Consider the following 57,671-nt stretch of genomic DNA (forward strand, 5'->3'; position numbering starts at 1 on the left):
TACCGCCATTGCCACTGAACTGGCCCTTGAAGACTGGTCAGGACTGACCCCTTCAGATGTTAAGCGGGTCATGGCCATCGCTAAACGACAGGGCAAGCACGCCCGCTCCATTGCGTTACAGCTTTCTGCCCTGCGAACATTCTGTCATTACCTGATGCGTAACGAACAACTGTTCAGCAACCCTGTGGAGGGTATTCAGGCGCCGAAACAGGGCAAGCCTCTGCCAAAGCAAATCAGTGTGGATGACATGCAACAGTTATTGTCTTCGCCACAGGATGAAGGCATAGAATGTCGCGATATGGCAATGGCCGAATTACTTTACGGATGCGGGTTACGCCTGAATGAACTGACCGGCCTGCGCCTGGCTGATTGTCAGGGCGACGGGACGCTTAAAGTCACCGGTAAGGGAAATAAGCAGCGCATCCTGCCACTTGGACGCACGGCGACCAAAGCCCTGAATGCCTGGTTAAAAGTACGGGGCCAGTATGCATCGCCCTATGAGCCGGCCGTGTTTGTGAGCAAACGGGGGACGAGGATCTCAAACCGTCAGGTGGCAAACCGTCTCAATCAGTTAGCTCAGTCTCAGAATATGAATCAGACTGTACATCCTCATAAACTGCGCCATTCCTTTGCTACTCACGTATTAGAATCAAGCGGTGATCTGCGGGCAGTGCAGGAATTGCTTGGTCATGCGAACTTATCGACCACGCAGGTTTATACGCATCTGGATTTTCAGCACCTGGCGAAGGTATACGATAACGCGCACCCCCGCGCCAGGAAGAAATAACTTATTAATTAACACCGAGGTCCCATGCGATTTTACCGGCCTGTAGCACCAGTGAAAGCCATGACATTCGATCTGGACGATACACTTTATAACAATGACCCCATTATCAAACGGGCGGAAGCAACCCTTAAGCATTATATTGCTGCGGAATATCCGCAAACGGCAAAGCTTTCGCCGCAGGAATGGACAGATATAAAGCGGGGTCTGATCAAGGCACAGCCCGCGCTGGCTTCAGATATGGGTCAGTTGCGCATGCATACACTCAGGCAGGCGCTGGAACAGGATATTCAGGATCCCGAAGCACTGGAGACAGCCGCGAAAGCGTGTTTTGACTGCTTTTATGACGCCCGCAGCGATTTCACTTTGGATGACAGCGTTCACAGCGTACTGGCTCAACTGGCAGAGAAAATGCCGCTGATTGCGATAACCAATGGCAATGTTGACCCGCATAAAACCGGACTGTCAGCGTACTTTAATGTGGTGTTGCACGCCAGTGTAACCCGTCCGGCCAAGCCGTCCGCTCATATGTTCGATGAAGCGGCGGCGATGCTGTCGTTAGCGCCGGGCCAGATTTTACACGTGGGTGATAATCTGGAAAAAGACGTTATGGGTGCAGTGAAAGCGGGATATCAGGCGGCATGGCTTGCAGCAAACCGCGACATGCTCCTGAACCGTGAGGCAGCCACATTGCTTCCTCATGTGGAATTATCGTCGCTGGATGAATTGCTGGCGTTTACCTGACAGTAAACGCCTTTAACAGCACAGCAAACGACTTCAGGACGGCACTGCTGTGCACCGGGCAGGTAAACTATTTACCGGTTGCAGCTTCGCTGTCTTCGAGGAAATTCTGGCGCATGGAATCGCAGGGGCGCTGGCAGGCCGGTTTACCCACAACTTTAGCGGGCACACCGACCACAGTCACATGCGGCGGCACATCGTTCAGCACCACACTGCCGGCTCCCACTTTTGACCCTTCACCAATTTCAATATTGCCAAGAATTTTTGCACCGGCACCTACCAGCACACCCTGGCGCACTTTCGGATGACGGTCGCCGGATTCATTACCCGTCCCGCCCAGCGTTACACTCTGCAAAATACTGACATTGTCTTCTACCACTGCGGTTTCACCCACCACAATGCCGGTAGCGTGATCAAACATCACCCCTTTCCCAATTTTTGCAGCGGGATGAATGTCGACACCGAATGTTTCTGAATTCCGGCTTTGTAAAAACAATGCCAGCTGATGACGGCCCCGCTGCCACAGGTAATGCGCCATACGGTGAGTCTGCACGGCGTGAAAGCCCTTGAAATATAACAAAGGCGTTAAGTAATCTTTCACCGCAGCATCACGGTTAAACACGGCTTTGATGTCTTCAATGGCCGCTTCCGTAATAGACGGGTCAAGCAGGTAGGCTTCATCAAACACTTCACGGATAGCAATGGCCGGCATCACATCGTCAGCCATTTTATTCGCCAGAATAAAGCTCAGTGAAGACTCAAAATTATGATGGGTCAGAATACATGCATGTATATAACTCGCCAACAAAGGTTCGTTGTCAGCAATGTGCTGCGCTTCGCTTTTAAGCGTAAGCCAGAAGCCGGCGTTTCTTGTTGATACTTGCATAGGTGTTCCTGGTTTGGCGTAAGTGCGTGAAAGCTTAAAGGCCCCGAAATAAGCCTGAAAGATAAGGGCTGAACGTCACAGATCAAGCATCATGTTATCAACCGGTGAGGATTATCGTTCAACGACATCAATTTCTACTCACATCACCGGCAAACCGATCGCACATTACAAAATTTCAATATCACCGCAGACCGTGAAATCACTGGCCGGCACCGTGAAAGTTCTACATCCTACGCCTGCCCGCTCTCTCCGGCTATAGCGAAAAGGAATATAAAATAACAACCGTAATTCAGAGACTTATTCTCAGCACCAGAAAACTGGAATAAGAGTTGATTGTGTATGGGTAACTGCCGGCGTAAGACTTCGCAATAAGTTGATTGCACAGTGCGTCAGACAGATCATGCCCGGACCCGTTAAACCGGTCCGGACAGAATTTTGTAACATCATTAAACTTTGAAACAGGAGAAAGATATGAACAGCGATCGTATCGAAGGTAATTGGAAAGAGTTAAAAGGTAAAGTTCAGCAACAGTGGGGAAAACTCACCGACGATGATGTAGATAAAATTGATGGCCGCCGTGAAGAACTGGTAGGCAAAATTCAGAAAGCTTATGGCAAAAGCCGCGATGAAGCTGAAAAAGAAGTGGACCGTTACTTCAACTAGTAGCAATCATCCCCTCTTAATACCTCACATGGAGCGCTCAATGCGCTCCATTTTTTGTCCGCGTGCTGATCACTTCGTCTGACTATCGGAAGGTGAATGGTCAGCCACGTAAGCCCCACGCTCTCCTTTCGGTTTTTCCTCGCCGGCAGTGCTGTCTTTATCGGTCTGGTATTCGGTAGCTGAATTGAGTTCCGCGCCGAGCAAAATGATGTAAGCACTCAGATAGAACCACATCAGCAGGATAACAATCCCTCCCAGCGATCCGTAGGTTTTGTTATACGAAGCAAATTCGTTCAGATACACAGAAAACGCAAAAGACGCAATCACCCACACCAGCGAAGCAAACGCCGAGCCTACGGTTACCCAGCGCCATTTTGCCGGTCTCCGGTGGGGTCCGTACCGGTATAGTGCTGCCAGTGCGACATTAAACAGGAATATAAGTACAGGCCATGTGAGCCAGGTTGCCGCCTTTTCGTTCAGTACAGAACCGGCTAAGTAGCTTATCCACTCGGGCAACACAGAAATACACAGTAATGCGGCGATCACGAAGGCGATAATACCAATGGTCAGTACCAGCCGCGCCAGCAAACCTTTCAGAAACATCCTGCCGTGAGGTTCGTTGTACGTAATGTTGCACGCCGTGATTAACGCATTCGCACCTTTACTGCTGCTCCAGATTGTCAGCAGCAAGCTCAGAGAGACCCCCCAACTGAGCGCAAAGTCAGAATTTCCGGTGAGTTTGGTCAGTTGCTCCTCAACAATGTAACGGCTGTCAGCAGGCACCACATCCACCAGATGTGCCATGTGGCTTTGCAACTGTTCCGGTGTGACCAGCAAACCATACAGAGAAATAACGGCAGTAAGCAACGGGAATACGGCGAGCAGGAAATAGAAAGCCACTCCGGCGGCCACCAGCGATAAATTATGAGCATTTTGTTTGCTGTATGTGCGTTTAAGGATTTGCCACCACGCCAGCAAAGAAAAATCTGTCAGGGATGTGGCATCGGTGGAAGATGCCTCGCGGGATTTGAAAAGTTGCACTGCTCGCACGCTCCGGAGTCGAAGATATGCATTTCATACGTACTTTACAGCAGATGGTGCAAACCAGTGTCCGAAAACACCATGCAAGGCGATAGCGGTTACTCCTCTTACGACAAGCACCACGACAACAGATTTAAGAACAGGCAGACAGATTAAGCGAACTTCGGTGCGGTACCGGAAAACATGGCCAGCTTATCAATAAGGTTTTCTTCATTTTTAACGCCCATGGCTTTTATCAGACGTTGTACCTGAATATCCACCTCACCGGTAGTCAGTCCCGCAGCCGCTGCAATATCACGGTAGGAAGCGCACTTATACAACATGCGCGCAATCAATACTTCCCGCTTGTTAAGCGCGTAGCAAGACTGAATGTTCTGCCAGTCCGGTTTTCCTCTGGATACAATATTTACAACGGCTAACGGCTCACGCCGCTCCTCTTCTGCCTGAGAGGCAAGCCGGTGAATATGGAAGATTTCAATCACGTCCACGTTATCATCAACAACGTGCACCACTTCGTCCTTCTCAGCGCCTGATAGGCAAGCTTGAACTTTGTCGCAAAAACGGGTGTGCTGATGTGGCATGGCAAAAACAAGGCGTTTTTTGTTAAGCGCAACGGCTTTACCTGAATTCAGGTATTGCTCTGCCTGACTGTTACAGGCCTGCACCCTTAACTGGCTGTCACACACCACAAATGCCGTTTTAATGTGTTCGTAAACGCCCTGCGCCAGTTGTCTTTGCTGACGAAATATTTCTTCATCACGGAAGAAACGGGCTGCGCGGACAAAGTGCGGCACTAAACGTTTGAAAGCAACTTCTTCGTATTTTGAAAAATCGTCATCCTGCTCCGGACGGCATACACCTAGATATGCTTCGTAGCGTTCGTCCCGCAACACCAGTGCTGCCAGTGTTTTTTCTGCATCCAGCGGGGTCAGTACTTTCCCTGCAATAGAGGTAAAATGTTCTGAACTTCGAAATGCTGGTGAACAGGTATCAAAGATATCCCCCTCATGGAGCCGGAAGAAAAAAGGTTTCAGGGCGGAAAGTGAAGATAAATCCACTTCAGGTGGAAAAGACGGGCAACCCTCACCGGCGGTCTTCATACGCCAGGCAACTTCTCTGTCGTTGATCACATCGCGAAGTACGAGAAATGTTTTGTTGGCCAGAAACACTTTATTGCACTGCGCCAGCACCCTGCCCCATTTACGGGTGAGTGCTGCGTCATAAATTTCGATAATCAGTTTATCGAAATCAATGGTTTCGTTATCTACGTTGTAATCCATGACTATCCCGTCATTTAAGGCGCAAAAAGGGCAAGGTTTCCTACCCTCCGCGCATAGCCATTTTATTTACGCTACGCACCCGACACCTTGAATACTATTTCCTGTGTGAATAGCACTGTACAGGTAAACTCTAACAAAGTGTATATTTTCCACACACTTAGCCTTTAGTCTAATTTTGAGACTTCTTTTTAACATCAGTCACATGGCACGGTAGAATAATGATTCCCTTTGCCTTACTGTATAAATTCACAGCCTGCTCTGGCATAATCTGCCGGTCTGAAATTAATTACGCTGGTGATCTGCCCGATGGATGTATCTTTACTTCTCGACGACCTAAATGACAAACAACGCGAAGCCGTTGCTGCCCCTCAGTCGAACATGCTGGTGCTTGCAGGCGCCGGTAGTGGCAAAACACGGGTACTGGTTCACCGCATCGCCTGGCTGATGGAAGTAGAGAACATCGCGCCATTTTCAATTCTGGCGGTAACCTTCACGAATAAAGCAGCCAAGGAAATGCGCGGCCGGATTGAACATCTGATGAAGCGCAGCATGCACACCATGTGGATGGGTACCTTCCACGGCCTGGCGCATCGTCTACTCAGAGCACATCACGCCGAAGCCGGCTTGCCGGAAAATTTCCAAATTCTGGATTCTGACGACCAGTACCGGCTGATCCGCCGTATTCTGAAAGCGCTGAATCTGGATGAGAAACACTGGCCGCCAAGACAGGTACAGTGGTACATCAATGGCAATAAAGATGAAGGCTTAAGACCCCAGCACATCGATACCCATAACGATCATACCCAGCAGAAGATGCGCGATATTTATGCGGCCTACCAGGAGTCCTGTGACCGCTCCGGACTGGTTGATTTTGCCGAACTGCTTTTGCGGGCGCATGAGTTGTGGGCCCGTAATCCGGAGATTCTGGCTCACTATCAAAAACGTTTCCGTGCGGTACTGGTCGACGAATTCCAGGACACCAATAACATTCAGTATGCCTGGCTTCGCATGCTGTGCAGCACCGGCGAAAACACCATCATGATCGTGGGCGACGACGATCAGTCAATTTATGGCTGGCGGGGTGCAAATGTCGATAATATACATAGGTTTCTGAAGGACTTCCCGAAGCCGGAAACCATCCGTCTTGAACAGAATTACCGCTCCACCAGCACAATTCTGAAAGCCGCAAACGCGGTGATCGACAACAACACCGGCCGGCTCGGCAAAGAGCTCTGGACTGACGGTGCTGACGGTGAACTGGTATCTGTATATGCCGGTTTCAACGAACTGGATGAAGCCCGCTTTATTGTGTCGCAAATTAAGAGCTGGCTGCAGCAGGGTAATGCCCTCAGTGAAAGTGCCATTCTATACCGCAATAATGCTCAGTCCCGTGTACTGGAAGAAGCGCTGTTGCATGAAGGACTGGCTTACCGGATTTACGGTGGTCTGCGATTCTTCGAACGCCAGGAAATTAAAGACGCGCTGGGTTATCTGCGCATGGTTAATCACCCTCATGATGACGCTGCCTATGAGCGGGTAGTTAATACACCCAGCCGCGGCATGGGTGAGAAAACGCTGTCAGCTATCCGTGAGACGGCCAGAACGCACAACTGCTCGTTGTGGCAGGCCAGTAATTTGTTACTTACCGACGGTTCCCTGAAAGGACGTGCAGCTAACGCCTTGCAGAGTTTTATTGTACTGATAACCGATCTTGAACAGGCAATGGCAGATTTACCACTGGAAGAACAGGCCGACAAAGCTATCAAACATTCCGGCTTATATGCCATGTATCAGGCTGAAAAAGGTGAAAAAGCACAGGCACGCCTGGAAAACCTTGAGGAACTGGTCACAGCCTGTAAGCAGTTTATCGTGCCGGAAGAAGCCGATGAAATGACGCCGCTGAGTGCATTTCTGGCTCATGCCTCGCTGGAAGCCGGTGAAACACAGGCAGATACTGACCAGGACGCGGTTCAGATGATGACCATTCACACCGCCAAAGGCCTGGAGTTTCCGCTGGTCTTTATGGCCGGCGTTGAAGAAGGCATGTTCCCCAGCCAGATGACCAATGATGAGCCCGGCCGTATGGAAGAGGAACGCCGTCTGGCCTACGTGGGTATGACACGGGCCATGAAAAAGCTCTTTATTACCTATGCGGAAAGCCGCCGGCTTTATGGTCAGGACAAGTATCACACGGCGTCACGGTTTATCCGCGAAATTCCTTCGGAATGCGTGGAAGAAGTACGGCTAAAATCAACGGTATCCCGCCCTGTTCATAACCGCTTTTCAAGGGCAACGTCTCACGAAAGTTTTGAACAAACCGGGTTTCAGTTGGGTCAGCGTGTCATGCACCGCAAATTCGGTGAGGGCGTGGTACTGAACTATGAAGGTTCCGGCGATCACGCCAGAGTGCAGGTGAATTTCGACGAATTCGGCAGCAAATGGCTGGTACTGGCCTATGCTAAATTGCAGCCACTCTAAATTTCACCTGCGGTCAGCCGATATTATTTAATTAACCGCTAAAGCAGCGATTTCATTCAACTGAGGCACGATATGCAAAGAAAAGTACTGGTCATTGAAAATAGCCAGAAAAGCTTGCAGCTCGTGTCCAAACTGGTGAAAAAGGCCGGTTTAATTCCCGAAGGGGCAAATTCCCTCAGCGAAGCACAGATGCGCTTTTCTGCGTCTATGCCTGAAGAGTATCTTTGTGCCGTCGTAGCCTATGCGCTGCCTGATGCTCCTCACGGAGAAGCCATTGATTTCACCATCAATGCTTTTGTGCCCACCATTGTCGTTACCGACAACGCCAGCGACGATACCCGCAAAGCGATACTCAGCAGAGAAATTGTTGATTATCTGGTGAAGGAAAATCATCAGATCTATGACTATCTGAGCCGCCTTCTGGCCAGACTCGATAAAAACAAAAGTGTGGGTGTACTGGTGGTGGACGACAAGCGCAGCAGTCGTCAGGCCATGGTATCCCTGCTCCGCCGACATAACTTCCTGGTTTACTCAGCCAGCGGACAAGCGCAGGCGCAGGAGCACCTTGCTGAACACCCCTACATTCAGTTGATGCTCATCGACTATAGCATTGATGATGACCAGGGCGTCCAGTACATTGCGGAATTACGCCGCGCATATGCTAAAGAAGAAATGGCGATTATCGGTATTGCGTCAGGAAAATCCGGTATTTTGCCGGCAACATTCCTCAAAAGCGGTGCCAATGACTTTCTGCGCAGCCCCTTCTGTCACGAAGAGTTTCTGTGCAGGGTGATGCAAAACCTTGAATTGCTGGAAAGCGTGGAAACCATCCGCCGGGTCGCCAATTCTGACTATCTGACAGGCCTGCCGAACCGCCGTCACTTTTTCTACACGGTAGCCACCCGCTACCGCCAGCATGTGGAACGCCAGTCACTGGCCCTTGTAGACCTTGACCATTTCAAACGCATTAATGACACCTACGGCCACGATGCCGGTGATGCCGTGCTGAAAACGGTGGCAGAGTTAATCAGCTCGCTGTTTAACGATGTACCGGCAGCACGATTCGGCGGTGAAGAGTTCTGTATTTATCTGCCGGATATGGCTTCTGAAGATGCCCTCAGGCGGATGGAAAATTTCCGCGCGGTAGTTGCAGAAACTCCGGTACTCTACAAAGATAAGTTGCTTAGTGTGACAGCGAGTATCGGATTAATCAGTGCTTTCGATGACAACCTTGAAACCCTGCTCGGCGATGCAGACAAACTGCTTTACACCGCCAAATCTCAGGGTCGTAATCAGGTTTGCTCCCGCGCAATCTGAAGCTTTTTCCGCTGCTGACGGTAGGCCCGTAACGAATCGGTACTGAATACCACCAAAGCCAGCCACACAAAAACAAATGTAACCATTTTGGTCATATCAAAGGGCTCGCCGTAAACAAACAGCGCCAGCATAAACATGATTGACGGTCCGATATACTGGAAGAACCCCAGCGTGGAATACATGATACGGCGGGCTGCGGCAGTAAAGCACAGCAATGGCGCAGTGGTTACAATACCCGCCGCAAACAGCAGTGCATTAAGTTGCCAGTCATTATGCAACATATTGCTGTGTTCACTGGCAAACCCTACCCAGTAAATCAGCGCGAAAGGTAACAACAGGGTTGTTTCAATGAAGAGTCCGGGCAATGAGTCCACCGCCACTTTCTTTCTCAACAAACCATACACACTGAAAGTCATCGCCAGCACCAGCGCAATCCAGGGAAGTTGACCATAAGTCACAATGAGAATAGTGACGCCGGTTGCAGCCAGACCAACCGCCACTTTCTGCGCCGGACGCAATACTTCACCCAGGAACAAACGGCCGAAGAACACATTGATCAGCGGATTGATATAGTAACCCAGACTGGCATCAAGCAAATGGTCATTGTTAATCGCCCAGATAAAAAGCAGCCAGTTTGCTCCCAGTAGTAAACCCGCAAAAAACAGCACCTGCATCACTTTGCGGCTGCGCAGTGCTGCCATCACCTTTGGCCCCTGCTTCAGTGCCAGCACTAACACCAGCAGAATGACCGCAGACCAGATAATTCTGTGCATCAGCACATCCATGGCCGGCAGAACCTGAAGCTGTTTAAAGTAAACCGGCGCTACGCCCCACATAATGTAGGCCGCGATGGCACAAATTACACCGGTACGGGTAGCGCGGGATGCTGCAAGGCTTTGCAAGTCGTTCAATGACGTTCCTTGTTAGAAGAGAAAGTTGCATTGTCTCCTGCCGGTACAAACCGAAGCAAGTCTGTACCGGTAAAATGCCGGGCACTTATGATGGTCTGCCGGCGCTAGAGCAGAAACAGGGTACCCAGACCAAGAAAGGCAACAAATCCTACAATATCGGTCACGGTGGTGAGGATCACCGAGCCGCTGAGCGCAGGGTCGATATTCAGTTTTTCCAGCAACACAGGCAGAAATACACCGGCCAGGGCTGCTGACACGATGTTCACCAGAATTGCCAGACAAATCACCACGCCCAGCGCCGCACTTGAGAACCAGAAAGAGGCCACTATGCCAATAATGATGGCCCAGATCACGCCGTTCAGGCCGCCAACTTTAAGCTCTTTCATCATCAGGGCACGGAAGTTAGCTTTGGTTACCTGCCCAAGTGCCAGACCACGGACAATCAGTGTGAGTGTCTGGCTGCCGGCAATGCCGCCCATACTGGCAACCACCGGCATCAGCACCGCCAGTGCCACAACCTGTTGTAACGTGCCTTCAAACATACCGATAAACCAGGACGCCAGAAACGCTGTGAGTAGGTTGATACCCAACCAGAGTGCACGGTTGCGGGCACTCTTCGCGACAGGCGAGAATAAATCCTCGTCTTCATCCATACCGGCAGATGCCATCACCTGACGTTCATAATTTTCATTCACCAGCTCACTGGCGGACGTTACATCCAGCCGTCCCAGTAACTTATTGCAGTCATCCACCACAGGTAATGATGCAAAGCCCGAACGTTGTAATTGCAAAGACGCCGCGGTGGTATCGTCGGTCCCCTTAAGCACAGGCATATTCTCAACCGTCAACTCCACCAGAGGCACATGCTCCGGCGCGCCGAACACTTTGGTTAGCTTTACCGCTGCTGAAAACTGACCGGAGCGGTTGGTCAGAAAAAGGGTGTCACAGTGCCCCGGCACATTACGGCGGATAAGCCGCAATGCATCACGCACTTTTGCGTTGATAGGCAATACCAGTTGTTCGTGGGAGAGCCAGTGACCGATTTCGTCATCACTGAACTGTGTCGCTTCACGGAAGAATGCCTGTTGCTGGGTATCCAGTGCTTTAAATGCGAGGTCAATCAACCGTGACGGCAGTGAATCCATCAGTTCCAGCAGTGATTCAGCTTCGATGTCGGCAAACATCAGTGACCATTCACTGTCAGGCGTGGCGTCGATGAGGATTTCCCGCGGATCGCTACGCATCTCTACCAGCACGTCGATTTTTCTGTCCCGGGGCAAGCCTTCCCAGGTGGCAATCCGGTGCTCTACCGGTAACGATTCAAGGACTGTTGCAACAGAAACATCGTCTTCACTGGCCAGTGTGGTTAATACGGCAGCGGGATCGTCGTTTTGCGCCTCTGATACGAGTTCTTCAATCAGATCGGGTAACGGTTCAGCCATATTACTCTCCTTCACATTCGATGCTGCTGATGTTAGCTTTTTTTTCCGCTAACACAACAACATATAGCAAACTGTACTGCAAATGCCGTGAACACTTGCGCGAAAACACGTAAAATCCCCCGGCAATGACGATTATCGAATCCCCCACCCCTGAAAAATTGCCGGAAAGCGATACTGCGACACCTCTTGAAGTGCTGTCGAAGGTATTCGGCTACAACAAATTCAGAGACGGCCAGGAAGCCGTTATCAATGCGGTGGTTGATGGCCGGGATGCTCTGGTGTTATTACCCACAGGCGGCGGTAAATCCCTTTGTTACCAAATTCCTGCGCTTGTTAGAGAAGGGGTTGCGGTAGTAGTTTCTCCATTGATTTCACTGATGCAGGATCAGGTCGAACAACTGCGGGAAGCCGGGGTGAGTGCTGCGTACATCAACTCCACACAGGATCAGGAACAGCAGCAATCAGTACTCAGCCGCATTACCGGTGGCACGTTGCAACTGTTATACGTCTCGCCGGAAAAATTGCTCACTTCCTGGCTGATGTCTTTTCTGCAGTCGCAAACGGTTTCACTGTTTGCCGTGGATGAAGCGCACTGTGTGTCTCACTGGGGTCATGACTTCAGACAGGATTACCGTGCTCTCGGTCTGCTGAAACAACGTTTTCCCTCTATTCCGGTAATCGGATTAACCGCCACGGCAGATGCAGCCACACAAGCCGATATTCTGGTGCAGCTTAATCTTCAGGATCCGTTTGTATACAAAGGCAGCTTCGACCGGCCGAATATCCGCTACCGTGTCATGCCCAAATATAAAGCCTTTGACCAGGTACGGGATTACGTAAAACAGCAGGATGGCAGCGGTATTATTTATTGCAACAGCCGCGCGAAAGTGGACGACCTTCATGCAAAACTACACCGCGAAGGCATCAGCTGTGCCGCCTATCATGCCGGTAAAGATGCAGACGAGCGGGAATATGTTCAGCGCCGTTTTCTGAATGATCAGGTGGACATTGTCATTGCCACCGTGGCTTTCGGTATGGGCATTAACAAATCTAACGTGCGGTACGTGGTGCATCATGATGTACCGCGAAGTATTGAAAATTACTATCAGGAAACAGGCCGGGCCGGACGTGACGGGCTGGAGTCTGAAGCCATGCTGTTGTTCGATGAAAAAGATGCCGCCAGGGTACGCCAGTGGATTGACCAGGGAGAAGCAACGGACCGGCTGGATGTGGAGATTCAAAAGTTTGCGTCAATGGAAGCATTTGCCGAAGCGCAAACCTGTCGCCGTCAGGTGCTGCTGAATTACTTTTCTCAGTACAGTGATACCGCCTGTGGCAACTGCGATATATGCATTGACCCGCCGAAGCTGATTGACGGGCTGGTTATCGCCCAGAAGATCCTGTCTTGTATTTTACGCCTGAATCAACAGGCCGGTTCGCAATATGTTATCGACGTGATACGGGGCAAGGCACTGAAGCGCATTCAGGAAGCCGGCCACCACCAGCTCAGCACCTATGGTATTGGTAAAGAAAAGCCTGACGGATACTGGCACAGTATGATTAACCAGTTAATCCACAAAGGTCTGGTGAGAGTCGATTTAACCGCCGGTGCCATGCTCAGACTAAACGAGAATGCCCGTTCTGTACTTAAAGGGGAAGTCCCTCTTGAACTGGCAGTGCCAAGGCTCAGCTTTAAACCTGATGCACGGGTAAGTAAAGCGCCCGCTGTTTACGATAAAGCACTGTTCAAGCGCCTTAAGCATTTGCGTAAGTCACTGGCTGAAGAGCACAGCGTACCGCCTTACGTTATTTTCAGTGATGCAACGCTGGCAGATATGGCGGCGAAAACCCCGACTACGGTTAACGATTTCCTGGATATCAGCGGCGTGGGTAAAACCAAACTGGAACGCTATGGTGAAGCGTTCCTGCAGATGATAAACGATTATCTCGAAAGTACTCTGAACGACTGAGCCGGCACACCGTTACCTCTGAAATCTCAGGCATAATCGTACTCACCGCCTTTTTCCAGCGCCCGCTGATAGGCAGGCCGGTCATGAATTTTTTTCACCCACGCCTTAATCGCCGGATAATCATCAGCCTGCCCCATGGCAACCAGTGTTTCCAGCGGAAACAGCATCTGCACATCAGCGCCGGTGGGTTCCGTACCTGCGAACCAGGCATGATTCTGCAGATGGGACTCGGTGAATTTTAAACTCTGGATAAGATTCGGCTTGTAGTAAGCGTCCATAATGCCGTCGAGGATTTTTTTCGCCAGTGGTCTTAACAGCGCCGGTACTTTCTGTTTTGCTTTTGAGAACACCAGCATCGCCACTCTGGGAGGCATCAGCGATCCCTCAGCAAAATGCAGCCAGAACAGATATTGCTGGTAGCTACTTTCTTCCTCCGGCACAGCAAATGCGCCATTTCCGTAATGCCGCACCACGTATTCAACAATGGCGCCGGACTCTGCCAGAGACACATTCTCAGTGGTCAGAACCGGAGAACGGCCAAGTGGATGTACCGCTTTCAGCTCCACCGGCGCAAGACCCGTCTTCGCATCCCGCTGGTATTTCTCCAATTTGTACTCAACATTCAGCTCCTCCAGTAACCAGAGTAACCGTTGCGACCGCGAATTATTTAAATGATGAATCGTTAACACGTCTCAATACTCCTTGTTGAGTGGGATTGCCGTGGTTAGTGGGATTATTATTGATTACGCTCTCTTCCGGGGCTGAGTTTATAATTAATTTTTAGTAATCTACATAGCCTGATGTTAACTGGAAATCAGTATCAAAACACATCAGACTAATTTTCCCGAATTTCTTAAGGCCCCCATGAAGCTTACTCACAGTTATGCCAGCGCACTGTCATCCATGGTTTCCCCTGTAAAACCGGCAGTGCTTAAGCAACAACAATTGCGCCTGGTGAACCGGCCACTGGCGGCACAATTGGGCCTGCCTGAGGCATGGTGGACAGATAATCACATTACCACGTTACTGGCGGATGAAAGCTCAGCACTTTGCGAAAGCGCAGTGGCTCAGAAATATGGTGGTCATCAGTTTGGCCAGTGGAACCCTTTTCTTGGCGACGGCCGCGGCTTACTGCTGGCAGAAGCGGTGGATACAGAAGGCAAAGTAACAGACCTGCACCTCAAAGGCGCCGGTCCGACACCTTATTCCAGAGGCGCAGACGGCCGCGCGGTATTACGCTCAACGATCCGCGAATACATTGGCGGCGAAGCATTGCATGCCCTTGGTATTCCCTCATCACGAAGTTTGTGCCTCTTCAGCAGCGCAGAAACCGTTTTCCGGGAGCAGCCGGAACAGGGAGCGATGATGATCCGCACCTGCCCAAGTCACATACGCTTCGGGCATTTTGAATACTTCTTCCACAGCGGCGAAAAAGACAAGCTCAATGCACTGTTTGACTACACGTTGGCTACCCACTTCCCGGAATGCCTCGATGCTGCAAATCCTCATCTGGCCCTGCTCACGGCCATCACTTTACGTACCGCACGGCTGATTGCGTTGTGGCAAACTCACGGTTTTGCCCATGGCGTGATGAATACCGACAATATGTCTGTGCACGGGATTACCTTTGATTACGGGCCTTACGCATTTATGGACGGGTTTAAGGCTGATGCCGTCTTTAACCACTCTGATCATCAGGGACGCTACGCATTTGATCAGCAACCTGGTATTGGCCTGTGGAATCTGAACGTACTGGCGCACTGCTTTTCTGACCACTGCTCCGTAGACGAAATCCGCTCTGCTCTGCAACGCTACGAACCGGCGTTTATCAGTCAGTTCGGCAATGCGATGTGCCGGCGGATGGGACTGGAAAGCACCTCTCCCTCTTCCATGCCTGTGGTTAATCAGTGGCTTAATATGCTGGAACAACAACTGTCAGACTACACATATTCTTTCAGAAAGTTAGCACTTACAAATCTCTCAGACATTAGCTGTCAGCTACGTGATGATTTTATTGATCGTGAGACATTTGATAACTGGTGGCAAAATTACCGCTCATTACGGTTTGAACAGTCGACGCAGCCTGAGGATATCCGCCCGTTTAATCCGGCGGTGATCCCGCGAACCCATCTTCTACAACAAGCCATTGAAGATGCAGAAAGCGGCGACTTTACAACCTGTGAGCAATTGCTGGAGGCATGTATTTCGCCCTTCGATACGCGATGGGACAGCCACCCTTTCAGTACACCATCAAAACAAACCCGCGGAGGTATGCTGTCGTGCAGCAGTTAACAGCAGAAGCTCTGAAACAACAAGCCAAAAGGCAGGACGAACTTATTTTACTGGCGTTTCCCCTGCCTGATACACCGGCCAGAGCAACCCAATTTGCTAACCGGTTAGGTGCACTACTGGATGCTGTGCCTCAGCCTCCTGAATGGGGCGCTGATCGTATGCAGGTTATTTATTCTGCCGGAGAATTACGTTTTCTCCTTTGCATTGAATGGTTATGTGATGCCATGTGGCTGGAGCCCGCTGGCGGCGTCGCGAGTAATACAGACACTTTATGGCAGCACATCAACTCAAAATAGGATTCGTGATCCTGCAAGGTTTGTATTAGTATAAAAAACAATCAAAACAAGATGGTGCGAGCAGGGAATGAGACGTGCTGAGCGGGCGGGAGCCGGCAATTTTTTTGTCACAGTGTTACTGATAATAACCGGGCTGTTGTTCAGTCCGCTGTGCAGTATTGCCGCCGATAAACTTCTATCCCGCGATTTTGTGTCAGTCAACCTGAATGCCGAAGTACCGGTTTATGTTGCCGGCGACAACCTCACCCCCTCAGAAGCCCTGAAGAACCGCTCAAACCTGCCTGTCAGCGATTCATTAATGCCCCTTGAGGATGGCGAGGCGTTATGGCAGTTCATTGATGTCCATTCCGTTCTCGACCGTGCGTCGTCACTGGTAGTCAGTATTGAAAAGCCCGGCGTTGATGAGGCCGGTGTTTACACGCTGGACGCCCGTGGCAACCTGCTAAGCGCCACGGTTCTAACCGCTTCTGAACCGGTAGCAGAGTATTACCGGCAGGGCGCACTGGTTGTTCCTGTTACGTTACAGGCTGGCGTCACCACCACACTGGCCGTCAGGTTGAAAGATCATGGCTTCCGCGCATTTCCGGTGTATTTGTGGGACACCCAAAAGCTGGCGGAGCGGCAACAAAATAATTTACTTCTTTTCGGCCTTACCACAGGTTCACTGACCGTGCTGTTCGGCTATTTCTTGCTGACCTGGTTGTATAAACAGACCCGCAGCAGATTCTGGCTGTCAGCACTGGCCGCAAATTGCCTGTTAATTCTGGTCTGGGTACAAGGGGAACTGGTTACTACCAGCGGCCTGCAACAACACTTTGAAATTATATTCACTCTGTTGATGCTGATGGTATGCTTTGTTCTTTTGAAACTGACCCGCCACTTCTTCACCCGTGTGCCTCAGCGCGTCCATCTTCTGCAAAGTATCGCCCTTGGCGCACTGGCTATTGCCGCACTGGCATTAGGTAATCCGTTATTCACGTTCAGTACAGGCTGCTTTGTAATGCCTGCATTTACCACTCTGTTTGCCCTTGAAGCACTGATATATCGCGATCGCCGTATTCCGTCCCTCACCTTCATATACCTGCTCGCCTGGGGGCTGTTCATGGTGGCGTTTACCCATTGTTTTTCTAACATGGTAAACGGGATATCTTTTGACGATGTTTCACCGGTCATGGAAATCCTTATCGTGGTGCTGTCGGTGATGGCACTGGGAATTGGTGCTGAAATACAGGAGCGCACGGTAAGTGATGATCAGCTCTCTACCCAGCGCCGCCGGATATCTGATCTCCAGCGCTTTTACGATCTGTTCCGCACTGCCGCAGAAGGGCTGTATACCTCTACCCTTGATGGCAAGCTCAAAACGGTCAACCCTGCTATGTGTGCCGTATTTGGCTATGACAGTGAAGGCGATATGCTCAAATCTGTCACCAACACAGCCACCTTCTATGCAGATGAAAATGACCGTAAGGCGCTGGTCGCCGAGTTGCTTGAGAAAAATGTGATTCTGGGAAAAGAAATCCGCGGTACCCGGGCTGATGGCAGTGAGTTCTGGTTTTCACTCTCCTGTCAGTTAAAACGGGAAAGTGATGATATTTACCTTTACGGTTCGGTATTTGACATCACCAGCCGCAAAGAAATGGACTTAAGCCTGCAATACCTCGCCAGCCACGATTCCCTCACCGGCGCGATGAACCGCAGAGAATTTGAATTGCAACTGGCCAGCGCGATGCAGGCACGTACAGAAAACTCTCCGCCGGTTATCCTGCAATACCTCGACCTGGACAGATTTAAAACAGTGAACGATACCTGTGGTCATAAAGCAGGTGACAGACTCATTAAAGAAATTGCCAGCTTGCTGAAATCCACATTAGGCAACCGGGGTCTGCTGGCCAGGCTGGGAGGCGATGAATTTGCGGCTTTATACACAACTGAAACAGAAGAATCAGCATTCTTGTGTGGTAACAAGATGCTGAATGCGGTGCAGGCTTACCGGTTTGTATGGGATAACCAGGTATTTAACCTGGGTGTCAGTATCGGCATGGTGAACAGTGATCAAATCGATGCCAGTGCGGAGCATCTGTTAAGTCTGGCAGATAATGCCTGTTATATGGCCAAGCGGAACGGCAGAAATTGCATACATCAGTTAAAAGGCAATGATGAAGCGCTGCAACGTTACACCGAAGAACTCGACTGGGTAAAACGCATTCAGTCTGCCCTGCAATCCGGCGGCTTTGAACTTTATTACCAGCCGCTCATGCCTCTGCAAACGGAAGCCGGCGGTGATTACTTTGAAATTCTTGTACGTATGAAGGGGGACCGGGGCCAGATCTACGAACCGGCGGCATTTCTGCCAACAGCAGAAAGATACGATCTTTCTCCCCTCATCGACCAGTGGGTTGTTACCCATACGCTCAGCTGGCTGGGAGCGCATCCCGTTCAACTGGCTAACCTTGCCCAGTGCAATATTAATTTGTGCGGCACGGCACTGGCAGATGAAAATCTGAAACTGCAAATCCTGAAAGCCTTTGAGCAATACAATGTGCCTTACAGTAAAATTTGTTTTGAAATTACTGAAACTGCCGCCATTGTGCAGATGGACAGAACATTAGAATTTATCCGCACCTTTAAACAGTTAGGCTGTAAATTTGCCCTTGATGATTTTGGTACCGGATTCTCGTCCTACGGCTATTTACGGGATTTGCCTGTTAATTGCGTGAAAATTGATGGCAGCTTTGTTCAGGACATGCATACCAGTCCGGTGAATAAGGTACTGGTGTCGTCTATCAATGATGTGGCCAAGGCCATTGGCATGTCGACAGTCGGCGAATACGTAGAAAGCGCGCTGGCGATGGAATCCCTGCGTGCCATTGGTGTGGATTTCGCTCAGGGTTTTGCAATTGCTCACCCCGCTCCGCTGGATAATTTTGTCAGGTTGTGATACTCAGCACTAATCCATAAACAATTGCTATAATGCTCAGGCGCTAATCTTGTAAAATAGCGCATCATCCCCACATTATCGTGGATGTAACAGCAGGCATAGAAGTGCAATGACCAGTAAGCAACCGAAGTACGAATATATCAGTTCCGCCAAACTCCCTACCCGTATGGGTGAATTCCGCATTCACGGCTTTGTTGAATTAAGCGGACAGGAACATGTGGCATTATCTTACGGCTCGTGGAAAGAAAGCGACACCGTACCGATTCGTATTCATTCAGAATGCCTTACCGGTGATGCTTTATTCAGTACACGTTGCGATTGTGGCTTCCAACTGGAAAAGGCCATGCAAAATATTGTCGACCACGGTTTCGGTGTGATTCTGTATTTGCGCCAGGAAGGCCGGGGTATTGGCCTATTGAATAAAATCCGCGCTTACAACCTGCAGGACAGCGGCATGGATACCGTAGAAGCGAATGAGCATCTGGGTTTTGATGCAGATTTACGCAGCTACGATATCTGTAAACTCATGCTGGATACACTGAAAATCGGCAAAGTAGAGCTGATGACGAATAATCCCCGCAAACTGAAAGCGCTGGAAGACTTAGGCGTTGAAATTGTTGCCAGAAAGCCCATCGATCACGGCGTGACAAAAGACAACAAACATTACCTGAAAACAAAAACCGAAAAGCTCGGCCACGTTTTCGACCCTCACATGTTCAAATAATTCTGACAAACCTGAACCACCCGTAACGGGTTGGTTCAGGTTTGGTTAATGTATAACCGGCTATAACGTTTCATATACTGACTACATTCCGTGACATTTTGCGGAATAACGGAGTGACTATGAAACCTGTTACCTTTGCCGTTATCGCTTCTCTGGCTGCCGGAACCCTGGTACTGCCATCCACAGCATTCAGTGCTGAAACACAGCAGATACAGCAGCAGAATGCGACCTATACCGATGCTGAACTCGACAGTTTGCTGGCGCCGGTTGCCCTCTATCCGGACACCATTCTTACCCACATTCTCATTGCATCCACTTATCCTCTGGAAGTGGTGGCTGCTGACCGCTGGCGTCAGGCTCATGCAGAAATGGACAGTGAGGAAGTGGAAGACGCAATTGAAGATTTCAACTGGGATCCCAGCGTTAAAGCAATCGTACCTTTCAGCGACATACTGCATACTTTAAGCAATGATCTCGACTGGCTACAGGCCCTTGGCGACAATGTACTAATCAGTCAAAGCCGTGTACTGGCCAGAGTTCAGGTATTGCGTCAGCACGCACTGAATGCCGGCACACTGACAAACAATGAATATCAGCGCATTAAGCGTGACCGTGAAGTGATTGTTATTGAACCGGTACGCAAAGAAATTGTGTATGTTCCCTACTACGATACGCGGGTAGTTTACGGCAGCTGGTGGCATCCGGCCATCGCCCCTGTGTACTGGCATCACCCTGTTCACTACCATCAAACCGCGTCTTTCTACTGGAATCCCGGGATCCGGCTGTCTACTACCTTCTATTTCGGTGGTATCAGCTGGCACGATCGCCATGTGATTGTTACCCGCCGGCCGGTGAAGCGCTTTTACTATGGTAGTGACATCAAGCGCTCTTACAGCCGTGATTATCAGCCATGGCAACATAGTGCGGAGCATCGCCGGGTGCGCTATTCAGACCGTGTCGTAAGCACGAAAAACACCCGTTACATCAATGACGCCCGACCTGTGAGGCATAAAGTGGACTACAACAGTTCTACCCGCAACGCGCCTGCAGTAGCAAGCCGCTCTGTTGTTAACAGACAGGAGCCGGTCAATCAGAAACATGTGAAACAGTATACCGGCAATGAAACAGTTAAGCGCAGTACTCCGGACAAACAATACCGTCAAATTGAGCCACGGGCCAAAGGACCGGAGACTAACAACATTGTACGCCAGTCGCCGGACGTAAAGCGCTACACGCAGCCGGTACAGCAGGAACGTCAGGTTAAACAGTACAGGGCTCAGAACAGCTACGCCGCACAGGGAAATGGCAAAGACGCAGCCGTGAGCAGAAATCAGTATGCGGGGAAAAATAATGTCTCCCGCCAACAACCGGCTCCACGGCCGCAATATCATCAGCAAAGCCGGGAGAAAGTAAGTAACGGCGCGAGAATGCGGGACAAAGATTAACGCCGCGTTTTATTAATAAGGGCTCAGTCCGGCTGCAGCCCTTTTTTGTTTTCTTCAGCCTTCACCGTGACGGCTTACAAACACATCAACAAAACGGGCGGCGGAGGATTCATCGATATTAAAATAGAGCGATGGCTCAATGAGTTCCAGCTCCATAATTGCCCAGCCTGAATCAGTCCGGATGAGGTCGACTCTCGCATACAAATAGCTGTCAGGCATAGCATTGAGTGCTGCTTCACACACACTTAGCATGCCAGCATCAGGGGTAAAAGCGGATAACCTGCCACCGTGCTCTTCCTGCACCCTGAAGTCTCCTTCCTGAGGTTGCTTCAACAAAGTGTGACTGTACTGCCCGCCAAAGTAAAAGAGTGAGTACTCACCCTCGCCGGTAACACTTTGTAAAAAAGGCTGCACCATTAACTTACGGTTATGAAAAAGCTCACTCAGTTGAGCGGTGTAGTTTGCTGCATCACGACGATGAATGCGAAACGTATCGTCAGCATTAGCGCTCAGCGCCGGTTTGATCACCAGCTCGTCTGTTTCGAATACTTCAAATTGCTTAACAAACCAGTCTGCCGAAAAAGAGTCTGCCCAACTTGTAGGCACTACCGGTACGCCCTGACTTTCCAGCGACTGCAGATACGTTTTTTCAATGTTCCACTTCATGAGAGACAAGGGGTTGTGAAGCGTGGCCTGTGAAGCTTCAATGCGCTCAAGGCACGCCATAAATCCATCAGGATCCTGCTGATAATCCCAGGGACTTCGCACAATCACATGGCTAAATCTGTTCCAGTCCACGGATCCATCCCGCCAGGCAACGGTTTCAACATCGTAGCCATGTGCGTTGAAATGAGGGATAAGCATTTCATCGTAAACGAAGAAATCTTCAAGGGCCGACGTATCCATTGAAAGAAAAGCAATCACAGACATAACTACTCCGTCCGGACAGATTAAAATTCGATAACCAGCTGACCACTTTCCACACGCATATCCCGTGGTAAACGGTTACCCAGTATGGACAGGTTCAGATCTTTAAAATTCACCAGCAGGATCACCGGTGCAGACTGCCCTTTAAGCTGTTCAGCCCAGCGCAGGATGTCCTTCTCATTTTCCAGTGTGCTGCTCAACACGTTAAAATCATCCAGTTTGGGGCGGATGATCTGCAACTCGCCTTTACTGCCGTCATAAAACAGTTCACCACTTAATCTGGCTGCCGCTTCCATCTTCTGACCGCCCTGCGTACCCAGCAAATTCACTTCTACAGCCACGTTATTATCAGCTTGCAGAAACAATGACGGGTCGCTGATAACAACCTTCATATCCTGGTAATACTGTGTTTGCGGAAAGGTCATCCGCACAACCTGATTCAGGTCCTGCTGAGACAAACGAAACGTAAATGCCTGTGCCTGCGTAACAAAAAACATCATTGCTACAGTTAACGCAAAGGTGAAACGGGTTAGATTACGCATAAGACCTCGTGGTAAATTTAGCTCGCGCTACTTTAACACAGACGCAAAAATTAACGCAGCACAGGGAGCCCATATTACGACGGGTACAGCATTTTTAACCGCTTATATTATTTCAGCAGACGGCCACGCCCGGGCGCTTGAGCAAAACGAGCTGACAAAGCCCTGCCAGCCTGATGAATACAAATGGGTGCACGTACAAAGTGACGTACTTGACTCAGCGGCTATTCTGGCAGATTTATCAGTAACCAGTGCCATCAGTGATGCGCTGTGCGCACCTGAAACCCGCCCGAGGGCTATGCAGCTGGATCATGGCGTGCTGTTGTCCTGCAAGACGAGTTGAGAAACCGGATTGCTGACCAGCAAGGAATGCGAATGTATGTACTGTCCATGGTCACCGCCATCTTCCTGCCACTGTCTTTTCTTACCGGCGTATTCGGCATGAATGTAGCCGGACTGCCGGGGACAGAATCTCCGGGCGCGTTTACCCTATTGATGAGTGCAATGGAGCAGTACACATATGCGTACTATGCTATGCGTTAATTTGATCTGGCGCACATCGTTAACAAAAAGTTAACCTATACTCAGTGCGTAGATAGTTACATTGAGGACGCCCCATGCAATATCCCTGGATTCTTGACGGTCACAGAATCTTTCGCATTATATTGCCAGTACAGTTTGCGCTTGCTGTTGCAATCGGCTTGTATACCGGCGAACTGTTACCCGCCTTTATCTTCGGCTTACCTATTGTTGCACTGCCGCTATTTTTCAGTTTTACCCAACCGGGCTCTCTGCTAAGCCGGGCGACAATCGCCATTGCCGTGCAGCTGATGACAGCGCTGCACATTAACCAGACCTTAGGCCTCATTGAGTGGCACTTCGAAATATTCGTTCTTCTGGCCATCCTTGTCGTATTCCGCGACTGGCTGGTAATTGGCATTTCTACCGCCGTTGTTGCGGTTCATCACATCGGCTTCTTCGTACTGCAGACTCAGGGAGCGGGTGTTTTCATCTTTGAAGAAGGGCACATCACGTTCTTCATTCTGGTTTTACATGCCCTGTTCGCTATTGCTGAATGTGTGGCACTTATGTATGTAGCCAAACGCTCCCACGACGAAGGCGTCAATGCGTTTGCCCTCAGTAATACCGTGTCTCAGGTACTCGCACAACGGGACAACATTGACCTGACTATTAAAATCCCGCAGGACAACAAAGGCATCAGTCAGTTTGCTGATTTGCTCATGCAAATTAAGTCTCTGGTAGCCAACGCCCGCCAGTTAACTGACAAAGTGGCCTCGTCCAGTGAAGTCATAAAGTCAGCCACGGTAGAACTGAGCCGTACCAGTGCCGAAAGTGCCAATGAGGTCAGCAGCGTTTCATCCGCCTCTGAAGAAATTGCAGTGTCGATGCAACTGACGACAGAAAGAACCCAGCTTGCCAACGATAAAACCAGTCAGGCATCCTCACTCACCGGCGATTCAAAGCAGGCCATAGATGCGACGGCAAGCTCCATCGCCTCACTTAAGAGCGTGCTCACTCAGGCAGCGAAAACCAATGCCGAACTCAATGAACGGTGCAGTAACATTTCAGATGCCATGCGCTCTATCACCGCGGTAGCCGAGCAAACAAACCTGCTGGCACTGAACGCGGCAATTGAGTCAGCCCGCGCCGGCGAACATGGTCGCGGCTTCGCTGTGGTAGCAGACGAAGTTCGCACTCTGGCAATCCGCTCGAAAGAAAGTGCGGATGAAATCACCACCATTACCGAACAGTTAGTTGCCAGCACCGCCAGCTCCGTGGAGCAGATGCAGACCTGCATTACTCTGGTAGACAAGGCCGTAGAAGATTCCTCCAATGCCAGCTCAGCCATGTCTGAAATTGAAGGACAAATTACGTCGGCCTCTGAGCACATGACTGAAGTGGCAAGTTCTGCCGTTGAACAGGAAGCCGCTTCCCAGTCTATTGCGGAAAGTACGGCGAAGATGCACGAACTGTCTCAGGAAGAAGCCGCCACAGCAGCGCAACTTGAGCAACAGGTAGTACAACTTTCTTCACTATGCAGGGACATGCAGGCAGCCATACAGAAATTCAGCGTATGATGAAGGGCAAAGCCAGCTGGCTGTTGATGATTGTCTGGCTTTGCGTACTAATGACCGGTCTGTGGGTATACGGCGGGAATCAGACAGTCCCTTTTGATCCCGACCTTACCCTCACGTCCGCTTCGCAGGACAAAGACTTCGATACACGTTTTGTTTCTGAAATGGCAAAGGCCGGCATCACTCCCGGCACCATCGTTCACTTTGAAGCAGACACGCCTTGTTTCTGCAATTCCCTGAGCCGGCAGCATCAGAAAGAGCTGACAAACCTGCTGCAGGATAGTGGCTACGATTTTAAAACACTTAACATCAACGAATATTCTTCGCTCGTTGCTGAAATCCCCAGCTTTCCAGCCGTTGCCGTCATCGACAGTAAAAACCAGCTCCGGTATCTGGGTGCTTATGCAACAGGACTCGGCTGCTATACCGGCGATGATCTTGTCACCACTATCGCCGCAGAAGTACAAAAACCGGATTTCAACGGCGCCATGCTGAACATAGCCGGCGAAGGCTGCTATTGCGCAGTCAGAAGCTGACGGCGGAGTGGTGCGCAGAGCGGGGAGCAAAGTAACCCGCAAAACTCGCTGTAAATCCATCCCTGGAAGCTCGGCAGCCGCATCCATGCGGCTGACGGTTTTGCGGGTTACTTTGCTCCCTGCGGCTCTTTACGAACACCAGGCAGACTAACTTTCTGTAAAGAGTTTTGCAGGCAACACCTCTCCCCGCTAGCGAAAACGACCACCGATGCTAATCAGAATCACGCGCCGCCGGTTTCGTTTGCGTCGCCCTGTAAGCCTTTAATGTGAGCGACAACGGAGCGGGCCAGGGCACTGTGGTTGTAACCACCTTCCAGTGTGCTCACGATTCTGCCGTGGCAACAGGCATCAGCGACTTTTCGCAGTTCTGCGGAGATCCACTTGTAATCGTCTTCCCTCAAGCGTAAATGCGCCATGTGGTCTTCTGCATGGGCATCGAACCCTGCAGAAATCAGGATCAGCTCGGGTTTATAGTTCTTCAGTGCATCGAACCAGTAAGACACTTTTTCCCGGAATGCTTCACCTGTCGCTCCGGCGTCCAGTGGCACTCCGAGAATGTTGCTGGCAGAAACCGGTGCGCCGCTATGGGGATAGAACGGGTGCTGGAACGATGAGCACATCATAATGCGCTCATCGCCGGCAATAATATTCTCCGTGCCATTACCGTGGTGTACGTCAAAATCCACAATGGCTACCCGGCTTAAATCATATTGCTTTAATGCGTAACGGGCGGCGACAGCAATATTGTTAAACAGGCAGAATCCCATGGCCGATGCGTATTCTGCGTGGTGACCCGGCGGGCGCACGGCACAAAATGCCTGCCGGTCTTCTCCGTCCATTACCCAGTCTACAGCGTCTATGCCGGCACCGGCAGCATACAGCGCAGCGCTCAGCGTAATGGGGGTCATACCGGTATCGTCTTCCACCCACACCAGACCCGTTTTCGGCGAGCGTTCAAAGATACTGTCGACATAGTAGGGGTCATGAGCTAAGACCAGGTGTTCCTTTTTGCAAGGTTTGGCATCGGCATGCTGGCAGGTCATTTCCAGGCCTGACGCCAGTAACTGATCGTCGATGGCATACAAGCGGTCCGGGGATTCCGGATGGTCATGCCCCACATCATGATGCAGGCAATCCTTGCCGCGAAATATCCTCACTGTCACGCTTCATCCTCCAGTTTCAATTCCAGTTCAACATCGCTGGGATCACTGGAAAACAGGCGCTTAAAATTAGCATTCTCGAAAATCGCAATCATCGGCTTATTTTCAGCCCGCACATAGGCCAGCATGCGACGCATCTTTCTGGCTTTGGCGATATCAATCAGGCGGGACAACAGCAACTTAGCCATGCCCTTCCCTTGCTGATTTTCACGGGTAACAAATGCCGCTTCGCAGGAATTATCTTCAGGATTAAAGTAGAACCGGCCCACCGCGTGAATCGTGATCCGCGAACCTTCCTGACGCACAATACATAAGGCCGCATCAGTGCGCTGATCCACGCTCACCAGATTACAGGATTTCTCCCGTGACATTTGTTTAGGGTCATAGTTGTAACGCAGGCGCAGCGTCTCTTTCGTATGGGAATAGAAAAACTCCTGAAGACGGCGTTCATCTGCCGGATTCAGCGGCCGCAGATAATAGGTCTCCCCCTGAATCACCAGTTTTTGTAACTGAATTGCGCCCAGTTCAGGAATATCCGTAGGGTACTTTTCCTGATAATGGGGCACCCAGTAATTCTTGCGGACCTCTTCCAGTAACTGCCCCCTGAATTTCGGGTGCGCCACACGGATAAGCTCCATGGCCCGTTCGCGGATACTCTTGCCCCGCAAAGACGCCACGCCGTATTCAGTTACCACGTAGTGTACATTTCCGCGGCTGGTCACCACGCCCGCCCCTTCTGTGATACAGGGCTTTATACGGGATACCGTTTCGTTTTTTGCCGTAGAAGGTAAAGCAATGATGGGCTTACCGCCTTTACTCATAGATGCGCCGCTGACAAAATCCACCTGCCCGCCAATGCCGCTGTAAAAATCGTAACCAATGGAATCAGCCACCACCTGTCCGGTGAGATCCACTTCAAGAGCACTGTTTATGGCTACCATTTTGTCGTTTTTGGCGATGTTGGTAGGCTTATTCACATAACTGCTGGGGTAAAACTCAATATGCGGGTTGTTATCAATGAAGTCATATAGTTTGCGGGTACCGATAGCAAAACTGGTCACCACTTTGCCAGGGTGAAAAGTCTTCTTCCGGTTGGAAATCGCACCGGACTCAATCACTTCAATAATACTGTCTGTGAGCATTTCACTGTGAATGCCCAGGTCTTTATGGTGCAGCAGGTACTTTAATGTGGCGCTGGGAATTTTACCGATGCCGAATTGCAGGGTTGAGCCGTCTTCCACCAGCATCGCCACATATTGCCCAATCCTTTCAGTAATACTGTCTATGGGTGGCGGGGCTACCTCAACCAGCTCCTGGTCCGCCTGAATACATGCTGTAATTTCGCTGATATGAATATAGGAATGTCCTGATGTGCGCGGAACAGACTCATTGATTTGCGCAATCACAATATCGCAATGCCGGACAGCCGACATACATATATCCACCGATGCACCTAACGAGCAGTAACCGTGCTCATCCGGCGGACTCACGTTGACCAGCACCGCATCCAGTTGCAGTGTGCCGTCAGTAAACAGACTGGATATTTCAGATAAGAATACAGGCGTGTAATCAGCCCTTCCTTCATCCACAGCACGGCGCACTTCTTCGCCGCCAATAAAAAAAGTGTTTACCTTAAATAGTTGCCGGTGTTGCTCCTTTGCCCAGCGTGTGTCGCCCAACGCCAGCATGTGCACCATTTCAATGTCACTGAAGCCTGTACTGTGATCGATAAGATCCTGAATGAGAGCATAAGGTACAGAGGCATTACCGCCTACAAATACACGACAGCCCGATTTGATGAGTTGGTTCCATACCGGTTTTGGAGGTAAAACCACAGCCATGTCAGCATTCTCCGCATCAATACGTTTTACAGCATGACCGGCATCTTGCCATATTCTGCTCTGAAGGTATTGATCGGAATTAATTTTTAAGACTAAAAGCGGACACGGAACAGACACGCAAGACGTTTAAAAGGCGGGAAATAAAAACGCCGCCCTGCAAGCTGCAGGGCGGCGTCATTCAGAAGTGCTACGGATTACTCTTCTTCAGTGGCTTTCTTTGCGCCAAACCACTTCACGACCATTACATAGAACATAGGTACGAAGAAGATAGCCAGGAAGGTTGCGGCGAACATACCACCCATTACAGCGATACCGATAGCGTTCTGGCTTTCAGAGCCCGCGCCGGAGGAAATAGCCAGCGGCGTTACACCCAGAATGAAGGCCATTGACGTCATCAGGATAGGACGAAAACGTTGCCTGGCGGCAGTCGATACCGCTTCCATCAAGTCCATACCGTGCTCGTACTGTTCCTTAGCGAATTCCACAATCAGAATGGCGTTTTTCGCTGCCAGACCCACTGTGGTTAAGAACGCTACCTGCAGGTAAACATCGTTCGGCAAACCGAATAACCACGCGGCGACTACCGAACCTAATATACCTAACGGTACTACCAGCATAACGGCGAATGGTACAGACCAGCTTTCATAAAGTGCAGCAAGACACAGGAATACCACCAGAATAGACAATGCATAAAGCATAGGCGCCTGTGAGCCGGCGGCCTGTTCTTCATAAGACAAGCCGGACCATTCCAGACCGAAGCCCGGTGGTAACTGCTTCACCAGTTCCTGTGCCACGGCCATTGCTTCACCAGACGATACGCCCGGTGCAGGACTACCCTGAATATTCACAGCAGACACACCGTTGAAACGTTCCAGTTTAGGTGAGCCGTAATTCCACTCTACTGTAGAGAACGCACTGAACGCTACCATGTCACCATCGCTGTTGCGCACGAACCATTTTTCCAGATCTTCAGGATCCATACGGTAAGCGGCATCAGCCTGCATATACACACGCTTGATACGTCCGGCGTCAATGAAGTCATTCACGTAAGTAGAACCCCAGGCGATGCTGAGCGTGCTGTTAATATCACTGAGTGACAAGCCAAGTGCAGACGCTTTTTCACTGTCGATGTTAATCTTGAACTGAGGTACATCGCTCAGGCCATTCGGACGTACACCGACCAGCTTCGGATTCTGCGCCGCCATGCCCAGGAACTGGTTACGGGCATTCATCAAAGCTTCGTGGCCGTTACCGGCGCGATCGACCAGTTGGAAGTCAAAGCCTGTTGCGTTACCCAGTTCACGGATTGGTGGCGGTAAAATCGGGAATGCCATGGCATCTTCGATTTGCCCCAGAGCACCGTAGGCCTGGTTAATAACGGTAAACGCACTGCTGGACTCGTCCCGTTTCTCCCAGTCGACCAGGTGAGCAAAGGCCATCCCTGAGTTCTGCGCAGCACCGGTGAAACTGAAGCCGACAATGGTAAACATGTCTTTCACCACATCGCCTTTGGTGTCCAGGAAGAAATCTTCCACCGTCTTCATCGATTCCAGCGTACGGCCGGCTGTTGCGCCCGGAGGAGCATTAACCAGTACCATTACCCGCCCCTGATCTTCATCCGGTAAGAACGAGCCTGCCAGTTGACTGAAAATAAATGCCATGCCGCCAACCAGTACCACGTAAATCAGCAGGAAGCGTTTGATTTTACCCGCCATACCCACAGCCGCGCGCTCGTAGCCGTCACGACCTTTGTTGAAGTTACGGTTAAACCAGCCGAAGAAGCCTGTTTCACGCTTGTTCATCACATCTTTTTTGCGCAGCAGTACGGCACATAAAGACGGGGACAAGATAATTGCCACCAGTACCGAGAAGGTCATGGCTGCAACAATAGTGATTGAGAACTGACGGTAAATCGAACCGGCAGAGCCGCTGAAGAAAGCCATCGGGATAAACACTGTGGAAAGCACCACAGCAATACCCACCAGCGCGCTGGTGATCTGTCCCATGGATTTACGGGTTGCTTCCCTGGCAGAAAGCCCCTCTTCTTCCATGATACGTTCAACGTTCTCTACCACAACGATGGCATCATCCACCAGCAGACCGATGGCCAGAACCATGGCAAACATGGTCAGTACGTTAATGCTGTAGCCGAAGGCAAATAGAACCGCGAATGTTCCCATCAGTACAACAGGTACGGCAATGGTGGGTACCAGTGTCGCCCGCCAGTTTTGCAGAAACAGCAGCATCACGAAGAATACCAGAACAATGGCTTCCAGCAGGGTTTTAACCACTGATTCAATGGAAAGTTTGATGAACGGCGAGCTGTCAACCGGATACACCACTTCAACACCGTCAGGCAGGTTCACTGCCATTTCTTCTACTTTGGCTTTTACCCTTTCAATGGTGTCCAGTGCATTTGCGCCTGTTGCCAGCGATACTGCCATACCGGACGCCGGCTGACGGTTATAACGGGCAATGTAGCTGTAGTTTTCAGAGCCCAGTTCAACCCGTGCCACGTCTTTCACGCGCACCTGTGAACCGTCAGTGTTAACCCGCAATACAATATTTTCGAAATCTTCCACGGTACGCAGGATAGACTGCGCCGTGATAGTGGCATTGATTTGCTGACCTTCAATGGCCGGCAGACCACCCAGTTGTCCCGCTGAAATGTCTGTATTCTGAGTTTGTACTGCGCCCTGAACATCCACAGGCGTCATGTTGTAGCTGTACAGTTTGTCAGGGTCCAGCCAGATACGCATAGAACGCTGGGCACCGAATACACGGGTTGTACCCACGCCGTTCACACGGGAAATGGGATCCTGATATTCTGATACCAGCAGGTCACTCAAATCAAACTGAGACAAGCGCCCGTCTTTTGAGTAGAAACCGATAACCACAGCAAAAGTATCGTTTGATTTAGTCACGGTTACGCCCTGCTGCTGAACCTGTGTAGGTAACAGGGAGACGGAGCTTTGTACCTTGTTCTGAGTCTGAACCTGCGCGGTGTCCGGGTCAGTGCCAGGCTCGAAGGTCAGGGTAATCGTCATCCTGGTATTTTCACTGCTTGATGTGAAATAACGCAGATTGTCGATACCCGACAGGCTTTGCTCAATGATTTGGGTGACGGTATTTTCGATAGTTTCCGCAGAGGCGCCGGGATAAGACGCACTGATAGTTACCGAGGGAGGGGCAACCTTGGGATACTGTTCGATGGGAAGACCTTGTATAGACAAGAGGCCGGCCATGATTGTGATCAGAGCCAGCACCCATGCAAACACAGGGCGATCAATAAAAAAACGTGCCATAAAGAATGTGTTCCTGCCTGAAAATTAGTCGCGCTTACTGTCCGTTTTTCGCCTGAGCGTTACCGGCCTGCCAGGGTTTAGCATTCACCTGCATACCCGGCTGCACTTTCTGATAACCGGTCACAATGACTCTGTCACCAGCCTGCACGCCACCTTTCACCATGTACTGATCCTGCCATGCACCTGATACAGTGATCTGGCGGGGCTCAACTTTGTCCGACGCATTCACCGTCATGACCACCATCGAACCGTCTGGCTGACGTGTGGTCGCACGTTGCGGTACCAGTAACTCATCGGTGTTAGACAGCACCACGGTGGCTTTCACGAAAAGACCCGGCATCAACAGTGAATCAGGGTTAGGCAGTTCTGCACGCAGTGCAACTGCACCGGTTGTTTCATCTACCGTCACTTCAGAGAATTTCAGTTCACCCTGATGTTCATACGCTTCACCTGTGGTTTCATCCAGAATCAGCTTCACCGGCAGAGTGCCACTTTGCTGCATCGCTTTACGCAGTGTCAGAACACCTTTGCCGCTTTGCTGCATATCAACATAAACCGGATTCAACTGGGTAATGGTAGCCAGTTGTTGTTCCTGATTGGCTGTTACCAGCGAACCGACGGTGACATAGCTTCGGCTAATCTGACCGCTGATAGGGGCATACACTTTGGTGTAGTCTAAATCCACTTTGGCTAAATCTACCGCGGCCTGGGCGACACTGATTTGCGCTTCTGCCTGCTCGGCCTCAGCCAGTGCATCATCATACTCCTGACGGCTGACGGCGTTGCGGCTGAGCAAATCTTTATAACGGGCTGAGCGGGCTTCCAGCGTTTTCAAACTCGCCTGCGCGCTTTTCAGATCAGCTTTCGCACTGGCGAGCTGCGCAGCAAAACGAGCGTCATCGATTTGGTAAAGTTGCTGGCCTTTTTCCACCAGTGCACCTTCTTCAAACAAGCGTTCGGTAAGCACACCCTCTACCTGCGGACGCACCTGCGACTGGCGCATCGGGCTTACACGTCCGGGCAGTGTAACCGTGTGCTCTACCTGCTGACTGGCAATTGTCACTACAGACACAGAAGGTGCGGGTTGCTGACCACCCTGGCTTGCCTGAGCGGCCTGTTGCCCATTTTGGTCAGAACAGCCACCGGCAACGGCCAGCGCTATCGCTGTGACGGCAGTTAAAAACAGTTTTTTCATAACAATAAGTCTTCCTGATACAGCCACGGGGGCTGGACAATTGCACATTAAAGGTTTACCTTCTAAAGATACGTTCTTGTATGTATGTTGTCAATCTCGCGGAGAATACGATGCGCAGAACAAAAGAAGATGCTGAGCTCACAAAACAGACCATATTAAAGGCCGCTGTCGATGTTTTTACAGAGCGCGGTGTCGCCAAAGCATCCCTTGAAGAAATCGCCCGCAAGGCAGATGTGACAAGGGGTGCCGTGTACTGGCACTTTAAAAACAAAATGGAGATCTTCGATGCGCTCCATGAGAACCTGCATACTCCTTTTATCGAACGGATCATGGAAGGACTGGAAGCTGAACACCCCAATCCTGTCGGTCAGTTACAGGAGTTATGTACGAACATATTCCTCGATCTCGATCAAGATGAGCAACTACGTAAAACACTTACACTTTTCATGTTAAAATGTGATTACAGTGGTGACTTAAAGTGTAGTCAGGAAAAGCACACTACGGCAAAATACGAAAAGATTCAGGCGTTCTCTGCCTACTACAAACGGGCTATTAAATTAGGCCAGCTGTCTGCAGATATCACACCGGAAGATTACACCCTGGCGATGAACTGTTTTATGCGTGGTATTTTGTCAGAATATCTGGAAGCGCCGGAAGCCTTCGACATCACCACGAAAGCCCCCATCCTGATGAAAATCTATTTCGGCGGATTACGTACCGGTAATGTTTAGGCCAGCGGTTCCTGCTTAACCGCACTCAGTAATACTTCACAGGCCCTAACCAGTTCAGCAGCAACCGGATTCTCCCCGCCTTTGTCAGGATGGTGCCTGTGAAGTAAATGACGATACTGTTTCTTTATCAGGCTGCGGGTCAGTCGTATATCCGGTGCGATCTCCAGCACATTGCGTGCTTCGTTAATCGTGTTTTCGTCTGCAGGCATGTGAAAGCCGCTACCCATTTTGACCCAGAAACTGTCTATCAGCGCATCCACATCTTCTTTGCCGGTGCTGTCAAAATTATCCCAGTTCAGATAATAATCCCGCAGCGGATCCGCCAGTGCCGGGGTTTTTGTTGATTCCGCTAAGGGTTCCAGCCGGATGGCCGTCGTGTGGATGTTCAGTAAGCCCTGCTTTTCCGCCAGCCACTCATCCTGAAGACGGTAAAGACAATGGAACAGAATAAAGTGACAACGGAAAAGCGCCAGGCTGTCGCGCAAAGCGGTTTCATCGAAAAGCGAATACGGTGGTTTTTGTAACAGGCTGATAAGCTCAAATTCGCTGATCCCCGCTTCAAACCGGCTTTGCATCGCATAGAGTGTCAGTTGTAAGTGTCTGAGTGTTGCTTCATGACCAGCGGAGAGTGTCATGTCAGGCTTTGCCATCCGGCAACTCAGGTTCCGGCAGACGCCACAACCAGATAAGCACACACAACATCATGATGTCCGTACCGGCCATCACCCAAACCGGCGTAGCTGTTACTGCCATGATCACCGCTGACAATGACATACCTGCCGTGGCAGCATATTTTGCACTGCGCGGCATACAGCGTCCGTTTCGCCAGTGATGAATTATCGGCCCGGTGACTTTGTGATTGTCCAGCCATAAAGCCAGCGACGGTGAACTGCGGGCCGCCAGCCAGGCAGCAATCAGCACGAAGACCGTTGTCGGCATACCCGGCACGACCACTCCAATAAACCCAAGCGTCAGACTCACACAGGCACCCAGCATTAAACACCACCGGTAAGGTGCTGTTAACATGCTGTTTCTACGGCTAGTCCGGTGCGACATAGATAACTCAGAACCGTGTTGCTGTGTGTAGAGGATTATCTTTCACTTTACTCCATAATTCGCCTGAATTCATTGCTTCTTCGCCACATATCCTCCGCAAGCTTGCCAGATTACGGTGCTGAAATAATCCTACACACCGTAACGGAAGACGCTCATGCTCACGAACCCCAGCCGCCGCTGCCCTGCCCGCAGCCACTTTAATTTGTTGCTGTTGATACTCTTCATGTGGCCGGCTTTTGCTTCGTTTGCTGACACACTACCCCGCTATCAGTCCGGTAATATGATGTTACAAAGCAACAACGCAAACGGGCAGGCCGCTTTACATGTACTCACGGATGCAGATGTTCAGATCAACGGTGTACTGGTGAACGTGACGTACCGGCAGATTTTTAAAAACCAGAGCGACGGGCCGGCCAATGGTGTGTACACCTTTCCGCTGCCGGACAAGGCGGCTGTTACTCATATGACCATCCGTACCGGCTCACGGGTGATTGAAGGCATCATCAAGCCACGGCAGGAAGCCCGGCGCCTTTACCGCGACGCAGTGGTACAGGGAAAACGGGCTGCACTGACAGAACAGCAGCGCCCCAATTTATTTACGCAGCAAGTCAGTCATATCGCACCGGGAGAAACCATCGAGGTTACACTGCAATTTCTTGATATCGCAGAGTTTCGCCGGGGCGAATTTTCGTGGAGGCTGCCAACAACACTGACACCCAGGTACATGCCGGGTATGAACATGAGCAGCCGTGAAACGGAGGCCCCGGCAACCACCGGGTATGCAGAGCCTGCAGCTCTGTTTCCGCCGTTTATTCTGCCGGACAGTGGAAAAACGAATCCTCTGGCACTCACTATTTCTCTGAACGGTGGTATGCCACTTACCTCGGTGTATGCGCTGTATCATGACATCGATCTGACAAGGCAAAACGACAAGTTCACTATCACCCTTAAAGAGGGTCACAGTGAAATGGACCGTGATTTTGTGCTTCGCTGGCTCCCTGCCCCTTCTGCAGAACCGGTCGCAGCCCTTTTTACCGGGCAATCCGGTGATGATTACTTTTCCCTGTTAATGGTGATGCCTCCGGCCATCACACAGCCGAAAACACTGCCCCGCGACATCACATTTGTCATCGACACATCAGGCTCGATGCAGGGACAGTCAATTATTCAGGCTAAATCCAGTCTGATTACAGCCATTGATAAACTTAAGGATACCGACCGTTTTAATGTCATCGCGTTTAGTGACCGTTTTTCGCTGATGTTCGCAGAGGCAAATTTTGCAACGCCTCCCGCCAGACAAGCGGCGCGGCAATGGGTAAATCAGTTGCAGGCCGATGGCGGCACTCAAATGGTACCTGCGCTGACTGCAGCCTTTGCACAGAATCCGCGGAATGAACGCCTCCACCAGGTGGTATTCATCACTGACGGAGCTGTGGGTAACGAGGCAGAGCTGTTCAGCCTGATCAGTAACTTTGCAGGCACATCGCGGTTATTCACAGTGGGGATTGGCTCTGCTCCCAACAGTTACTTCATGCACAAAGCAGCGCAGGCTGGCCGTGGCACCTATGAATTCATTGCCAGCCCGCAGGATATTGCCCCGCAGATGAACAGCCTGTTCGCAAAGCTTAATCACAGTGTAGCCAAAAATATCCAGCCGGGCTGGCCGGAAGATGCAGAGGTATATCCTGCAAATACACCGGATTTGTATCTTAACGAACCCCTGCTGTCTTTTGCCTCCACAAAAGCACCTGTCAGCAGTGTCACTGTAAGCGGTGAAACCGCCAGTCAGCTCTGGTCGCAAACGCTCACGTCATCGGATATGCCGGAGGGTAGCGGCGCCGGCGCACGCTGGGCCAGACAGAAAATTGCCCATATTGAAGATGAAGGGCGAAGCGGCTCGCTTAGTGAAGAAGACGTTAAAGACCAAGTGACAGCGGTGGCGTTGCAACACAGTCTGTTGTCCCGCTTTACCTCATTTGTTGCCATCGATCAGTCACCGGTGACTTATGAAAACAGCCCCCGTCCACCGCTCCGTCTGCGGGTAGCGAATCAACTGCCGCAGGGCATGTCACATCAGCTACTGCAATATCCGAAAACCGCCACCACAGCGGAACTGACACTCTGGCTGGGTATACTGTGTATTGTTGCCGGCCTCGCCTTACTGTTCTGGCAACGGATAAAAGTAAGATAAGGTGGCCGTGCAATGAGGATAAAAGCAAACTATCTGAAGACAGCACTCCCCGCTCTGCTTCTGGTAACCGGCATCCTGTGTTTTGGCAATACATTATGGATTGCGGCAAAAGCAGTATTAGCGCAACGGCTTATTGCAGATGCCTGGGAGGAAACCCTGGCAACCGGCCACAGCGTTAAACCATGGTCATGGTCAGACACCTGGCCCGTGGCCGTACTGACCTTTCCCGGCCACAACCAGCGCCTGTATATGTTGTCGGGGAGTCATGGCAGCAGCCTCGCCTTTGGCCCCGGCCACATAGACGGTACAGCACTGCCCGGGGAAAGCGGCACGCAGGTGTACTCCGGTCACCGTGACACCCATTTCAATTTTCTGCAGCATGTGCAGACAGGAGACACCTTTCAGATCCAGGGCAGTCACGGACAATGGCGTACCTACCGGGTAAGTAAGACCAATATTGTCGATTCACACAACCACCGCTGGTTCATCGAACGGCACAAAGACGAAATCCAGCTTATTACCTGTTATCCGTTTAATGATATGACGCCCAATCCCCGTTTGCGCTTGATTGTACTGGCAGTTCCTGTTTAATACGCTACGATTCCCATATTCTTTCGTGTCGATAAAAATTCCGGTTAACACAATTTGCTTTACCGGTTTACACTCGCCACCCGTTTACTATCAGGCAGTATTTATTTATGGATTTTGCGTTAAGCAATCAGGAACTTTACGTATGGCTCGGGATCCTCTTTTGTATCTCACAGTCGGCCATGTTCTCCGGACTTAACCTGGCGTTCTTTTCAGTCAGCCGTTTGCAACTGGAAATGGAAGTCAGCCACGGAGATAAAACTGCGGCGAAAATTCTTAAGCTGAGACAGGATTCTAACTTCCTGCTCACCACTATTCTGTGGGGTAACGTAGGGATCAACGTGTTGCTGGCATTGCTGTCAGACTCTGTGCTAACGGGCGCAGCCTCGTTCCTGTTTTCTACCGGTTTTATTACCATTTTCGGTGAAATCATGCCGCAGGCTTATTTCTCCAGAAATGCCATGCGCATGGCGTCAGTATTATCACCGGTAATGCGTTTCTATCAGATCATTCTGTACCCCGTTTCCAAGCCCTCCGCCTTATTGCTTGATGGCTGGCTGGGCCGCGAAGGCGTTGAATACATGCGGGATAACGATCTGCGTAAGGTGATTAAGCAGCACGTGGACGCCGAAGAAGCAGAGGTTGACCATGTGGAAGGTACCGGCGCACTTAACTTCCTTGCCATCGATGAAGTATCGGTGATGCAGGAGGGTGAATTACTGGAGCCGGAGTCCATTATTCAGCTACCCGCCAAACTGGACTTTCCCATTGTGCCGGAATTCGTGCGCAACAGCTCAGATGAACTTCTGAAGAAAATTAACCAGAGCGGGCACAAATGGGTGGTACTCGCCGATGAGAAAAATAACCCGTTGCTCATTCTTGATGCTGACGGTGCTTTGCGGGCCGCCCTTTTTGATACCGACAAACCGTTTGATATCTATGATTTCTGTCACCGCCCGTTAATCGTGCGGGATGAATCTCTGATGTTATCCGAAGTGCTGTGGCACCTGAAAGCGCAGGAAACACTGGATGCCCACGATGATGGCACCATCGATGTTGACGTGGTGCTGGTTTGGGGCGCACAACCCCGCATCATCACCGGAGCGGACATTCTTGGCCGCCTGTTGAAAGGCATCAGCGCCGTAACCCCGGCCAGCGTTACAAAGAATGCGGTTCAGGGCAGCACTGCCGTTGAAGTTGAGATAGAAACCAAAGCCGAACAGCTCACCACCAACATCAACGAGCCCAAGGCCTGATCGGGTAAAGTCACCATCCCATATCCGGGATGGTGAAAACATTCATCCACTCAAATATCATAAAACGACTAGAGCAATAGACTGAAGTCCAAGCTGATATCGAGATAAAAAAGTGACTTTTAATTTAAAAGTCACTTTTTAAAATGAACACATTATTTCTTGCACAATGATGTGAAAATATTATCTTGAGAGAGTTTATTAAAACCCTACTTGCAATTCAGTTAACCACCAAAGAAAAAATAGTCAACTAACATCAAAGAAATAAAGATAAGAATAAACCAAAAACCTATATTTTCAATTTTTGAATATTTTTTCCACATCGATTTCCCTCTAAATTGACTATTTTTATTAGAGTTAAGTAACTCATGGAATGTTATGAGTTAAGTCGTAGACTTCTGAACCAAGCCAGCTTCCAAATTGGTTCAAACCTCTTATTCCACTTCCTATACCATAACCTACATAGTAGAAAAGACCTTCGCCACCGGATACGACCAGAATTTCTTCGTTAGTTAAATCTTTCATATTTTAAGGCACCTTATGTAAGCCATCATAAAGTCCTGCGCCAATTTCACTACCGATTCGATCAAAGGCTCCAGATCCATAACCTGTAATTAATAATGCCCACAGAGCTACGACAATACCTCCGGACACTTCTTCAATTTCAACTTGATTCAATTCAATCATAATAAATTTCCCTATAGTTATCTAACTGAGTATCACTTTGGCATATTCCGAAAGTTGCCCGGATACGTGATTAACATACCGCAGCAACTTATTATGTGTAAGCTGTACCAAAGCCTATATTTTTACTCCCAATATAAAAAGTTAGAACATGCTAAAAAAGAATCATGAACTTTTTTAACTGTAACGAAGACAAAGTTGTCTTATATACCTTTCAATAAACCCCATTCGATTTCTATAAATATCAAATTAAAACGAAGACATTCTAGTATGAATTAATTTTACTGAATCTCACATGGACTTTGCAAAACCCGTATTTCATCGAGATGTTTTTGATGTCTCGCGATACTTAACTACTGAAAAATTCGTGGTTGAGCCAATCATCTGGAAAGCCCATAGGAAATTTTGGCACTTCGGGATGAAGTGTAACTAGCGCTTTTACTTTATTATGCCATTGACTATCTGGACTAACCTGCCTCATTAGGTGACCTAACATAAGTAACACCATATAAATACGACGCTTAGGCTGAACTTGGCTGGGCTCAAGTCTGTCTGGCAACTGCCAATTATCACCATTTGGAATCTTAGGCTGAACAGACAATTCTCGATTCCAAAGTCGACTATGATGTGCGCAACAATTCCTCACAAAGTTTAGCGTATGTAACCAACTTTCAAGAACCTCTTGAGGTAAGTCAAATCTTCTAGCGATGTCTTTACGGTCATTATCTTTTGCTAGCCCTCGATATAGGTGAGATATACTCCCAAGTGTTAATTCTTCCACCATCGCCCAACCTGGCATTAACTTTGGAGAATCATATGTATGTTGGTAGAAGCGGGCATAATTCTCTCGGGCTCTTCTTTCAATCCGCTGATCTTTAACTTCGGCAGAAACGGAAGTTCGTTCAATCTTTTTTACATCTCTCTGAAGATCGTTGGATTCTTTTGATTGCTTGTCTTCGATTTCTTTCAACAGTCGTTTGTGCTGGTATGAGGATTTAAATAATGATTCATTCAAGTACCAGTGGGAGCCACTACATATATAATCAGTTTGATGCTTGTTAGCCATAACGTTATTCAAGGTAGCTCGGGTTGCAACTTCTACTCTCTCAATAGCGTCCATAATGAGCAGCCGCAATTCTCTATCAAAAGCGTACAAGTCCACTATTTGTTTAAATTCAGTTCCATCTTTGAATTGATGATCTACAACTTGTTCGTTTATATTCTTTTGGAATGGGCGCATATATGCGCTAAGGCGAAAATAGCTTATTACTTCTAAATATCTTTCCGCACGCTCTGGATTTTGGATGGCTAGACCGCGTTGCTGAAGAATGCCGATTTGTTCTGTAATACTAACCGCGGGTTTGTTGAATTGATTCATTATGCCTTATCTTCCATGACGTAAAATTCAGGCATAAAAAAGCCCGCACAATTTGAGCATTGTTAAGAGGCTTGGCGGGCGTGTTGCTTATAATAGTAGTGATATGCATGCCGCCCGTCAACCACATTCATCTATTATCTTCAAAGTATTAACTCACAACACAACGAAAATTTCAAACATAACCTCATGTATATTAAAGCAAAATAGTAATCCCTATTCAGCAAAAAATTCATCCTGATACAACGGTCACACCTGCAAACACAACACCGTCCCGATCACACCATGTTCTTGTAGCTCCACCTTCTCTCCTCTGATAACTCGTCAGTCGATCAACATCAAAAGCGAAGACAAAGTCAAATTTAAAATGAAATTCAAAAACCTAGTTAATAACTCTTGCTAAAAAGCCCTGCTTCGTCTTCGCTCTAATTTCATCTGTCTTCGTTTTAATTACTTCAGATCATCAAACATACTGCCCGGCGGCCCAGGCGCTGCTCCAGGCCCACTGGAAGTTGTAGCCGCCGAGCCAGCCAGTGACGTCTACCACTTCGCCAATGAAGAATAAGCCTTCGGCTTTCTTACTCATCATGGTTTTCGACGACAGTTCGTCTGTATCTACGCCGCCCAGCGTCACCTCTGCGGTGCGGTAGCCTTCTGTGCCATTGGGCGTGACTTGCCAGTCAGATAAGGTGTTATCGATTTCCGCTATCTGGCTGTGGGTCAGGCGTTTCACCGGTTCATTAGGCCACTGCCGGATGTCGATAAAGGTTTGTGCCAGCCGTTTGGGATAGAACTTACTGAGTACCGTGGAAAGCTGCGCGTCGGGCGTATCCTGTTGAGCGGCTGTCAGATATTCAGCGGCGCTCATGGCAGGTTGTAAGTCAATATGCAGGGTGTCCCCCGGATGCCAGTAAGACGATATTTGTAGCATAGACGGGCCGCTTAAACCCCGGTGAGTAAACAGCATCGCTTCGCGGAAAGATGTATCGTTACAACTTGCTGACGTATCGACAGCGATGCCGCTCAATGCTTCCAGCGCCTGCTTGTCTTTGTCGTGCAATGTAAAGGGCACCAGGCCAGCTCGCGTTGGCAGGACTTTCAGGCCGAACTGTTCTGCAATTTTGTAGCCGAATGGCGTAGCGCCAATTTTAGGCATACTCAGACCGCCGGTAGCGATAACCAGGGATTCGCAAACATAATCGCCCAGCGAAGTGCTCAGCGCATAGCCGGTCTCTGTTTTCTCCACACTCAGAATCTCACAGCGGGTAACGATTTCAGCACCGGCTTTATCACATTCTTTTACCAGCATATCTACGATGTCTGATGCGCTGTTATCACAGAACAACTGGCCGAGGGTTTTCTCATGATAGGGAATGCCGTATTCGCTCACCAGTGAAATGAAGTCCCACTGGGTATAGCGGCTCAGAGCAGATTTGCAGAAATGAGGATTTGCAGACAGAAAATTGGCCGGTTCAGCGTACATGTTGGTGAAATTACACCGTCCGCCGCCGGACATGAGTATTTTACGCCCGACTTTCTTTCCGTGATCCAGCACAGCGACAGGGCGGCCACGCTTACCCGCCTGCGCTGCGCAGAACAATCCGGCAGCGCCCGCACCGATTACAATGACATCTTTCTGGATCACAAACTGACTCCGGCAAATTCAAAAGCCGGATTATAGTGTGCCCGGTAAGATTCTTGAAGCGTCAGGAGTACTCGCTGACGAATTGCTGTGACCAGGAGAGCAACTCAATCCGGTTTCTCGAATGGGTTTTACGGAAAATACTGTATATATGCGTTTTTACCGTATTCACACTGATATGCAGCTGATCAGCGATTTCCTGATTCTGCGAACCCTGTGCCACCAGCTCGATAATGGTCACTTCCCGCTTGGTAAGCTTGGGATGCAGTGCCATTTTATTTAACTCTTTGGGACGGGCAATAGCCGCATTGGCTTTACGGGTTTGTTGCCGTAACCGGCGTAATGCCTCGTTAATAGAGTTGCGTTTAAACCACACATCCATTTTGGCCAGCCGGCGCACACCTTTCAGTAATAATTCAGGTGAGTCAGAGGTATAGAAGGTTCCCTCCACACCCGCAATGATGGCCTCACATTCATCAATATCGCCGTGTTCCAGATTAAAGAGAATCCAGCGGGCAAAGCCCTGATAACGGTAAAACGCTTCCATTTTTTCTTCAGCCTTAGCGGCATCGTAAAAAATGAGGTCCTGATTGGAGGTGGTTTCTAACTGTTCTATAGATGTGAGTTCTGTGATTTCATAACCACAGGTTTGCAAAAGATGCTTGAAAAGGATGACCTGTTCGTCGCTAGCTTCATCTGAAGATAATGATTTGGATATCAGATAGACACCAAACTTCTGGTTTTTGCTCAACATACTTTCCCTCCATGGTTCCGTTTGAGCTGCTCAACTTACCCTGTGAGCATGAGCGCACGGATGATTAATGGTTTCTTCGTGAAGTACCAAATAATCTTCACCTGCAAAGGTATACCGCTCTATTCCTTAAGAATAGCAGAATGGCGCATACTGTACATTAAATGTTGTAAAAAACGCATAAATAGATAGCGCTTACTAAACATTTATAAAATCAATGAATTTCTGGTAGATACAGAACAATAAAGGGAGGGAGATAAGTGATGAAATCGACTAAAGTATTAGTCAACTCCATCATTTGAATGCATTAAGACTATTTACAGGCTGTTAAGCATTGTTTCTGCGTCAGACACCTCAAAACGGCCAGGATCTTCAACATTCAGTTTTACTACTTCACCATCTTCAACCAGCATGGAATAACGCATACTGCGCACACCGCCAAAGTCACTGGTGTTCATATCAAGACCAATTGTACGGGTGAAAAAAGCATTGCCGTCAGCCAGCATGGTGATTTCTTCAGCATTCGCTGATTTTCCCCACGCATCCATTACAAAAGCATCGTTTACTGAAATACAAACGATATCATCGACCCCTTTAGCTTTGATCTTGTCAGCAAGGGCGACATAGCCGGGCAGGTGCGCCGCAGAACAGGTCGGGGTGAAAGCGCCGGGTACGGCGAATACTACAACGCGTTTGCCGCCAAATATATCATTGGTGTGCGGGTTGGTTGTCTTGCCATCCTTCAACAAACCAAAGGTTACTTCAGGCAATGTACTGCCAACGTTAATCATACTTCTCTCCTAATGAGTGGAAATGTACACGTCAAAACGGTGCTTTTTACTGGTGATGGCCATAGCAGGCGGCACATCAGCCAGCGGTTCTGCATACGCGGGACGTTTTACAACAACACGTTTTCCGGCGAGTTCCCTGGCCGGCGCTAACAAACTGTCAGCATCGTCGTCACTGCCCAGTAATTGTTGAAAGACCCGCATCTCTTTCTTTACTAAAGCAGATTTTTTGCGATGTGGAAACATTGGATCAAGATAAACTACATCTATTTGCTCATCCAATGTATTCATTCCTTCAATACTGTTACCGTGAATCAGCCTGAATTTTTCTACCATTTCAGGTACTTGCATAGAAAGACGGTGCAAGCCGTCGGCCAGTAATGCCGCGACGACAGGAGAGCGTTCCATCATCACTACACGGCAGCCCAGCGACGCCAGTACGAAGGCATCCCGCCCGAGCCCGGGCGTTGCATCCAGAACTACAGGCACTTCCTGACCTTTCACGCCCACCGCTTTGGCAATGGGTTCCTTTTTACCGCCGCCATGTTGCTGGCGATACACGCTGCTACCAGACAGGAAATCCACAAACACGCCCTGCTGCTTTGCTTCGGAAAAATCTTTTACTGCCAGCTTGCCGTCTTCCAGGGTGAGTGCCAGCCCGGCTGGCAGCGTATTCTGCACACTGAACTGCCAGAGCTCTGCAACCCTTTTTAACTGGTTCTGTTGTTCTTCGCTTTGCGTTTCGTCAATAAACACCGGAATGTTATGCATTACCGTATTGTTCCTTAAAGCCAATCCAGCGGTTAATTATCGCCTGAGCATGGCTTGGATAGTCCTGCCACAATTTTTCAGCGATAGCTTGTACCTGAGGCACTAACTGCGCGTCGCGGACGAGATCGGCAATACGCATTTCTGCAATACCGGTTTGCTTTGTCCCCATTAATTCCCCCGGACCACGGATTTCTAAATCTTTCTGGGCAATGTAAAAGCCGTCGTTTGATTCACGGAGCACGCCCAGACGTTGCGTCGCTGTTTTGGATAACGGGGCTGAGTACATCAGCACACACTGACTCTCTACCGCGCCACGCCCCACCCTGCCGCGAAGCTGGTGCAATTGTGCCAGACCAAGGCGCTCAGGGTTTTCGATAATCATAATACTGGCGTTGGGCACATCCACGCCCACTTCAATAACCGTGGTAGCCACCAGCAAATCCAGCTCACCGCGTTTGAATTCATCCATGACTGCTTGCTTTTCTGCCGGCTTGAGGCGACCGTGTACCAGCCCGACCCGTAAATCCGGCAAAGCGGTTCTCAGGGTAATGGCAGCGTCCTCAGCCGCCTGACACTGCAACACTTCAGACTCGTCAATGAGTGTACACACCCAGTAAGCCTGACGCCCCTGGTTATGACAGGCTTCATAGACTCTGGCAATGACATCCCCTCTGCGGGTATCAGGAAGAACAACCGTGGTTACCGGTGAACGGCCGGGGGGCAGCTCATCAATCACGGACGTATCAAGATCTGCATAGGCTGTCATCGCCAGCGTTCTGGGAATAGGCGTAGCCGTCATAATCAACTGATGGGGGAAGCGCCCCTGCTTTTCACCTTTTTCCCTTAGCGCCAGACGCTGATGTACACCAAAGCGGTGTTGTTCATCCACGATGACCAGTGCCAGTTGCTGATATTCCACCTGCTCCTGGAATATTGCATGCGTGCCCACCAGCATTTGTATTTCACCCGACGCCAGTCGTGTCAGTACTTCCTGCCGGGCCTTACCTTTCAACTTGCCGGCCAGCCAGCCCACTTCAATGCCCAGTGGCGACAGCCAGTCACGGAAGTTGCTGGCATGCTGCTCAGCCAGCAGTTCTGTAGGTGCCATCAGGGCAACCTGATAACCGGCACCGATAGCGGATAATGCAGCAAGTGCTGCCACCAGGGTTTTCCCTGAGCCCACATCTCCCTGCACCAGCCGCATCATCGGGCAATTCATGGCCATGTCTTTCTGAATGTCGCTGACTACCCGCTGCTGTGCGCCGGTGGGCGAAAACGGCAGATTCCCCAGTAACTGGTCAATCAGAGACTGATTAATCTGAATGGCAATACCCGGCTGGGCCTGTGCCTGCTGACGCAACTTCAGTACGCTCAGGTGGTGTGCCAGTAATTCCTCGAGAATAAGACGCTTCTGCGCGGGGTGCCGGCCTTCTTCCATCATTTCCAGCGGAACATCCGGTGGCGGGCGGTGAACGAGCTTTAGTGCATCTGCCAGCAACACCTGTCCTTCATACATGCCTTGCGGGAGCAGATCGCTCAGTGCTCCTTTCTCCAGCAGTTTAAGCGCCTGGTCGGTAAGGCTGCGCAGCGTTAGCTGCTTAACGCCTTCTGTGGTGGGATAAACCGGTGTTAAAGTATCTTCTGTTTCGCCGTCGTCTTCGCCAATGAGAGCAAATTCAGGGTGCATCATCTCCAGCCCCCATTTTCCCGTCCGGATTTCACCAAAACAACGCACTTCGTTGCCAGGCGTCATCATGGTGCGCTGAACCGCGCCGAAATGGAAAAAACGGAGCGTGATGGTGCCGGTACCATCAGACACCTTCACCACAAACATACGTTTTTTGCCGTACTGAATGTCGGCGGTTTTTACCTCACCCTGAATACTCACGTGAGTAAACGGCTTACAATCTTCAATTTCGTAAACTCGGGTGCGGTCTTCATAACGGGATGGCAGATGAAAAAGGACATCCTGTACGGTGTGCAGACCTATTTTTGTTAACTTCTCAGCCACCTTTGCGCCGACGCCTTTCAACGTGGTGATGGGTGTTTGAGCGAGTGACTGCATGATAATTAAGGCATATTTATTTGCGGATAGGCGCAGTGTAAGCCATTCATAGCAGGTTTGCGAGGGGCTGCCGGTTCAGGTCCGGCAGCCCTTGTCAGAAAAGACAGGTTTATTTGGCAATTGCCTCTGCTGCAGCGAGGATCAATGCCGGAGACGGCCTTACTTTATAATCAGGATTAACGTAGCTGAACTGAATTTTACCCTCAGTATCAACGATGAACACAGCAGGTGCCGGCAGGACGGGCTTTCCTGTCTCATCGGATGTCAGGGCGATGCCGTGGCCTTTGTAACGCTTTGCTGTTTCATCATCCACATAGTAGCTGATCCCGAACGCATTCAGGGCGTTCAGTTTTGCATCAGACAACAGCCTTGCTGCAAATTCACTCTCCAGTTTTTGTGACGTTAACTGCTCTAATGACTGGGGTGAAATTGCCAGGATCTGATAGCCAAGATCTGATAGTGGCTTTTCGATATCCTTCAGGCCCGCCAGTTGACGGTTACAATACGGACACCAGCCGCCGCGATAGAACAACACCACTGACGGCTTTTGCATCAACAGCGCTTTTAAACTGAACGGCGCACCATCTGTATCAGATACCACTACATCGGGCACAGCCATGCCTTCCAGTAAAGGACGAACTTCATCCGGGGCCTTTGACGGCATTGCTGCCGCGAACACCTGCCCGCCGGCAACAATAAGTAACAACATAAAAATAAAGCGCATAACACTCTCCTCAGGTTTTGAATTTAAAGAGACCTGCGCCTGTAGCGTTATCTTTCAAACTATTTTCATTTCCGGAGATAAACAGTGAAATCGTCCGTCCTTCAGGCATAAAAAAACCGCAACTACGTGCGGTTTTCATATTTATACCTGTGAAATCACTCAGGCAATTCCATGATGCCGTCGATTTCAATTTGCGATGCTTTTGGCAGTTCTTTCACGCCAATGGCGGCACGGGCCGGATAAGGCTTAGTGAAATATTGCGCCATGATTTCGTTTACCGTGGCGAAATGAGACAGATCCGGCAGGAAGATATTTACCTTAACCAAATCGTTGATAGTACCGCCGGCAGCTTCACAAACCGCTTTCACGTTTTCAAAAACCTGTTTAGCCTGTTCGGAAAAATCGTCAGATACGATTTCCATGGTTTCCGGGTTCAGCGGGATCTGGCCAGACAAATAAACGGTGGTGCCTGCTTTAACTGCCTGACTGTATGTGCCGATCGCCTGTGGCGCTTTATCGGTCTGAATAATTGCTTTAGCCATGTTGAATCCTGTGTAAATTAGTGTCGGGATTGACTGTGACGCGAGACCTTCTGCACTTCTGACATGGTTCTGATCTTCTTCATAATTCGCGCCAGATGCACGCGGTTATGTGTCGTTAATTCAATATCGATGAAATAAATATTACTTTCTTTTTCTTCTGTCTGGAGCCCAATAATGTTGGAATCGCAGCTGGAAATCATATTGGTCAGATTCGCCAGTGTACCCTGGTGATTGTACAGTTCAATACGCAGCGAAGCCTTAAATTCGCCCTGTGGCGTATCGTCCCACTGCATGGGAAGCACACGCTGAGGCTCTTCTTTAGCCAGTTTACGGATATTTTTACAACCCGTCTGGTGAATCGTCATGCCACGGCCGGGGCTGAGTACCGCCACAATTTCATCATCAGGAATGGGATGGCAGCAGCGGGCGTAGTGCACCAACAGGCCTTCTGTACCGCGGATAGCCACATTGCCTTTCTTATCCGGGATCTCTGCCGATTCACCCAACAGGCGCCGGGCAACAATGGCACTCAGTTCATTACCCAGACCAATGTCTGTCAGCAAGTCTTCGAAGGTTTGATGTTTGGTTTCCGCAACCACACGGTCGATATCTTCCTGACTGATATCATCCAGTTTCGCTGTACCGAGCGCATGACGAAGCAGACGGTTACCCATATTCACCGCTTCCTGCGAATGCTGTCTGCGCAGATACTGGCGGATGCGGGTACGGGCTCGGGCGCTGACCACAAAGTTCAGCCAGTTAGCATTCGGCTTGGCTTTCGGCGAGGTAATAATTTCTACCGTCTGGCCGTTTTCCAGCGGCTTACTCAGGCTGTAGTTACGACGCTCTACCCGCACACCCACGCAAGTGTTACCAATGTCCGAGTGAACAGCATAGGCAAAATCTACGGCAGTGGCGCCCATGGGCAGCTCGATAATACGGCCGTCCGGCGTGAATACGTAAATCTCTTCAGGGAATAAGTCTGTTTTCACCGACTCGATAAATTCAAAACTGGAACTGGCGCTCTGCTGCAGTTCAAGTAGTGACTGCATCCATTTACGGGCACGAAGCTGGGCAGTTGTGTCACTGTCACCCGGTTCTTTGTACAGCCAGTGGGCTGCGACCCCTTTATCTGCCATCTGATCCATGGCCAGCGTGCGTATCTGTACTTCCACCGGAATACCGTGAGGACCAATTAACGACGTGTGCAGCGACTGATAACCGTTGGTGCGCGGAATCGCGATGTAATCTTTGAAGCGTGTTTCGATGGGCTTGTACAGGCTGTGCATGGCACCCAGCGAGCGATAACAGTTGTCCACACTTTCAACCACAATACGGAAGGCATAGATGTCCATTACTTCGTTGAACATCAGCTCCTTGTTCTTCATTTTGCGGTAAATTGAATACAGATGCTTTTCGCGGCCGATGACATCGCCTTCAATTTTGTGCTCGCCGAGACGGGTAGCCAGTTCCTGACGGATGTTATCGATAATTTCTTTGCGGTTACCGCGGGCTTGTTTCACCGCAGACTTCAGGGCACGGTGACGCATGGGATACATGGCCTGAAAACCAAGATCTTCCAGCTCGTTCTTAATATCGTGGATACCCAGACGATGGGCAATCGGCGCATAGATTTCCAGCGTCTCACGGGCAATACGGCGTCGCTTATCGGGACGCAGCGCCCCTAACGTACGCATATTGTGAGTGCGATCGGCCAGCTTGATGAGGATCACGCGGATGTCCTGCACCATCGCCATCATCATCTTACGGAAGTTCTCTGCCTGTGCTTCCTGCTTGCTGCTGAACGCAATTTTGTCCAGCTTACTTACCCCTTCCACCAGCTCGGCAACAGTATCGCCAAAGGCTTCAGCCAGATCTTCCTGGTTGTAGTGGGTGTCCTCAATCACGTCGTGCAGCAGCGCAGCCATCAGCGTTTCGTGATCAAGATGCATATCAGCCAGAATACCGGCCACAGCAACAGGGTGAGTAATGTAGGGATCGCCACTGGATCGCATCTGTCCGTCATGGGCTTCATGAGCTAAAACAAAGCTGTCCTGTACCAGCTGAACCCGTTCTGCTGACAGATACTCAGAGATTTTTTGTTTTAAACCCTCGAATAAATACACGTGTAGACAACTTTCCTGCGAATAAAGCCAATAGAAACAGAATAATGAAGTATTGTAGGGAATGCCAATAGCAAAACGCCAGTGAACCCGATTAAAAGCTCACTGGCGTTTGTATAGTCTGAATGACAGCAGCGATCCGCTGATTATTGCTCAGACAGGATGTTCGCTACAGAAGCGAAATCCGCGCTTTCTTGTCTTTCCTGATCACGCAGATCATCTTGATCCAGCGTATCGGCAGTAACCAGGCCTTCTTCGATTTCGCGTAAAGCGGTAACCGTCGGCTTATCGTTTTGCACATCAACCTGTGCTTCTTTACCTTCGGTTGCCAGCTGGCGAGCACGTCGTGCTGCAACCAGTACGAGGTCAAAGCGGTTACCAACTTTATCAACGGCGTCTTCTACGGTTACGCGTGCCATGTATCTCTCCGAAAATGAATAAAAGCGTAAAACTCAAAATGGCCGCGCAGTATACAACACATGCCTTTCAAGTCCTAGTATTTTGTAGGTTTAATCAGCAAGATCTTTTACGATCCCACCAGATCTGCAATCAGTGCTTTGTGACGTAGTTGCTGCTTAACAGTACGCTGGCGCCTGGAACACACAATGGCTTCTAATTCTGCCAGCGCCACAGAGAAATCATCATTCACCAGTACGTAGTCAAATTCAGCATAATGAGACATCTCAGATACCGCTTCCTGCATGCGTCCTTCAATAACGCTGTCTGAGTCCTGCCCGCGGTTTGTCAGCCGTTGGCGCAGCACTTCTGTAGAAGGCGGCAGGATGAAAATGCCACAGGTATCCGGCATGATTTTTTTCACCTGACGGGCACCCTGCCAGTCGATATCTAAGAACACATCAATACCGCGGTGCAAAGTTTGCTCAATGGTCACACGGGACGTGCCGTAGTAGTTACCGAACACCTCAGCATATTCGAAGAACACGCCCTGCTCGATGAGTGCTTCAAACTGCTCATGACTGACAAAATGATAATGTACGCCGTCGACTTCTCCGGGCCGTGGCTTACGGGTGGTGTGAGAAACTGACACCTGCATGGGATATTGTTGATTTCCGTCATGCTTTTCCAGCAATGCTTTAATTAAACTGGACTTTCCCGCACCAGAAGGGGCTGCGAGAATAAACAAATTACCAAGTAGAGAAGCCATAATCTTGCTTTTTGTCATCATGTTGTGGTGATTTCAGACGGCAATGGTAGCATAGCGCTAAGAATTGAGTAACAGAAGCGACATTATGAAAGAAGCCTTATTACCCTACGTAGAAGCAAATACGGGTGACAACCCGCAGGCTTGTGTTATCTGGCTGCACGGTTTAGGTGACTCCGGACACGGCTTTGCCCCTATTGTCCCCGAACTGCAGATACCGGCGGCTTTACCAGTACGTTTTCTGTTTCCTCATGCGCCGGAGCGTCCGGTAACCATCAACGGCGGTATGCGTATGCGTGCCTGGTACGACATTAAAACCATGGATCTCGATAACCGCGCTGATGAAGCCGGCGTCATCGAATCTGCAGAGAGGGTAAATGCACTACTTGAAGCCCAGCATGCAGCCGGCTTCCCGTATGAAAAAATGGTGCTGGCCGGCTTTTCTCAGGGCGGTGTGATTGCGCTGCATCTGGGCACCCGTCTTCGGCATAAAATAGCAGGCATCATGGCGCTGTCTACCTATATGTGCAAACCGGGCAAGCTGGCGGAAGAAGCCAGTGACGTAAACAAGTCTACGCCGGTGATGGTGGCCCATGGCATCCATGACGAAGTGGTGCCTGCTTCGCTGGGCAAAATGGCTCATACCGCACTTGAAGACAATGGTTTTTCAGCGACTTGGCAAACCTATCCTATGCAACATAATGTATGTGTACAGGAAATTCAGGATATCAGCCGCTGGCTGCAAACTGTGCTCGACTAAGCTTTTCAGGATTTACCCATGAGTGAACAACCCGTTTCCCGAACTACCGTCCGTATTGCCACCCGCAAAAGTGCGCTGGCCTTATGGCAGGCAGATTATGTCAAAGAACAACTGCTGATGGCCCACCCCGGCCTGCACGTAGAACTGGTGCCCATGAGCACCCAGGGCGATAAAATTCTCGATACGCCGCTGGCCAAAATTGGCGGTAAAGGCCTGTTTATCAAAGAGCTGGAAGTGGCCATGCTGGAAGGCCGTGCAGATATTGCGGTACACAGCATGAAAGATGTGCCGGTGGAATTTCCCGAAGGCTTTGGTTTACACGCTATTTGTCCCAGGGAGAATCCCTTCGATGCTTTTGTGTCGAATACCGCTACCAGCATTGATGATTTGCCTCAGGGTGCGGTCGTGGGCACGTCCAGCCTGCGCCGTCAGTGCCAGTTACGTAAATATCGTCCTGACATAAAGATTAAAGACTTACGGGGCAACGTGAATACCCGCCTCGCGAAGCTGGATAACGGCGAATACGATGCCATCATTCTCGCCGCCGCCGGACTTATCCGCCTGGGGATGCAGGACCGCATCAACCATGAATTGTCTCCCGAGCTATCTTTACCGGCGGTAGGCCAGGGCGCTGTCGGCATAGAATGCCGCAACGACGACATCGAACTGATTGCCCTGCTCGGTGCGCTCAACCACGCAGATACCGCAGACCGGGTTTTCGCCGAGCGTGCCATGAATACCCGTCTGGAAGGCGGCTGTCAGGTACCCATCGGCAGTTATGCCACGCTGGCCAACGACACCATCACACTGACCGGTATGGTCGGCAGCGTCGACGGCGCAACCTTACTGTATGCATCTGCAACCGGACATCGCGAACGGGCAGAAGCGCTGGGTGTGGAAGTGGCAGAATCGTTACTGTCACAGGGTGCCGGCGAGATCTTAAGCGCCCTGCACGACTAATCATTTAAACCTATGATATTGATTACCCGCCCTGAGCAGAAGCTGGCGAAAAGTGTCGCAGCCTTTCGCCTGGCGGGTATTTCATGTTCTGGTGTCGCCCCGCTGACCATCACTTCATGCGAAGAAGAACTTAGCCGTCTTGCACATCATCTTGCAACGCAGCCTGCAGATTACATCATCGTTACCAGTGCCTTTGCCGCGCAATTGTTATCTGCGTTGCCACTGTCAGCATTGCCCTCCCGCTGGTTTGCGGTAGGCACATCAACCGCCAGGATGATTGAGGAATATGGCCTGTCTGTAGCAGTGCCGGAGCAGCAAAATTCAGAAGGTTTATTGGCGTTATCACAACTCAATAGTGCAAACCGGCGACAAATCGTTATTATTAAAGGGCAAGGTGGTCGAACCACTTTACGGGACACGCTCTTATTGCAGCAAAACCACGTAGAAGAATTTGCGGTCTACCAGCGCCTGTTGCTGGAAAAACCTATACAAACAGATAATTGGCAGTGGCCACAGATTACAGGCATAGTGGCAACCAGCGGCGAAATGGCAGAGCAGCTGTTTCGCGTTTATGATACTAACATGTTGCGAAAGCAACGCTGGCTGACCGTCAGCGACAGAGTAGCAGCACAAATCAGCGCCTCAGGTGCAACGCAGGTTGCCGTTTGCAGTGACGCCAGTGACAACACGCTATGTGCGTGGATAAAGGAAAATTGGGAGTAAACCATGGCTGACAACGATAAACACAATACGGATTCCACACTGGTGTTGCCTGAAGAAAAAGACATCACGCCGTCGTCAACGGCATCCGGCAAAGACAAGGCCTGCGATGAAACTACTTCCAAACATCCGTCCCACGCCGGCTTATGGATTGTCATTATCCTCACCTTGTTGATTGCAGCCGGTACAGCAGCGGCGGGCTACTGGTTTTTGTGGCAAAAAGACAGTGGTCAGAGCGCACTGGCAGACGAGCAGTCGGCGCAAAAGGCAATACTGGGCAACCTGAACGATGAGAACGCACAACTCCAGCGTCAGCTCATCGAACTGGAAAAAAGTAAGCAAGCACTTGCCGGCACGGTGAACAGCCTGACGGAAAAAACAGAGTCCCTGCAACTGCAAACCGAACAACTGTTATCACAGTTAGGTGAAATGGAAGGCCGCCGCCCGTCAGACTGGTTGCTGGCTGAAGCGGATTATCTGGTACGCATGGCCGGCCGTAAAGTGTGGCTTGAACATGATACAGATACCGCAGTACTGCTGCTTGAAAATGCCGACCAGCGTTTAAAAGAGCTTTCCGATCCGTCAGTGATCCCGGTGCGCGGGCTGATTGCACAGGACATTCAGACACTGCGTCAGGTTAACCGCACGGACACCGTTAAACTTGCATTAACCCTGTCAGGTTTCCTGTCTCAGGTAGACGCGCTGCCGTTAAAAACCTTCACCCGTCCGGATGAAAATACAGGCAAGGAAGCGCTGTCTGAATCGGTAGACGACTGGAAAAGTAATCTGGCGAAAGTCTGGCATTCTATTGTTGACGATTTTATTTCAGTACGACGCACTGATGCGCCTGTTGCACCTATGATGACTGCTGAAGAAATGTGGCTGTACAAAGAGCAGCTTAAACTGCAAATCATGCAGGCACAGTCTGCTGCTATGAGCGGTGAAGACAATCTGTATCAACAGTCGGTTGCAAACGCTAAAGCCCTGCTGAATGATAAATTTGATACTGATGCACCGGAAATTAATGGCGCACTGTCTACCCTGGATGCCCTTGGTGAAGCCAACGTTCAGGAAAACCTGCCGGAAGAACTCAGTGCTATGGCACCGCTTCAACGCTTGCTGGAATCCCGCGTTAAAGCCGCTTACGGCAAAGGAGAGGCAGCACAATGAAACGGTTAGTTTACGCAATTCTGCTGGTTATAGCGGTACTTGCCGCAATGTTAATTGCGCCGCAGGTTATTGGCGACAAAGGCTATGTGCTGATTTCCATGGGTCAGTTACACATTGAAATGTCAGTTGTCAGCCTGTGTATTACCGTTTTTTTCAGTCTGCTGGCTTTGTGGATCATCTGGCGGTTACTTTCCCGCACTCTCGGGTTATTTAAAGGCTCAAGACAATGGTTTGGCGGACTTTCCCGCCGTAAGCGCCAGCGACGCTTTTACAATGGTCTTCAGTTAATGGTTGAAGGCGATTTCATCGCGGCGAAAAAAGCACTGCAGGATACCACTGACGGCGATTTCGACGGCGTGAATTTTCTGGCTGCTGCACAGGTGGCCAAGGCGCTGAACGAACCGGAACGGGTACGATATTTACTGGACCGCGCTGCAGAGTTTAACAACGCTAAAGTAGCCGCCCATGTTGCGCTGGCAAGACTCGACCTCGAACAGGGACACCAGCAGGATGCACTGGACAAGCTGAACGGACTGGATGAAAAAGCGCAGAAGAATCCGCAGGTTATCCGGCTTAAGGCCCGTGCTATGGGCGAACTGGGTCAGTGGCAGTCACTGGAAGAAGTTTTGCCCCAATGGCGCAAACCATTAAAAGACGATTACGTACTGTGGGCGCAGAAAATAGCGAAAGGAAAGTTTGCTGAAATTGCCAGTAAGCAAGGTGCCAATGCACTGAAGCAACACTGGGAAAACATGCCCCGCAAAGCCCGTGCAGACAACGCGTACCGTGCTGCTTACGCACAGCAATTGCTGGAACAGGGCATGCACAAAGAAGCAGAAACCTGCCTGGTTGAGTGGCAGAAGAAGGGCCCTGATCCGATCTTGCTTCCCTACATGGCACAAATCAGTATTCCTAATCCGGCAAATGCAATCCGCGCACTGGAACAGTGGATAAAACACGACGACACCAACCCTGTTCTGTTTTCCTGCCTGGGTCAGTTAGCACTGAACGCCGGCGACGACATACTTGCAGAGAAAGTGCTGCTAAAAGCCATCAAACTACATGAAAACCAGCAGGATCTTATCGCACTGGCAGAAATCCGTGAGCGCAAGCAGGATGCCACCGGCGCCCTTGCCATGTACAAACGTAGTATGGAAGTCAGTCAGAACGCGCTGGTGTAAATAATTCGTAGCGGAAAATAAAAGCCCCGCGCAGTCTTGCGATTCCGGCGGGGCAACATAAGAGAAGTAAACAGAAGCCTGCAATCTATAAAACAGGCTTATTCTGTGCCTTTAAAGCCTGCTTTATTTTGTTGCTAAATTCAGTTGCTCTTTTAACGATATCGCGCTCGTCTACAGTGAGAACATTCCTGTCTTTCATCAGCAGTTTGCCTTCCACAATGCTGTGCCTTACATTTGTCGCGTAAGCTGAATACACAAGCACAGAGTAAGGATTATAAACAGGCGTCATATTAGGCGATTTGGTATCAATCACGATGATATCTGCCCGTTTGCTTTTCTCCAGAGAGCCAATCTCATTTTCCATATTCAGCACTTTCGCACTGCCTGAGGTTGCCATTTTTATCACTTCGACGGCTGGCATATTAGTCCGGTCATTCGTCCACAACTTGTGAAGTTTAGCTACCTGATTAAACTCATCAATTAAGCTCAGTGTGTTGCCTGACATCGGGCCGTCAGTGCCCAGACCAACATCAACGCCCTGTTTCAGCATTTCTGTCACCGGCGCCACGCCTTTTGCTGATTTGATGTTTGCACTCATATTATGCGCTACACCAACATGATGCTTTTTAAGAAGGGCAATATCCTGATTGCTCACTCTGATGACGTGGGCCCCTATCAGATTATTGTTAAGCACACCGATACTTTCTAAATAGGCCACCGGAGATAATCCGCCACTGCGCTCAGCAATCACCTCCTCCTCCCTTTCAGACTCAGCAAGATGCGTCAGTACAGGCACACCGAACTCTTCAGAAAGTGCTGAAATTTTCTGCAAAGTGCCGGTGGTATTCGTGTATGGAGCGTGAGGCGCAAAAGCGGGAGTAATTCGCGGATGATCCGCATAGCTTTTAATGAATTTAACCGCATAATCAATCCCTTCTTCTGCGGTTTTAGCATCGGCCTGAGGGTATTGAATCACGGTTTGTCCTAAAACAGCGCGCAAACCAATTTCGTCCACAGCCTTTGCGACTTCATCTTCAAAATAGTACATATCCGCATAAGTGGTCACGCCACCTTTAAGCATTTCAACATTACCGAGCTCAGCACCTAACCTTACCATTTCACGGGAAACGAATTGCTTCTCAAGAGGAAACATATACTTATGCAGCCGGTCAGGCACATCATCACCCAGTGAACGCAATAAGGACATCGAGGCATGAGTATGTGTGTTGATAAACCCTGGCAAAACCAGATCACCGTCCACATCCAGGACAGTGCCGGCACGGTAATCTGATGCTTTTTCTTGTGGACCGACCGCCACGATACGCCCGTCTTTAACAGCCACAAAACCGGATTCATACTCTGTCAAAGCACTGTCCATAGAGAGGATATGCCCACGGGTAATAAGAATATCGACTGATTGCGCCGCTGATGCAGACAATGAAGCGCCGATAAGTGAGACAAGTGTAATAACGCGGGTAAATTTCATAAGAAAACACCTTACGGGGAGATGAAAAAGGTTGTACTGCTACGGGGGCTGACCCGGCAGTACAACCATCAGAGAGTGATCAACAGATTAGAATTTCACCTTAACGTCGGCTCCCCAGGTTCTGCCCTGATTCACCACACC

The 57,671-nt window shown here is 50.0% G+C and carries 52 protein-coding genes and 1 pseudogene (2 of these 53 cut by a window edge); 24 read left to right on the forward strand and 29 right to left on the reverse strand.

What is annotated here, in order from left to right; translation table 11 throughout:
• A protein-coding gene (xerC, locus tag ACXAGC_RS07120) for a tyrosine recombinase XerC (RefSeq protein ID WP_119499800.1) crosses the window boundary here: on the forward strand, positions 1-787 show its 3' portion. The gene continues 128 nt to the left of window position 1, outside the view; 787 of the gene's 915 nt are visible here — the last part of the coding sequence; its start codon lies off the left edge, out of view; it ends in the stop codon at positions 785-787.
• Positions 788-811: 24 nt separating this feature from the next.
• Complete coding sequence (locus ACXAGC_RS07125) at positions 812-1,528, forward strand: HAD-IA family hydrolase (RefSeq protein ID WP_474843630.1); 717 nt, start codon at positions 812-814, stop codon at positions 1,526-1,528.
• A gap of 67 nt (positions 1,529-1,595) precedes the next feature.
• Here ACXAGC_RS07125 and cysE read toward each other — a convergent pair whose 3' ends face one another.
• Positions 1,596-2,411 carry a serine O-acetyltransferase gene (gene cysE / locus ACXAGC_RS07130; protein WP_303573561.1) on the reverse strand — a complete coding sequence of 272 codons (816 nt, stop codon included), beginning with the start codon at positions 2,409-2,411 and terminating at the stop codon, positions 1,596-1,598.
• Between the two features lie 471 nt (positions 2,412-2,882).
• Between cysE and ACXAGC_RS07135 the strand changes: the two genes are divergently transcribed.
• Complete coding sequence (locus ACXAGC_RS07135) at positions 2,883-3,074, forward strand: CsbD family protein (protein ID WP_119499797.1); 192 nt, start codon at positions 2,883-2,885, stop codon at positions 3,072-3,074.
• 69 nt (positions 3,075-3,143) lie between these two features.
• On the opposite strand, the gene ACXAGC_RS07140 is transcribed toward ACXAGC_RS07135, so the two are convergent.
• Together ACXAGC_RS07140 and ACXAGC_RS07145 are read right to left on the reverse strand one after the other, a co-directional pair.
• Complete coding sequence (locus tag ACXAGC_RS07140; protein ID WP_474843632.1) at positions 3,144-4,115, reverse strand: YihY/virulence factor BrkB family protein; 972 nt, start codon at positions 4,113-4,115, stop codon at positions 3,144-3,146.
• A 152-nt stretch (positions 4,116-4,267) separates the two neighbouring features.
• Positions 4,268-5,395: a helix-turn-helix transcriptional regulator gene (locus tag ACXAGC_RS07145; protein WP_474843634.1), complete on the reverse strand. Its 1,128-nt coding sequence runs from the start codon at positions 5,393-5,395 to the stop codon at positions 4,268-4,270.
• A 306-nt stretch (positions 5,396-5,701) separates the two neighbouring features.
• Here ACXAGC_RS07145 and uvrD point away from each other — a divergent pair, with 306 nt between their 5' ends.
• Together uvrD and ACXAGC_RS07155 are read left to right on the forward strand one after the other, a co-directional pair.
• Entirely contained in the window at positions 5,702-7,873 is a 2,172-nt protein-coding gene (uvrD, locus tag ACXAGC_RS07150) for a DNA helicase II (protein ID WP_474843636.1), read from the forward strand.
• A 72-nt stretch (positions 7,874-7,945) separates the two neighbouring features.
• Positions 7,946-9,190, forward strand: coding sequence for a GGDEF domain-containing response regulator (locus tag ACXAGC_RS07155; RefSeq protein WP_474843638.1), 1,245 nt, complete (start codon positions 7,946-7,948; stop codon positions 9,188-9,190).
• Here the strand turns inward: ACXAGC_RS07155 and rarD are convergent.
• Together rarD and ACXAGC_RS07165 are read right to left on the reverse strand one after the other, a co-directional pair.
• Positions 9,166-10,092, reverse strand: a complete 927-nt coding sequence (rarD, locus tag ACXAGC_RS07160) for an EamA family transporter RarD (RefSeq protein WP_474844147.1) — start codon at positions 10,090-10,092, stop codon at positions 9,166-9,168. The two genes, ACXAGC_RS07155 and rarD, sit on opposite strands and share 25 nt — an antisense overlap.
• 113 nt (positions 10,093-10,205) lie before the next feature.
• Positions 10,206-11,543: a magnesium transporter gene (locus ACXAGC_RS07165; protein WP_474843640.1), complete on the reverse strand. Its 1,338-nt coding sequence runs from the start codon at positions 11,541-11,543 to the stop codon at positions 10,206-10,208.
• A 125-nt stretch (positions 11,544-11,668) separates the two neighbouring features.
• On the opposite strand from ACXAGC_RS07165, the gene recQ reads away from it, so the two are divergent.
• Complete coding sequence (recQ, locus tag ACXAGC_RS07170; protein WP_474843642.1) at positions 11,669-13,513, forward strand: DNA helicase RecQ; 1,845 nt, start codon at positions 11,669-11,671, stop codon at positions 13,511-13,513.
• A 26-nt stretch (positions 13,514-13,539) separates the two neighbouring features.
• Here recQ and ACXAGC_RS07175 read toward each other — a convergent pair whose 3' ends face one another.
• A complete protein-coding gene (locus tag ACXAGC_RS07175; RefSeq protein WP_303573555.1) occupies positions 13,540-14,202 on the reverse strand; it encodes a glutathione S-transferase in 663 nt (220 codons plus the stop codon).
• 175 nt (positions 14,203-14,377) lie between these two features.
• Here ACXAGC_RS07175 and ACXAGC_RS07180 point away from each other — a divergent pair, with 175 nt between their 5' ends.
• The 5 genes from ACXAGC_RS07180 (at position 14,378) to ACXAGC_RS07200 (ending at position 21,208) form a co-directional block, all read left to right on the forward strand.
• Positions 14,378-15,805, forward strand: coding sequence for a protein adenylyltransferase SelO (locus tag ACXAGC_RS07180; RefSeq protein WP_474843645.1), 1,428 nt, complete (start codon positions 14,378-14,380; stop codon positions 15,803-15,805).
• A complete protein-coding gene (locus ACXAGC_RS07185) occupies positions 15,793-16,101 on the forward strand; it encodes a hypothetical protein (RefSeq protein ID WP_474843646.1) in 309 nt (102 codons plus the stop codon). The genes ACXAGC_RS07180 and ACXAGC_RS07185 overlap by 13 nt, the downstream gene beginning before the upstream one ends.
• A 67-nt stretch (positions 16,102-16,168) precedes the next feature.
• Positions 16,169-19,039, forward strand: a complete 2,871-nt coding sequence (locus ACXAGC_RS07190) for an EAL domain-containing protein (protein ID WP_474843648.1) — start codon at positions 16,169-16,171, stop codon at positions 19,037-19,039.
• Between the two features lie 109 nt (positions 19,040-19,148).
• A complete protein-coding gene (gene ribA, locus ACXAGC_RS07195) occupies positions 19,149-19,763 on the forward strand; it encodes a GTP cyclohydrolase II (protein WP_474843650.1) in 615 nt (204 codons plus the stop codon).
• A gap of 119 nt (positions 19,764-19,882) precedes the next feature.
• Positions 19,883-21,208: a DUF3300 domain-containing protein gene (locus tag ACXAGC_RS07200; RefSeq protein ID WP_474843652.1), complete on the forward strand. Its 1,326-nt coding sequence runs from the start codon at positions 19,883-19,885 to the stop codon at positions 21,206-21,208.
• Positions 21,209-21,262: 54 nt separating this feature from the next.
• Here ACXAGC_RS07200 and ACXAGC_RS07205 read toward each other — a convergent pair whose 3' ends face one another.
• Together ACXAGC_RS07205 and ACXAGC_RS07210 are read right to left on the reverse strand one after the other, a co-directional pair.
• Positions 21,263-22,138: an ATP-grasp domain-containing protein gene (locus ACXAGC_RS07205; RefSeq protein ID WP_474843654.1), complete on the reverse strand. Its 876-nt coding sequence runs from the start codon at positions 22,136-22,138 to the stop codon at positions 21,263-21,265.
• Between the two features lie 20 nt (positions 22,139-22,158).
• Complete coding sequence (locus ACXAGC_RS07210) at positions 22,159-22,677, reverse strand: YceB family lipoprotein (RefSeq protein ID WP_474843656.1); 519 nt, start codon at positions 22,675-22,677, stop codon at positions 22,159-22,161.
• On the opposite strand from ACXAGC_RS07210, the gene ACXAGC_RS07215 reads away from it, so the two are divergent.
• The 4 genes and pseudogenes from ACXAGC_RS07215 (at position 22,655) to ACXAGC_RS07230 (ending at position 25,306) form a co-directional block, all read left to right on the forward strand.
• Positions 22,655-23,017 (forward strand): hypothetical protein, encoded by a 363-nt coding sequence (locus ACXAGC_RS07215; RefSeq protein WP_474843658.1) that lies wholly within the window; start codon positions 22,655-22,657, stop codon positions 23,015-23,017. The two genes, ACXAGC_RS07210 and ACXAGC_RS07215, sit on opposite strands and share 23 nt — an antisense overlap.
• A pseudogene (locus ACXAGC_RS07220) lies at positions 22,990-23,217 on the forward strand (CorA family divalent cation transporter); the annotation flags it as partial. The gene ACXAGC_RS07215 and the pseudogene ACXAGC_RS07220, both read left to right, overlap by 28 nt.
• Positions 23,218-23,291: 74 nt before the next feature.
• Positions 23,292-24,773 carry a methyl-accepting chemotaxis protein gene (locus ACXAGC_RS07225; protein ID WP_474843660.1) on the forward strand — a complete coding sequence of 494 codons (1,482 nt, stop codon included), beginning with the start codon at positions 23,292-23,294 and terminating at the stop codon, positions 24,771-24,773.
• Positions 24,770-25,306, forward strand: a complete 537-nt coding sequence (locus tag ACXAGC_RS07230; RefSeq protein WP_474843662.1) for a DUF6436 domain-containing protein — start codon at positions 24,770-24,772, stop codon at positions 25,304-25,306. Before ACXAGC_RS07225 ends, ACXAGC_RS07230 begins: the two co-directional genes overlap by 4 nt.
• A 221-nt stretch (positions 25,307-25,527) precedes the next feature.
• On the opposite strand, the gene ACXAGC_RS07235 is transcribed toward ACXAGC_RS07230, so the two are convergent.
• The 4 genes from ACXAGC_RS07235 to ACXAGC_RS07250 all read right to left on the reverse strand — a co-directional run bounded on the left by ACXAGC_RS07235 (position 25,528) and on the right by ACXAGC_RS07250 (position 32,807).
• Positions 25,528-26,469 carry a histone deacetylase family protein gene (locus ACXAGC_RS07235; protein WP_349583351.1) on the reverse strand — a complete coding sequence of 314 codons (942 nt, stop codon included), beginning with the start codon at positions 26,467-26,469 and terminating at the stop codon, positions 25,528-25,530.
• Positions 26,466-28,307, reverse strand: coding sequence for a GNAT family N-acetyltransferase (locus ACXAGC_RS07240; RefSeq protein ID WP_119503259.1), 1,842 nt, complete (start codon positions 28,305-28,307; stop codon positions 26,466-26,468). The genes ACXAGC_RS07235 and ACXAGC_RS07240 overlap by 4 nt, the downstream gene beginning before the upstream one ends.
• Positions 28,308-28,501: 194 nt before the next feature.
• Complete coding sequence (locus ACXAGC_RS07245) at positions 28,502-31,612, reverse strand: efflux RND transporter permease subunit (protein WP_474843665.1); 3,111 nt, start codon at positions 31,610-31,612, stop codon at positions 28,502-28,504.
• 34 nt (positions 31,613-31,646) lie between these two features.
• Positions 31,647-32,807, reverse strand: coding sequence for an efflux RND transporter periplasmic adaptor subunit (locus tag ACXAGC_RS07250; RefSeq protein WP_474843666.1), 1,161 nt, complete (start codon positions 32,805-32,807; stop codon positions 31,647-31,649).
• Positions 32,808-32,917: 110 nt separating this feature from the next.
• Here ACXAGC_RS07250 and ACXAGC_RS07255 point away from each other — a divergent pair, with 110 nt between their 5' ends.
• The gene (locus ACXAGC_RS07255) at positions 32,918-33,538 is read left to right on the forward strand and encodes a TetR family transcriptional regulator (RefSeq protein WP_474843668.1); all 621 of its coding nucleotides are present in this window, start codon (positions 32,918-32,920) and stop codon (positions 33,536-33,538) included.
• Here the strand turns inward: ACXAGC_RS07255 and ACXAGC_RS07260 are convergent.
• Positions 33,535-34,188: a DNA-J related domain-containing protein gene (locus tag ACXAGC_RS07260; RefSeq protein WP_474843670.1), complete on the reverse strand. Its 654-nt coding sequence runs from the start codon at positions 34,186-34,188 to the stop codon at positions 33,535-33,537. The genes ACXAGC_RS07255 and ACXAGC_RS07260 overlap by 4 nt on opposite strands.
• Complete coding sequence (locus ACXAGC_RS07265; RefSeq protein ID WP_474843672.1) at positions 34,175-34,564, reverse strand: YbaN family protein; 390 nt, start codon at positions 34,562-34,564, stop codon at positions 34,175-34,177. Before ACXAGC_RS07265 ends, ACXAGC_RS07260 begins: the two co-directional genes overlap by 14 nt.
• 184 nt (positions 34,565-34,748) lie before the next feature.
• Between ACXAGC_RS07265 and ACXAGC_RS07270 the strand changes: the two genes are divergently transcribed.
• The 3 genes from ACXAGC_RS07270 (at position 34,749) to ACXAGC_RS07280 (ending at position 38,629) form a co-directional block, all read left to right on the forward strand.
• Positions 34,749-36,785 (forward strand): marine proteobacterial sortase target protein, encoded by a 2,037-nt coding sequence (locus ACXAGC_RS07270; RefSeq protein WP_474843674.1) that lies wholly within the window; start codon positions 34,749-34,751, stop codon positions 36,783-36,785.
• 12 nt (positions 36,786-36,797) lie between these two features.
• On the forward strand, positions 36,798-37,376 hold the full coding sequence (locus tag ACXAGC_RS07275) for a class GN sortase (RefSeq protein WP_474843675.1): 579 nt from the start codon (positions 36,798-36,800) through the stop codon (positions 37,374-37,376).
• 107 nt (positions 37,377-37,483) lie between these two features.
• Positions 37,484-38,629: a DUF21 domain-containing protein gene (locus ACXAGC_RS07280; RefSeq protein WP_474843677.1), complete on the forward strand. Its 1,146-nt coding sequence runs from the start codon at positions 37,484-37,486 to the stop codon at positions 38,627-38,629.
• 363 nt (positions 38,630-38,992) lie between these two features.
• Here the strand turns inward: ACXAGC_RS07280 and ACXAGC_RS07285 are convergent, their stop codons facing one another.
• From ACXAGC_RS07285 to gmk, 13 genes are all read right to left on the reverse strand, one after another.
• A complete protein-coding gene (locus tag ACXAGC_RS07285; RefSeq protein WP_349583327.1) occupies positions 38,993-39,151 on the reverse strand; it encodes a hypothetical protein in 159 nt (52 codons plus the stop codon).
• Positions 39,152-39,154: 3 nt separating this feature from the next.
• The gene (locus ACXAGC_RS07290; RefSeq protein ID WP_349583324.1) at positions 39,155-39,313 is read right to left on the reverse strand and encodes a hypothetical protein; all 159 of its coding nucleotides are present in this window, start codon (positions 39,311-39,313) and stop codon (positions 39,155-39,157) included.
• A gap of 346 nt (positions 39,314-39,659) precedes the next feature.
• Positions 39,660-40,688, reverse strand: a complete 1,029-nt coding sequence (locus ACXAGC_RS07295; protein WP_474843680.1) for an Abi family protein — start codon at positions 40,686-40,688, stop codon at positions 39,660-39,662.
• 460 nt (positions 40,689-41,148) lie between these two features.
• The gene (locus ACXAGC_RS07300; RefSeq protein WP_474843682.1) at positions 41,149-42,330 is read right to left on the reverse strand and encodes a BaiN/RdsA family NAD(P)/FAD-dependent oxidoreductase; all 1,182 of its coding nucleotides are present in this window, start codon (positions 42,328-42,330) and stop codon (positions 41,149-41,151) included.
• A 61-nt stretch (positions 42,331-42,391) separates the two neighbouring features.
• Entirely contained in the window at positions 42,392-43,081 is a 690-nt protein-coding gene (locus tag ACXAGC_RS07305) for a helix-turn-helix transcriptional regulator (RefSeq protein ID WP_474843684.1), read from the reverse strand.
• A gap of 314 nt (positions 43,082-43,395) precedes the next feature.
• Entirely contained in the window at positions 43,396-43,869 is a 474-nt protein-coding gene (locus ACXAGC_RS07310; RefSeq protein WP_119499769.1) for a peroxiredoxin, read from the reverse strand.
• A gap of 9 nt (positions 43,870-43,878) precedes the next feature.
• Positions 43,879-44,637, reverse strand: coding sequence for a class I SAM-dependent methyltransferase (locus ACXAGC_RS07315; RefSeq protein ID WP_474843686.1), 759 nt, complete (start codon positions 44,635-44,637; stop codon positions 43,879-43,881).
• Complete coding sequence (gene recG / locus ACXAGC_RS07320) at positions 44,630-46,702, reverse strand: ATP-dependent DNA helicase RecG (protein WP_474843688.1); 2,073 nt, start codon at positions 46,700-46,702, stop codon at positions 44,630-44,632. Before recG ends, ACXAGC_RS07315 begins: the two co-directional genes overlap by 8 nt.
• A gap of 109 nt (positions 46,703-46,811) precedes the next feature.
• Positions 46,812-47,426: a peroxiredoxin-like family protein gene (locus tag ACXAGC_RS07325; RefSeq protein WP_474843690.1), complete on the reverse strand. Its 615-nt coding sequence runs from the start codon at positions 47,424-47,426 to the stop codon at positions 46,812-46,814.
• A gap of 155 nt (positions 47,427-47,581) precedes the next feature.
• The gene (locus tag ACXAGC_RS07330) at positions 47,582-47,968 is read right to left on the reverse strand and encodes a RidA family protein (protein ID WP_119499765.1); all 387 of its coding nucleotides are present in this window, start codon (positions 47,966-47,968) and stop codon (positions 47,582-47,584) included.
• Positions 47,969-47,985: 17 nt separating this feature from the next.
• The gene (gene spoT, locus ACXAGC_RS07335; protein WP_474843692.1) at positions 47,986-50,094 is read right to left on the reverse strand and encodes a bifunctional GTP diphosphokinase/guanosine-3',5'-bis pyrophosphate 3'-pyrophosphohydrolase; all 2,109 of its coding nucleotides are present in this window, start codon (positions 50,092-50,094) and stop codon (positions 47,986-47,988) included.
• A gap of 143 nt (positions 50,095-50,237) precedes the next feature.
• Positions 50,238-50,510 carry a DNA-directed RNA polymerase subunit omega gene (rpoZ, locus tag ACXAGC_RS07340; protein WP_119499763.1) on the reverse strand — a complete coding sequence of 91 codons (273 nt, stop codon included), beginning with the start codon at positions 50,508-50,510 and terminating at the stop codon, positions 50,238-50,240.
• Between the two features lie 107 nt (positions 50,511-50,617).
• A complete protein-coding gene (gene gmk / locus ACXAGC_RS07345) occupies positions 50,618-51,256 on the reverse strand; it encodes a guanylate kinase (protein WP_474843695.1) in 639 nt (212 codons plus the stop codon).
• Positions 51,257-51,341: 85 nt separating this feature from the next.
• Between gmk and ACXAGC_RS07350 the strand changes: the two genes are divergently transcribed.
• From ACXAGC_RS07350 to ACXAGC_RS07370, 5 genes are read left to right on the forward strand one after another with little or no spacing between them, the layout of a single operon-like run.
• Positions 51,342-52,013 carry an alpha/beta hydrolase gene (locus ACXAGC_RS07350; protein ID WP_474843697.1) on the forward strand — a complete coding sequence of 224 codons (672 nt, stop codon included), beginning with the start codon at positions 51,342-51,344 and terminating at the stop codon, positions 52,011-52,013.
• A gap of 18 nt (positions 52,014-52,031) precedes the next feature.
• The gene (gene hemC, locus ACXAGC_RS07355) at positions 52,032-52,973 is read left to right on the forward strand and encodes a hydroxymethylbilane synthase (RefSeq protein WP_474843699.1); all 942 of its coding nucleotides are present in this window, start codon (positions 52,032-52,034) and stop codon (positions 52,971-52,973) included.
• A 12-nt stretch (positions 52,974-52,985) separates the two neighbouring features.
• Positions 52,986-53,696: a uroporphyrinogen-III synthase gene (locus tag ACXAGC_RS07360; protein WP_474843701.1), complete on the forward strand. Its 711-nt coding sequence runs from the start codon at positions 52,986-52,988 to the stop codon at positions 53,694-53,696.
• A 3-nt stretch (positions 53,697-53,699) separates the two neighbouring features.
• Positions 53,700-54,863: a uroporphyrinogen-III C-methyltransferase gene (locus tag ACXAGC_RS07365; protein ID WP_474843703.1), complete on the forward strand. Its 1,164-nt coding sequence runs from the start codon at positions 53,700-53,702 to the stop codon at positions 54,861-54,863.
• Positions 54,860-56,044: a heme biosynthesis HemY N-terminal domain-containing protein gene (locus ACXAGC_RS07370; protein ID WP_474843705.1), complete on the forward strand. Its 1,185-nt coding sequence runs from the start codon at positions 54,860-54,862 to the stop codon at positions 56,042-56,044. Before ACXAGC_RS07365 ends, ACXAGC_RS07370 begins: the two co-directional genes overlap by 4 nt.
• A gap of 85 nt (positions 56,045-56,129) precedes the next feature.
• Here the strand turns inward: ACXAGC_RS07370 and ACXAGC_RS07375 are convergent, their stop codons facing one another.
• Positions 56,130-57,530, reverse strand: a complete 1,401-nt coding sequence (locus ACXAGC_RS07375) for an amidohydrolase (RefSeq protein WP_474843707.1) — start codon at positions 57,528-57,530, stop codon at positions 56,130-56,132.
• An 87-nt stretch (positions 57,531-57,617) separates the two neighbouring features.
• Positions 57,618-57,671: the 3' end of a TonB-dependent receptor gene (locus ACXAGC_RS07380; protein ID WP_474843709.1), read on the reverse strand. Its footprint extends 2,550 nt past the window's final position; the window shows 54 of its 2,604 coding nt (coding positions 2,551-2,604); its start codon lies off the right edge, out of view; it ends in the stop codon at positions 57,618-57,620.

This window comes from Alteromonas sp. AWJ4_197 (assembly GCF_056160285.1).

Excerpts from the sequence above, each read along its gene's own strand:
- ACXAGC_RS07125 (WP_474843630.1), top strand. The coding sequence starts at position 812 with ATGCGATTTTACCGGCCTGTAGCACCAGTGAAAGCCATGACATTCGAT.
- cysE (WP_303573561.1), bottom strand. The coding sequence starts at position 2,411 with ATGCAAGTATCAACAAGAAACGCCGGCTTCTGGCTTACGCTTAAAAGC.
- ACXAGC_RS07135 (WP_119499797.1), top strand. The coding sequence starts at position 2,883 with ATGAACAGCGATCGTATCGAAGGTAATTGGAAAGAGTTAAAAGGTAAA.
- ACXAGC_RS07145 (WP_474843634.1), bottom strand. The coding sequence starts at position 5,395 with ATGGATTACAACGTAGATAACGAAACCATTGATTTCGATAAACTGATT.
- uvrD (WP_474843636.1), top strand. The coding sequence starts at position 5,702 with ATGGATGTATCTTTACTTCTCGACGACCTAAATGACAAACAACGCGAA.
- ACXAGC_RS07155 (WP_474843638.1), top strand. The coding sequence starts at position 7,946 with ATGCAAAGAAAAGTACTGGTCATTGAAAATAGCCAGAAAAGCTTGCAG.
- ACXAGC_RS07165 (WP_474843640.1), bottom strand. The coding sequence starts at position 11,543 with ATGGCTGAACCGTTACCCGATCTGATTGAAGAACTCGTATCAGAGGCG.
- recQ (WP_474843642.1), top strand. The coding sequence starts at position 11,669 with ATGACGATTATCGAATCCCCCACCCCTGAAAAATTGCCGGAAAGCGAT.
- ACXAGC_RS07180 (WP_474843645.1), top strand. The coding sequence starts at position 14,378 with ATGAAGCTTACTCACAGTTATGCCAGCGCACTGTCATCCATGGTTTCC.
- ACXAGC_RS07190 (WP_474843648.1), top strand. The coding sequence starts at position 16,169 with ATGAGACGTGCTGAGCGGGCGGGAGCCGGCAATTTTTTTGTCACAGTG.
- ribA (WP_474843650.1), top strand. The coding sequence starts at position 19,149 with ATGACCAGTAAGCAACCGAAGTACGAATATATCAGTTCCGCCAAACTC.
- ACXAGC_RS07200 (WP_474843652.1), top strand. The coding sequence starts at position 19,883 with ATGAAACCTGTTACCTTTGCCGTTATCGCTTCTCTGGCTGCCGGAACC.
- ACXAGC_RS07205 (WP_474843654.1), bottom strand. The coding sequence starts at position 22,138 with ATGTCTGTGATTGCTTTTCTTTCAATGGATACGTCGGCCCTTGAAGAT.
- ACXAGC_RS07210 (WP_474843656.1), bottom strand. The coding sequence starts at position 22,677 with ATGCGTAATCTAACCCGTTTCACCTTTGCGTTAACTGTAGCAATGATG.
- ACXAGC_RS07225 (WP_474843660.1), top strand. The coding sequence starts at position 23,292 with ATGCAATATCCCTGGATTCTTGACGGTCACAGAATCTTTCGCATTATA.
- ACXAGC_RS07230 (WP_474843662.1), top strand. The coding sequence starts at position 24,770 with ATGATGAAGGGCAAAGCCAGCTGGCTGTTGATGATTGTCTGGCTTTGC.
- ACXAGC_RS07240 (WP_119503259.1), bottom strand. The coding sequence starts at position 28,307 with ATGGCTGTGGTTTTACCTCCAAAACCGGTATGGAACCAACTCATCAAA.
- ACXAGC_RS07245 (WP_474843665.1), bottom strand. The coding sequence starts at position 31,612 with ATGGCACGTTTTTTTATTGATCGCCCTGTGTTTGCATGGGTGCTGGCT.
- ACXAGC_RS07250 (WP_474843666.1), bottom strand. The coding sequence starts at position 32,807 with ATGAAAAAACTGTTTTTAACTGCCGTCACAGCGATAGCGCTGGCCGTT.
- ACXAGC_RS07255 (WP_474843668.1), top strand. The coding sequence starts at position 32,918 with ATGCGCAGAACAAAAGAAGATGCTGAGCTCACAAAACAGACCATATTA.
- ACXAGC_RS07260 (WP_474843670.1), bottom strand. The coding sequence starts at position 34,188 with ATGGCAAAGCCTGACATGACACTCTCCGCTGGTCATGAAGCAACACTC.
- ACXAGC_RS07265 (WP_474843672.1), bottom strand. The coding sequence starts at position 34,564 with ATGTTAACAGCACCTTACCGGTGGTGTTTAATGCTGGGTGCCTGTGTG.
- ACXAGC_RS07270 (WP_474843674.1), top strand. The coding sequence starts at position 34,749 with ATGCTCACGAACCCCAGCCGCCGCTGCCCTGCCCGCAGCCACTTTAAT.
- ACXAGC_RS07275 (WP_474843675.1), top strand. The coding sequence starts at position 36,798 with ATGAGGATAAAAGCAAACTATCTGAAGACAGCACTCCCCGCTCTGCTT.
- ACXAGC_RS07280 (WP_474843677.1), top strand. The coding sequence starts at position 37,484 with ATGGATTTTGCGTTAAGCAATCAGGAACTTTACGTATGGCTCGGGATC.
- ACXAGC_RS07285 (WP_349583327.1), bottom strand. The coding sequence starts at position 39,151 with ATGAAAGATTTAACTAACGAAGAAATTCTGGTCGTATCCGGTGGCGAA.
- ACXAGC_RS07290 (WP_349583324.1), bottom strand. The coding sequence starts at position 39,313 with ATGATTGAATTGAATCAAGTTGAAATTGAAGAAGTGTCCGGAGGTATT.
- ACXAGC_RS07295 (WP_474843680.1), bottom strand. The coding sequence starts at position 40,688 with ATGAATCAATTCAACAAACCCGCGGTTAGTATTACAGAACAAATCGGC.
- ACXAGC_RS07305 (WP_474843684.1), bottom strand. The coding sequence starts at position 43,081 with ATGTTGAGCAAAAACCAGAAGTTTGGTGTCTATCTGATATCCAAATCA.
- ACXAGC_RS07310 (WP_119499769.1), bottom strand. The coding sequence starts at position 43,869 with ATGATTAACGTTGGCAGTACATTGCCTGAAGTAACCTTTGGTTTGTTG.
- ACXAGC_RS07315 (WP_474843686.1), bottom strand. The coding sequence starts at position 44,637 with ATGCATAACATTCCGGTGTTTATTGACGAAACGCAAAGCGAAGAACAA.
- recG (WP_474843688.1), bottom strand. The coding sequence starts at position 46,702 with ATGCAGTCACTCGCTCAAACACCCATCACCACGTTGAAAGGCGTCGGC.
- ACXAGC_RS07325 (WP_474843690.1), bottom strand. The coding sequence starts at position 47,426 with ATGCGCTTTATTTTTATGTTGTTACTTATTGTTGCCGGCGGGCAGGTG.
- ACXAGC_RS07330 (WP_119499765.1), bottom strand. The coding sequence starts at position 47,968 with ATGGCTAAAGCAATTATTCAGACCGATAAAGCGCCACAGGCGATCGGC.
- rpoZ (WP_119499763.1), bottom strand. The coding sequence starts at position 50,510 with ATGGCACGCGTAACCGTAGAAGACGCCGTTGATAAAGTTGGTAACCGC.
- gmk (WP_474843695.1), bottom strand. The coding sequence starts at position 51,256 with ATGGCTTCTCTACTTGGTAATTTGTTTATTCTCGCAGCCCCTTCTGGT.
- ACXAGC_RS07350 (WP_474843697.1), top strand. The coding sequence starts at position 51,342 with ATGAAAGAAGCCTTATTACCCTACGTAGAAGCAAATACGGGTGACAAC.
- hemC (WP_474843699.1), top strand. The coding sequence starts at position 52,032 with ATGAGTGAACAACCCGTTTCCCGAACTACCGTCCGTATTGCCACCCGC.
- ACXAGC_RS07360 (WP_474843701.1), top strand. The coding sequence starts at position 52,986 with ATGATATTGATTACCCGCCCTGAGCAGAAGCTGGCGAAAAGTGTCGCA.
- ACXAGC_RS07365 (WP_474843703.1), top strand. The coding sequence starts at position 53,700 with ATGGCTGACAACGATAAACACAATACGGATTCCACACTGGTGTTGCCT.
- ACXAGC_RS07370 (WP_474843705.1), top strand. The coding sequence starts at position 54,860 with ATGAAACGGTTAGTTTACGCAATTCTGCTGGTTATAGCGGTACTTGCC.
- ACXAGC_RS07375 (WP_474843707.1), bottom strand. The coding sequence starts at position 57,530 with ATGAAATTTACCCGCGTTATTACACTTGTCTCACTTATCGGCGCTTCA.